Origin of the sequence: Streptomyces sp. NPDC127098, assembly GCF_042722465.1 — a bacterium.
Taxonomy (GTDB): domain Bacteria; phylum Actinomycetota; class Actinomycetes; order Streptomycetales; family Streptomycetaceae; genus Streptomyces; species Streptomyces millisiae.
In genome coordinates this window covers 19,794-74,869 of record NZ_JBHXFJ010000019.1, presented here as the reverse complement: position 1 = coordinate 74,869, position 55,076 = coordinate 19,794, and the positions used below count along the sequence as shown (strand labels likewise).

The window sequence follows — 55,076 nt, the reverse complement described above, 5'->3', positions numbered from 1 at the left end:
TCGGTGTTGTACCGCTTGCCCTTGTCCTGGACGGCCACGTTCCGGTAGCGGCGGCGCAGCGCCGTGATGTCCTCCAGGGCCTCCTTGAGCGTCTGCTCGGTGCGGAAGACCATGGCGTTCTTGTCCATGGTCTCCTGGAGGTCCTTGCGGATGGCGGAGACCCGCTCGCCGCCGGTGGAGGAGCGCATCCGCTCCACCTCGTCGGAGACGAACTTCTCCGGGGCCTCCGGGAGCTCGACGAACTCCGCGGTGGCGGCGTACTCGGCGGCGGCGATGCCGGCGCGTCGGCCGAACACGTTGATGTCGAGCAGCGAGTTGGTGCCGAGCCGGTTGGCGCCGTGCACCGAGACGCAGGCGACCTCGCCGGCCGCGTAGAGCCCGGGCACCACGTCGGTGTTGTTGGCCAGCACCTCGCCCCTGACGTTGGTCGGGATGCCACCCATCGCGTAGTGCGCGGTCGGCTGGATCGGGATCGGGTCGGTGTACGGCTCGATGCCCAGGTAGGTGCGGGCGAACTCGGTGATGTCCGGCAGCTTGGCGTCCAGCTGCTCCGGCGGCAGGTGCGTCAGGTCCAGGTAGACGTGGTCGCCGTCGGGGCCGCAGCCACGCCCCTCGCGGATCTCGGTGTAGATCGAGCGGGAGACGACGTCGCGCGAGGCCAGGTCCTTCATGACGGGCGCGTACTTCTCCATGAAGCGCTCGCCGTCCTTGTTGCGCAGGATGCCGCCCTCGCCGCGGGCACCCTCGGTGAGCAGGATGCCCATCTTCCAGATGCCGGTCGGGTGGAACTGGAAGAACTCCATGTCCTCCAGCGGCAGGCCGCGCCGCCAGGCGGCGGCCTGGCCGTCGCCGGTGAGGGTGTGCGCGTTCGAGGTGACCTTGTAGAACTTGCCGTTGCCGCCCGAGGCGAAGACCACGGCCTTGGCCTGGAAGACGTGCAGCTCGCCGGTGGCCAGCTCGTACGCGACGACGCCGGCGGTGCGCTTGACCCCGTCGACCTCGTTGAGCAGCAGGTCGAGGACGTAGAACTCGTTGTAGAACTCCACGCCCTCCTTGACGCAGTTCTGGTACAGCGTCTGGAGGATCATGTGGCCCGTGCGGTCGGCCGCGTAGCAGGAGCGGCGCACCGGGGCCTCGCCGTGGTTGCGGCTGTGGCCGCCGAACCGGCGCTGGTCGATCCGGCCCTCGGGGGTGCGGTTGAACGGCAGCCCCATCTTCTCCAGGTCGAGGACCGAGTCGATGGCCTCCTTCGCCAGGATCTCGGCGGCGTCCTGGTCGACCAGGTAGTCACCGCCCTTGACCGTGTCGAAGGTGTGCCACTCCCAGTTGTCCTCCTCGACGTTGGCGAGGGCCGCGGCCATGCCGCCCTGGGCGGCGCCGGTGTGGGAGCGGGTCGGGTACAGCTTGGTCAGCACGGCGGTGCGGCTGCGCTTCGTCGCCTCGATGGCGGCGCGCATCCCGGCGCCGCCGGCCCCGACGATGACGGTGTCGTACTTGTGGATCTGCATGTCTCGTGTGCCTCGTCAGCCCCGTCAGCGGATGTTCGGGTCGAAGGTGAAGATCACCAGCGTGCCCAGCAGCACGGTGAAGATCGTGGCCGTGTAGAGCAGCATCTTCAGCCAGAAGCGGGTGGCGTCGCGCTCGGCGTAGTCGTTGATGATCGTGCGCAGGCCGTTGGCGCCGTGGAGCATGGCGAGCCAGAGCATGATCAGGTCCCAGGCCTGCCAGAACGGCGAGGCCCAGCGGCCGGCGACGAAGGCGAAGCTGACCTTGGAGACGCCGCCCTCGAGGACGAGCTGGATCAGCAGGTGGCCGAGCACCAGCACCACGAGCACGATGCCGGACAGCCGCATGAACAGCCAGCCGTAGAGCTCGAAGTTGGTGCGGGTGGTCCGCGGGGTGCGGCCGGTACGGGCCCGGGGCGGTTCGATGACCGGGGCCGGGTTGTCCGGGGAGTAGGTCGCGTCGTCGACCTGCGAGGTCTCGATGGCCATGATCATCAGCTCCCGAACAGCTCACGGAACGCGTGGCCGAGGACCGGATAGGCGGCCCCCGCCATGAGGACGACCCAGACGCCGACGACGGTCCACAGCATCTGCCGCTGGTAGCGGGCGCCCTTGTTCCAGAAGTCGACCGCGACGACCCGCAGGCCGTTCAGCGCGTGGAAGAGGACGGCCGCCACCAGGCCGTACTCCATGAAGGCCACGAGGGGCGTCTTGTAGACCGCGATGGTGTCGTCGTACGCCTCGGGGGAGACCCGGACGAGCGCGGTGTCCAGCACGTGGACGAAGAGGAAGAAGAACACCAGGACACCGGTGACGCGGTGCGCCACCCATGACCACATGCCTTCCCGGCCGCGGTACAGCGTTCCTGCCGGCACGGAAGAACCCTTCAGAAGCGATTCGGGGCCTGCCGGCAGCTCCTGCTCCTGTGGGGACGTCGGTCGGGCCCGGCCGGGTACGGTCCACCGGCCGCCGCCATGGTATCGGCGGCGCGGGAATGCCACACGGCCGGGGGCCGTGATGCGGCTCCGGCCCTGGCCGAGCGCGGTGCCGTGGCCGGCACCGCGGCCGGCCGGGGGCCGTCCGCAGGCCGTCCGCAGCCCGCCGGGCCAGGCCCGGCATCGCGGTTGCCAACTCGTGGCCAACGGTTACCTTCGAGGTATGCGACATGCGCCCTGGCGAATATTCGCACTGGCCACGGCGGTGACGGTGATCCTCGCGTCGCTGACCCTGGCCCTGCTCCGCGGCTCGCCCGGGGGCGCCGCGGCCTCCTCGGGGGCCGAGACCCCCACCGCGACCCCGTCCCCCCTCGCGCTCCCGGACGGCCCGACCGGGCCACCGGAGATCATCCCCGCCGTCCGCTCCTTCGACGCCGCCGAGGGCGCCGGCTGGGCGCCCTCCGAGTCGACCCGGGTGATAGCGGACTCCGGGGGCCCGCTCGACGGGACCGCCGACCTGCTCGCCGAGGACCTCGGCGTGGACCGCGCCGACGACGGCGCCAGGGAGGGTGACATAGAGCTCACCCTCGACGAGGGCGCCGACACCGGCGGCGAGGGCTACCACCTCGTCACGGGCGACCACCGGGTCACCATCACCGGCAGTGACGACGCCGGCGTCTTCTACGGCACCCGAACGGTCGTACAGGCGGTGCGCGGCGCCGGCGGCCTGCCGGAGGGCGAGATCCGCGACCGCCCCGACCGCCCGCAGCGCGGCCTGTCGCTCGACACCGCGCGCAAGCCGTTCAGCGCGGCCTGGATCGAGGACCGGATGCGCGAGATGGCGGACCTCAAGCTCAACCAGCTCCAGCTGCACTTCAGCGACGACCAGGGCTTCCGCGTCGAGAGCGAGACCCACCCCGAGGTCGTGTCGGAGGACCACCTCACCAAGGACGAGGTCCGCGGCATCCTCGACCTCGCCGACCAGCTGCACATCACCGTGATCCCGGAGATCGACTCGCCAGGCCACCTGGGCGCCGTGCTCGCCGCGCACCCCGACCTCCAGCTGCGGCGGGCCGACGGCAGCGTCACCGCGGGGGCCATCGACATCTCCAACCCGGACGCGGCGGCGATCGTGGACGACCTGATCACCGAGTACGCCGACCTCTTCCCCGGCGAGTACCTGCACCTGGGCGGCGACGAGTACGCGGCGCTCTTCGTCTCCGACCCCGAGGCCAGCTACCCGGACCTCGCGGCGGCGGCCCGCGACCGTTACGGCTCGGACGCCCGCGTCCAGGACCTGGCCACCGGCTGGCTCAACGACCGGGCCGACGCGGCCAGGGGCGCCGGCAAGACGCCGCAGGTGTGGAACGACGGCATGTTCGCCGGCGGCGTCGTCCAGCCGGACAAGGAGCGGCAGGTGACCTACTGGACCGGCCGGGAGATCGGCGCGCGCGAGCCCGTCGAGTACCTGGAGGGCGGCTGGCAGGTGCTGAACCTCAACTCGGAGTACCTCTACTACGTACTCGGTGAGCCCAACGGCTTCACCTATCCGACCGGCGAGCGTATTTATGACGAGTGGACACCAGACGTGCTGCGCGGTTCGAACGCCGTCCCGGACCGTTTCGCGAACGCGGACCACATCCCGGGCGGGCGGTTCGCCGTCTGGTGCGACCAGGCCGGGGCCCAGACCCCCGAGGAGGTGGCGGCCGGTATCCGGCTGCCGCTGGCCGCGACGGCCCAGAAGCTGTGGAACCCGGACCGGCCCACCCTCAGCTGGACGGAGTTCACCCAGCTCGCCGACCGGGTCATGGCCTGAAGCGCCGGCCGGCGGGTAACGATCACGGGATGGACACGAGCGCGAGCAGCCGGGGCCGCCACCCCCCACAGGAGAGACCCCGGCTGTCGCCGGTCCAGGGCCTGACCAGGCCCGGGTCCGTATCTCGTACAGCGTCGAACACCTGGATTCTGTTACCGAGCGGATACGGCCGGATGCGCCATGGACGGACGGCGGCGGGGCCGCGTAGCGTTCAGGCACTAGAGACACACAGTCACCAACCTTGAAACGCATGCGGCGCGAGTCGCCAAGGGGGGCCGGGAGTGCAGGGGGCAGACGTCGAATTGACCGCGGCGGTTCACGCGGCCCAGGAAGGGGACGAGAGCGCGTTCCGCACCGTCTTCAGGGCGGTCCACCCGCGGCTGCTCGGCTATGTGCGGACCATCGTGGCCGAGCCCGACGCGGAGGACGTCACGGCTGAGGCGTGGCTGCACATATCGCGCGACCTCCAGCGGTTCAGCGGCGACGCGGACCGGTTCCGCGGCTGGACCGCCAGGATCGCCCGCAACCGGGCGCTCGACCACCTGCGGGCCCGCGGCCGCCGGCCCCAGGAGTGCAGGGCCGACGAGGACGCGCTCGCCGACCTGCCGTCCTCGGCCGACACCGCCGAGGAGGCGATGAACGCGCTGGCCACCAGCCGGGCCCTGGCGCTCGTCGCGGAGCTGCCCCAGGAGCAGGCGGAGGCCGTGGTGCTGCGCACCATGTTCGGCCTGGACGCCAAGCGCGCCGCCTCGCTGATGGGCAGCCGGCCGGGCGCCGTCCGCACCGCCAACCACCGCGGTCTTCGCCGCCTGGCGCAGCGCTTAGGCCGCGCCCCCGAGCATCTCTCGGAGGCGGCTGTAACGGAATCGAGGGCTACGGCGCAGTAAGGAACAGGTCGACTGGTCATCGACCGACAGGGCAACCCGAGGTCCCCCCCGTACCTCAGGGAAGCCCAGGCGCGGGCGGGGCGGCTTTCCCCCTAGCCCCGCCCGCGCACCCCTCTCCTCCAGGCCCGGCGTCGACCGGGCCTTTTCGCGTCTCCGCGTCCGAGCCGCCCCCTCCCCGCGCCCGTCCTTCCGGCCGACGGCCAGTCAGCCCGACAAGGTGAACGGAAGGCGAATAGCGGTTACCCGGGCCGTTAATTCACGTTGATTGTTCGACGAATTCCCGAGGCCGCCGTGCGAGTTGGCCGGCAGGTGTCGTGCTGTTAACTGGTTGTTGTGACTGAGTTGGCCCGACCCTCGAACTCCGACGCCTATCGTTCGGTGCCTATGGTTCCTTACGTGCCCGATTCATCTCGCGGCCCCCTGCGTTTGGCCGTGTTGGCGGATTCTGACACGCGGTGGAAATGGGGCGCGCTCACCGCGCGCCGGATAGCCCCCGAGTCGTCCGTCGACGGCTACCTGCTGCGGGGGCGCGCGACGCCCACCGCGCGGCAGTTGGCCGAGACCGACACCGGCGTGGATGAACCGGAAGAGATCACCGCGATCAACTTCCTCCGTCTGATCGGTGATCTCCAGGAAACCGACACCGAAAACCCCGACAGTGCGAACAACGCTGCGAAGGTCGTCGGTAATTCCGAAGACGCGCCCTATGACGCGTTGATCCTCGCCTGCGTCGGCGGCTCCGTGCAGGCGATGTTGCACGGTCTCGCCCGCGCCTGGCACGGCGCTCCCCGCCGCACCGTGGTCATCACGGGATATGTGGGAGTCGTCTACGAGAAACTCACCGACGGCCTGCTGTTGCGCCACGGCGCCGACGTCGTCCTCGCCAACAGCCCCTACGACGCCTCCCGGTTCCGCGAACAGTTCCGCGGCGTGCGGGCCGACGCCTCGGCCGTCACCGAGTGCGCCCTGCCGTTCCTGGCCGGCGCGCCGTACGACCCGCGGGCCGTGGAGCGCGGCGAGCGCCCGTACCGCGTCGTCTTCGCCGTCCAGCCCTCGGTGCCGGGCACCCGCAAGGACCGCGCCTACCTGCTGGAGCGCGCCGTCGAGCACGCCCGCCGCCACCCGGAGCGCGAGGTCGTCCTCAAGCTGCGCAGCAAGCCGGGCGAGCACACCACGCACATCGAGGAGTTGCCCTACCAGCGCCTCGTCGAGCGGATCAAGGGCGAGACCCCGGCCAACTTCAGCCTCGCCTACGGCAACATGGGCGAGGTCCTGGACGGCACCGACCTGCTGGTCACCGTCAGCTCCACCGCCGCGCTCGAGTCCCTGCACCGCGGCATCCCCACCGCCGTCCTCAGCGACCTCGGCATCCGCGAGCAGCACGGCAACCACTACTTTCTCGGCTCGGGCTGCTTCGCCTCCTGGGACGAGCTCGACGGCGGCCACGTGCCGACGCCGGACGCCGGCTGGCTGGCCGACCAGGGCCTCCGTCGCGACCCCGACGAGGCGTTCGCGCCCGCCCGCGCCCGGCTCGCCGCCCTGGTCCACCAGGCCGCGGAGGACGGGCTGCCGCCGCTCGACCCCTACTACACGGTGCGCACCGCCCCCGGCTACCTGCCCGGCGTACTCGCCCGCCACGGCCTCGACGTCAAGGGCGAGCCGCTGGCCGGCTTCCAGGGCGGCCCCGACCCGACCACCGGCGTGCGCGGGGCGTCCAAGCGCCTGCTGCGCCGCACCGCGCGCGGCGCCTACCGCGCCGGTGTCCAGCGGGTCGCCCCGCTCATCAGGCGCTGGGGGCAGCTGTGACCCCCGAGACCTCCTCCGCACCGCGGTCCCACCAACGAACGAAGGCTTCTGGCATGAGCACTGTGCTGGCTGTGATCCCCGCCCGCGGGGGCTCCAAGGGCGTGCCGGGGAAGAACCTCGCCCCCGTCGGCGACGCGCCGCTGGTCACCCGCGCGGTCCGCGAGTGCCGCGCCGCCCGGCTGCTGACCGCGGTCGTGGTCTCCACCGACGACCCCGACATCGCCGCCGCCGCGCACGCCGCGGGCGCCGAGGTCATCGAGCGCCCCGCCGAGATCTCCGGCGACAAGTCCACCAGCGAGGCCGCGATCCTGCACGCGACGGACGTCTACGAGGAGCGCCACGGCGTCACCGTGGACGTCGTCCTGCTCGTCCAGTGCACCAGCCCCTTCCTCACCCGCGAGGAGGTGGACGGCGTCGCCGCCGCCATCCTGGACGGCGCCGACACCGCGTTGACCGTGGCCCCGTTCCACGGCTTCGTCTGGCGCGAGGCCGCCAGCACCGGCGGCCAGGGCGTCAACCACGACAAGTCCTACCGCCCCATGCGGCAGGACCGTCCGCAGGACCTGCTGGAGACCGGCGCCTGCTACGCGATGCGCGCCGACGGGCTGCGCGTCGAGCGGCACCGCTTCTTCGGCCGCACCGAGCTGGTCCGCACCGACCCGGCCCGCGTCCTGGAGATCGACGACCCGCACGACCTGGCCAGGGCCCGCGCCCTCGCGCCGCTGCTCGACGGCGGCCAGCACGGCCTGGCCAAGGCGGGGGCCGCCTACGCCGGCTACCCCGACTACCTGCCGACCCGCGACGACGTCGACGCGGTCGTGCTCGACTTCGACGGCACCCAGACCGACGACCGGGTGCTCGTCGACTCCGAGGGACGGGAGATGGTCGCCGTGCACCGCGGCGACGGCCTGGGCATCGCCGCCCTGCGCCGGGCGGGCATCCCGCTCCTGATCCTGTCCACGGAACAGAACCCGGTCGTCGCCGCGCGGGCGCGCAAGCTGCGCATACCCGTGCTGCACGGCATCGACCGGAAGGACCTCGCCCTCAAACAGTGGTGCGAGGAGCAAGGAATCGCGCCGGAACGCGTGCTCTACGCCGGCAACGACGTCAACGACCTGCCCTGCTTCGACCTGGTCGGTTGGCCCGTCGCCGTCGCGAGCGCCCACGACGTCGTCAGGGGGGCCGCCCGCGCGGTCACCTCGGCGGCGGGCGGCGCCGGCGCGATCCGCGAGATCGCCTCGTGGATCCTCGGAAAGGAACTCAGCCCCTCATGACAACCAACAACCGACTTCGCAAGTTCGGCGACCGCGTCGTGGGCCCCGGCCGTCCCGTCTACATCACGGGCGAGATCGGCATCAACCACAACGGTGACCTGGAGAACGCCTTCGCGCTGATCGACGCGGCGGCCGAAGCCGGCTGTGACGCGGTCAAGTTCCAGAAGCGCACGCCGGAGATCTGCACCCCGCGTGACCAGTGGGACATCGAGCGGGACACCCCGTGGGGCCGGATGACCTACATCGACTACCGGCACCGGGTCGAGTTCGGCGAGGACGACTACCGCGCCATCGACGAGTACTGCCGCAAGAAGGGCATCCACTGGTTCGCCTCGCCGTGGGACCCCGAGGCCGTGGACTTCCTGGAGCAGTACGACGTGCCGGCGCACAAGGTGGCCTCCGCCTCCCTGACCGACGACGAGCTGCTGCGCAAGCTGCGCGCCACCGGCCGCACCGTCATCCTGTCCACCGGCATGTCGACCCCGAAGCAGATCCGGCACGCGGTCGAGGTCCTGGGCAGCGAGAACATACTGCTGTGCCACGCCACCAGCACCTACCCGGCCAAGGCGGACGAGCTCAACCTGCGCGTGATCAACACGCTGCAGGCCGAGTACCCGAACGTGCCGATCGGCTACTCGGGCCACGAGACCGGCCTGCAGACCACGCTGGCCGCCGTCGCGCTCGGCGCCGTCTTCGTCGAGCGGCACATCACCCTGGACCGCGCGATGTGGGGCTCCGACCAGGCCGCCTCCGTCGAGCCGCAGGGCCTGACCCGGCTGGTCCGCGACATCCGGATCATCGAGGAGTCGCTGGGCGACGGCGTCAAGAAGGTCTACGACAGCGAGCTCGGCCCGATGAAGAAGCTGCGCCGCGTCAAGGGCGTCGTGGCCGAGGGCGAGGCCGAGCGCGAGCCGGCCGCTGTCTGAGGACCGCGCGACACTGGTACGGGTGGGGCGAGCGGGCCGCGTTACGGGACGAACCGAGTTGCGGAACTCACGGAACGGAGAGAGGCGCATGACCGACCGGGGTGCCAAGGCGGGCGCCAGCACGTTGGCGTTCGCCGAGAGTCCGGTGCAGTTGCTCAACATCCTCGAGTGGGCACACACGTCGCACCCCCGTGACGTGCGCGAGCTCACCGTGGTCATCCTGCCCCCGCACGACCCCACCAGCCGGGGCCAGTTGCGCCGCATGGCACAACTGGCCCGGGACGCCGGGCACCGCGTGCTCTGGCGCGAGGCCCGCGGGGGTGCCGTCGCCCCGCCGCGCTCGTTGGCCGCCCTGACCGGACCGATGCGGCGGGCCGGGCTGCTGGTGATCGGCGACCCGTTCTCCCGCTACCTCCAGCTGCTGCTGTCCATGGCCGGCGGCCGCTGCGACGTGGTGGTCGTGGACGACGGCACGGCCACCATGGAGTTCACCGCCCAACTCGCCCGTGGCGAGCGTCTGGTGCGCTGGCACCGGCCGTCCGCGCGCGGGCCCAGGGCGTGGGCGTTCGCGCCGGTCGCGCGGCGCGCGGTGCGGCACCTGACGCCCACCGAGCGGCGCTCGGTCGAGGTGTTCACGGCCATGCCCGTGGAGCCCGTCGCGGGCGTCACGGTCACCGCCAACGCCTTCGCCTGGACCCGCGCCCACTTCCCCGAGCCCATGCTGACCGGCGGCGCCGACCTGGTGGGCACCTCGCTGGTCGAGACGGGCGTCATCCAGGAGGACCGATACGTGGCGGGCGTGGCCGGCCTGGCCCGCGCCCACGGCGTCACCCGCTACTTCGCGCACCGCAGGGAGAGCAACGAGAAGCTGCGGCGGCTGAGCGCGGAGGCCGGCGTGGAGATCGTCCGCCCCGACCTGCCGCTCGAACTCGTCGCCAGGCGCGGCCCGATCGGTTCCACGATCCTGAGCTTCCCCTCCACCGTGGTGCACACGTTGCCGAAGGTGCTGGCCGACACCGAGGTGAAGGTGGCGGTCTGCGACATATCCCAGACCTGGTTCACCGACCGCGTCACCGAACGGGCCAGCGGCTTCCTCTCGACGGTCACCAACACCGCGCTCGGCACCCACGGTCTGACCTCGCTGCCGACTCCGCAGTGAGCGCTCGAACCCTGCGCCGCGCGCGAAAGAAAGTACTCATACCCAGTCACACACGGTCCTATGCGGCCACCGGGTGATTCGACTGTGTGAACTTTCCATGATCGATGCGGTGTTGACAGGAGAACGGGCGTACTCTCGTCACGTGAGTGATCTGCTGTCTCCGGAGTCCGCGCCCACCCTGGAACTCGATGACGAGCTGCGCGCCGAGCTGATCGCCTTCCGCCGGGATCTGCACATGCACCCCGAGTTGGGCAACCAGGAGGTTCGCACCACCGCCGTCCTGAAGAAGCGCCTGGAGCGCGCCGGGCTCGCCCCGCGTGTGCTGGCCAGCGGCACGGGACTGGTGTGCGACGTACGGCCGGCCGGAGACACCGGACCACTCCTCGCGCTCCGCGCCGACCTCGACGCGCTGCCGATCCCGGACACCAAGACGGTGCCCTACGCCTCCACCATCCCGGGCCGGGCCCACGCCTGCGGCCACGACGTGCACACCACGGTGGTGCTCGGCGCCGGCCTGGCGCTGGCCAGGCTGGCCGCCGAGGGCCGGCTGCGGCGCGGCGTCCGGCTGCTGTTCCAGCCGGCCGAGGAGGTGCTGCCGGGCGGCGCCCAGGACGCCATCGAGAGCGGCGTGCTGGACGGCGTCGCCCGCATCCTGGCCCTGCACTGCGACCCCAAGGTCGACGCCGGCCGCATCGGCGTCCGCACTGGCGCGATCACCGCCGCCTGCGACCGCATAGAGGTCAGGCTGGCCGGCCCCGGCGGCCACACGGCCCGCCCGCACCTCACCACCGACCTGGTCACGGCCGCCGCCCGAGTCGCGCTCGACGTCCCGGCCCTGGTTGCCCGCCGCGTCGACACCCGCGCCGGCATGGCCATCACCTGGGGCCGCCTTGAGACGGGCCACGCGCCCAACGTCATCCCCCAGTCCGCGGAGCTCTCCGGCACCATGCGCTGCCTCGACATCGAGGCGTGGCGCACCGCGCCCGACATCATCCATGCGGCGGTCGACGAGGTCGCGTCCCTGTACCGCGCCAAGTCCGAGCTCCGGTACATCCGGGGCGTCCCGCCGGTCGTCAACGACGCGTCCTCCACGGCGCTGCTGACCGAGGCCATGACCGCCCGCTTCGGCGCGGGCGCCGTCGAGCCGACCCAACAGAGCCTGGGGGGCGAGGACTTCTCCTGGTACCTGGAGCACGTCCCCGGCGCCATGGCCCGCCTCGGCGTCCGCCCTCCGGCCGGCGGCTGGTCCACGCCACGCGACATCCACCAGGGCGACTTCGACGTCGACGAGTCGGCGATCGGCGTGGGCGTGGAACTGCTGGTCACGGCGGCGCAGCTCAGCTAACCCAGGTCGAACCAGACGGACTTGCCGGCCGGGCGGCGGAACACGTCGCACCCCCAGTGGCGGGCCAGGCTCTGCAGGAAGCCGCGCCTTCAGCATTGACGGGGCCCGGGCACCAGAGAGCTGCGGACGGTCAACCTCGAGCAGCCAACGCCAACTCAAGGAGTTCACCGCCCACTTCGCCCGGTTGGCTAGGGTGGCCCTGGCACCGATGGGCCCTCAGGGTGCCCTGGGCGAAGGCAGCCTGGCTCTGGCGCAGTACCTGCTGTACTCGTTGAAGGAGACGATCCATGGCCGGTCCTGAGTGGCAGAAGTCCAGTTTCAGCGATGAGCCCCACCAGGACTGCATAGAACTGGCCACCGCCGCCGACTCCCTCCTCCTCCGCGAGAGCGACGATCCGGCCGCCGTTCTCGCGACCCGCCCCGCGCGGGTGGCGGCGCTGCTGACCGCCATCAAGGGCGGTGGCTGGACTTCGCGCGGCTAGCGCCTCTCGTCGCACTCCGTGCGCCGTTGTCGCCGACTGTGACCGTGGCTGGCGTCGTTCCCGGACAGCACACGATGGCGAGGCACCTGACCGGGCGGTCACACGCCCCCGCGCTCGAACCAGTGCGCTCGGACGCCGGCGCCGAAGCAGAACGGGTGCTGGCGGTCGGTGAGCTGGCGGAACAGGAACTCGGTGGACGAGGAGTCGAAGCGCTGGCCAGGCACTGGCCCACAACCCTTGGCGTGGACGGGCCAGCGGTCGGGGTCGGGGCCCTCGGTGAGCCAGGCGATCTCCTGCTCGGCCTCGTTGGCCGCCCAGAGCAGCCGCCCGCCGGCGGCCGGGAAGGGCGGATGCGGTTCCCAGGGCTCCTGGGCGCCGTGCGCGGCGTCGTACTCGGCGCGCGAGATCACCTCTTCCGGTGGGAAGACGCCGTGGAAGCCGTCGAACGCCCCGTCGCCGAAGGTCTCGACGAGCCGCTTGTAGTCGCTCGGCAGGGGTGTCCCGAGGCGGGACTCGACGGCCGCCCAGTCGATCGCCGGCCGCTCCGGCGGGACCCAGCCGGTGACGGCCACCAGTCGCTCCAACCAGGACGCGTCGGCCGGCAGTTCCTCGGGTTGCGGCGTGCTTCGCGTGGCGATGGCGAGATGTGGTGCGTCGTCGCCGGTGCCGCGGCCGAAGACGAACCAGCGGTCCGAGTGCGGCCAGGCGTACAGCCACGCCACCTCGTCACCGCAGTCCAGTGCCGGCGCGTCGACGGGCTCGCCGTGGCGGTTGCTGAGCGCGTCGACGAGGTCGTACGGATCGACGCCGTCCGGCACGGGCACCCGGACGGACCCGGCCGGCGGCTTCGGCCAGTCGAGCCGCAGGTGGCGGTTGGGCCACGCCAGGTCGTACACGCGAGCCAACAGTTCGTTGATCTCCATGGCCGGGGAGTCAACCATCCGCCACCGACAGGTGGTTCAGGCCGCCAGCAGGTCGCCGCAGAAGGAGCGGATGGCGCGGTTGACCGTTTCGGGCCGCTCCCAGGGCATGAAGTGGCCGGCGCCCTTGACCCAGAACGGACCGACCGCCTCGGGGAAGGCGAGCGCGCAACGTTGCTCGGTGTGGTCGCCGACGGTCACCTGGTCGATGCCGACCAGCATCAGGGTCGGCTGCCGGACCGGGCGGTCGACCATTTCGGGGGCCGACAGGGGCCGGGTGCCCATGACGACCTCGTAGTCGGCGAAGGCGGCACGCAGCCGGGCCGCGTCCCCGTACGGCTCGGTCAGGAAGGCCAGGTCGTCCTCGTCGAAGGCGTCGGGTGGACACCACAGGCGGTGCCCGTAGAACTCGCCCACATAACGCCGCCGCCGCTCGGGCGTGTCCAGCTCGGCGACCAGGGCGTCGGCGTGGTGTCCCTGGCGGCGCTGGTAGTCGTAGACGGCGGGCTTGGGCCGGCCCGGCGGGATGCCCGCCGCCGCGAACGTCTCGCCCAGGTCGGGCATGGAGTCGTCCAGGATCACCAGGCGGTCCACCCGGTCGGGGTGGCGGTTGGCCATGTCGATGGCGATCATCGCGCCCAGGTCGTGTCCGGCGACGACCGCGCGGTCCCAGCCGAGCCGGTCGAACAGGTCGGTCAGGTCGGTGTTGAACGCGTTGAAGTCGTAGAAGTCGTCCGGCGCGAAGTCGGAGTCGCCGTAGCCACGCAGGTCCGGCGCGACGACGTCGAACCCCGCCTCGGCCAGCGGGACGAGGTTGTGCGACCAGATGCGGCTCGTGCAGGGGAACCCGTGGACGAGCAGCAGCGGCACGCCACCGTCCCCACGGCGCCGCACGGCCAGGTGGTGCCCTGGGCGGACCTCGACCCTCACGGGCGCGACGACTTCAGCGGGAAGAACCATGCACCTGGTGTACACCATCGTCCAGCCCGTGGTGCGGGAGGGACTCAGGCGCCCACGGTCCCGTCGACGCCCTCCCGCAGGAGGTCCGCGTGCCCGTTGTGGCGGCCGTACTCCAGGAGCACGTGCGTCATCACCATCCGCAGCGAGACGTCCTCTCCCCACCTCGGCTGGTGACCGGCCCGGTCCAGGGAGTCGGACTGCCGCTCGACACGGCGTGAGTTCTCCACCTCGGCCTCCCAGGCCGCGAACGCCTCCGCCCTGGTCGACGCGCTCGCGTCGTACGCCGCCTGGAAGTCGATCTCGTCGGACCAGACCAGGGGGGCGTCGTTGTCCTCGAACACCCGGCGGAACCAGGCGCGTTCGACCTCGGCCATGTGCCGCACCAGGCCGAGGAGCGAGAGCGTCGAGGGCGGCATCGACCGCCGGCGCAGCTCCTCGTCGGTGAGCCCTTCGCACTTCATGGCGAGGGTCGCCCGGTGGTAGTCGAGGAAGGCCCGCAGCATCTCGCGTTCGCTGCCGAAGCTCGGCGGTCCTTCACGGGGGTCGGTGCTCACGGGTCGTGCTCCTCGTGCGGTCTGCGTCCGGGCCAGTATCCCTGGCCGTTCGGCCGCCCGGCGGAGCTGCGTCGCCAGGCAGATACTTGGCTAGCCACATAATTGGTGTTACCTTTCATGTGGCTGGCCACGTAAATGGTCGCCGGATCGCTCACCCAAGGAGACAGCAGTCATGAAGGCCATCGTTTTCGACGCGTTCGGCGGCACCGAGGTCCTGCGCGAGGCGGACATCGAGACGCCCAGCCCCGAGGCGGGGCAGGTCCGGGTCCGGGTCCGCGCCGTCGGCGTCAACCCGGTGGACGGCAAGATCCGCTCCGGGATCATGCAGGCCATCTTCCCCACCACGCTGCCCGCCGTCCCCGGCGGCGAGATCGCCGGGGTCGTCGACGCCGTCGGCGAAGGCGTCGAAGGACTGAAGGGCGGCGACGAGGTCCTGGGCTGGTCCGACACCGGTGCCTACGCCCAGTACGCGCTGGCCACGGCGGCCGTCCTCGCGCCCAAGCCGGCCGGCCTCGACTGGACGCACGCCGCCGCGCTGCCCGTGGCGAGCGACGCTGCCGACCGGGTCCTGGACCTGCTCGACGTCAAGGCCGGCGAGACGCTGCTGATCCACGGCGCGTCCGGCGCCCTCGGCACCGTCGCCGTCCAACTCGCCGTCGCCCGCGGCGCCCGCGTCATCGGCACCGCGGGACCGGCCAACCAGGAGTACGTCACCTCGCTCGGCGCCACCGCGCTGGTGTACGGGGACGACCTGGTCGAGCGGGTCCGCGCCGTCGCCCCGGAGGGCGTGGACGCCGTGTTCGACGCCGCGGGCAAGGGCGCGTTGGAGGACTCCATCACCCTGCGCGGCGGCACCGACCGGATCGTCACCACCGCCGACTTCCGCGCCCGCGAACTCGGCGTCGTCTTCGCCGAGGGCCCGCAGCGGCGCTCGGCCGCCCGACTGGCGGAGCTCGCCCGGCAGGCCGCCGCCGGCGCGCTGGTGACCACGGTCGGCGCGACCTTCCCGCTCGCCGAAGCGGCCAGGGCCCAGCAGGTCAGCGACGGCGGCCACGGCCGCGGAAAGCTGGTCCTCACCGTCGACTGACCGCCGCGAGGGCCGGGCCGACGTCGTCACCGTCGACGCCCTGGCCCTGGCCCTGGCCCCGGCCAACCCCGACCCGGTCCGCCGGCTACGCTCCGGAGCACCGCTGAACACCCCCGGACCCGGCCACCTTCCACGGCGGCGGCGCGACCGGACACACCGACCACCCCACCCACGCCGGCTGAGGAGCAGCGATGACCGACCCCGCATCCGGGCCCCCGAGCACGGCACGCGACGGGCGCCTCAGCTACGCCGTCTTCCAACTCGCCCGCGTCCACCGGGGCCACGCCGCCGCCATGCTCCGCGCCATGAACCTGCATCCGGGGCAGGAACTGCTGCTTATGCAGCTGTTCGACCGCGACGGCCAGACCCAGTCCGAACTGCTGGAGAGCGTGGGCCTCGACCACTCCACCGTCTCCAAGTCGCTGCGCCGCATGCAGGACGCCGGGCTCCTCACCCGGGAGCCGGCCGCACACGACCGGCGCGTCATGGTCGTCCGCCTGACCGACGCGGGCCGCGCCCTGCGCGAGCCCATCGCCGACATGTGGCGCACGCTGGAGGAGATCTCCGTGCGCCATCTGACGGCGGACCAGATCGAGGCGTTCACCGCGTCCGCGTACGTGATCGAGCGGTCCATCAGGGACCACGACCGCCAGGCCCCGGCGGGCGAGTAGGACGTCGCCGTCGCGCGTCAGCCCGGCACGTCCATCCGCTGGGTGCCCACCACCGACAGCAGGCGGAGCGCCTCTGCCGAGGCGGAGCCGGGGGCGGCGGTGTAGATCACCATGCGCTGGTCGCGGTCCGCGATGTCGAGGACGTCGCAGTTGACGGTGATCGGGCCCACCAGCGGGTGGTCGAGGACCTTGCGGAGGACGGGCTGCGCGCACACGTCGTGCGAGGCCCACAGGCGGGTGAACTCCTCACTGCCGGCGAGGAGCTCACGGATCAGGTCGGCGACCTCGGGGGAGTCGGGGTAGCGGGCGGCGGTGGCGCGGAGCTGGTGGGCGGCGTTGCGGGCGAACTCGGTGGGTTCCGTCAGGCCGTAGGGCGGCGTGGCGTCCGGCAGGAAGGTGCGGCGCAGCAGGTTGCGGTCGCGGCGGGGGAGGGCGGAGAAGTCCTCCATCAGGGCGGCCGCGAGGTCGTTCCAGGCGATGACCTCGGACGTCGCGGACAGCACGATCGCGGCGGCCTGCGGCAGCCGGCGCAGCAGGTCGAGGATGCTCTGCCGCACCTCGCGCGGCGGGCCGGGGGGCGGTCCCGGCGGGGCGCCGGCCAGGTGGTGGAGGTGGGCGCGCTCCAGGTCGGACAGCCGGAGCGCGCGGGCCAGCCCGGCCAGCACCTCGCGGGACGGGCGCGGGGCGCGGGCCTGTTCGAGACGCGTGTAGTACTCGGTCGAGATGAACGCCAGCTGCGCCACCTCCTCGCGCTGCAGTCCGGGCGTGCGGCGCCGAGGGCCGGCGGGCAGCCCGACGTCCCCGGGAGTGATCCGTTCCCGCCGGCTGCGCAGGAAGCCGGCCAGCTCGCGTCTGTCCACGACGCCCAGTGTGCGGCCGGTCGGCGGGGCTTAGCCAGGTACCGCCGGTGCCTGGATGAGCCGCCGGTCCGGGCGGAGGCTCGTGGCCATGGATGACATGACGAACCACGGTGGACTGCTGGCCGGCAAGGTGGCCCTCGTGACCGGCGCCGGTCGCGGCATCGGCGCGGCGGCGGCCCGGCTCTTCGCCCGGGAGGGCGCGCGGGTGGTGCTCGCCGCCCGTACGGAGGCGCAGCTGAAGACGGTGACCGAGGAGATCAGGACGGCGGGCGGCACCGCCGACCACGTGGTGTGCGACCTGGCCGACTCGGCCGGCGTCCGGGCCGCCGTCGACCGGGTCGTGGAGCTGCACGGCCGCCTCGACGTCGCCTTCAACAACGGCGCCACCGGGGTGCCGCCCGGGCCGCTCGACCAGGTGCGGGAGGACGACTTCGACCACGTCTACGCCGTCAACCTCAGGGGCGCCTGGGCGGCGATGGCGGCGGAGGTCGCCGCCATCAGGGCCACGGCAGGCTCGGGCGCCATCGTCAACAACTCGAGCGTCGGCAGCCTCAGGGCCAATCCGCAGCTGCCCGCCTACGGCGCCGTGAAGCGCGCCGTCAACAGCCTCACCGAGTCGGCGGCCGTCACCTACGGCCGGGAGGGGATCCGCGTCAACGCCATCGCGCCCGGCGCGACGTTGACCGAGATGCTGCGGGACTGGGAGGCGGCGACCCCGGGGGTGATCGACCAGCTCACCCAGCGCTGCCCGCTGGGCCGGGCCGCCGAGCCGGCGGAGATCGCGCAGGCCGCCGCCTGGCTGCTGAGCGATCGTGCCTCCTACGTGACCGGCGTGGTCCTGCCGGTGGACGGCGGCATCACCCTCTGACCGACCCGGGCGGCGATCAGCCGGGCGCACTCACTGGCCCCGGTGTGGCTGGTGTCCACCTCCAGGTCGTAGGCCACGCCGCGGTGCACCAACTCCGCCTGGGACCTGGCCATGCCGCCGATCCGGTCGCCCCTGGCGGCCTCGCGGGCCTCGGCCACCGCGGGGTCGCAGCGGACCGCTACCCACAGCACGTCGAGCCCGCCGAGCGCGGCCTCCCAACGGCGCTGGGAGGCCGCGCCGCCGAGGAAGACCTCGTCGACGACGACCCGCCCACCGGCCCTGGCCATCGCCGCGACCCCGGCGATCCACGCCGCCTCGACGGCCCGGAACTCCGCGCCCACGCTGACGCCGCCGTCGGGCGCCAGCTCGATCCCGGCGTCCGACGTCCGCATCGACGCGGGCATCGCCTCGATCAGCGTGTCCACGCCCAGCGTCAGCCACGGCTCGGGCAGCACCGCCTGGAGGCACCGCGCGATGCGGGACTTGCCCTAGCTGGAGCCGCCGTTCAGCACGATCACGTCCGTCGCCATGCGGCCAGGCTACGGGCCGGGAACGCGATGTCGCTTCGCCGCCAGCCTCCGCGGCCCGACGACGGCAGGCTCGACGGCATGAACGAAGGAAACAACCGACTGGACGGACGGGTCGCCCTGGTCACCGGCGGCGGCCGGGGCATCGGCGCCGCCGTGGCGCTGCGCCTCGCGGCGGAGGGCGCGGACGTCGCCCTGACCTATGTGAACGACGCGGAGCGCGCCGCCGAGGTGGTGGCGGGGATCAAGGCGGCCGGGCGCCGGGGTCTCGCGATCCAGGCCGACAGCGGCGACCCGGAGGCGGTCACCGGCGCCGTGGACGAGGCCGCCGCGACCTTCGGACGGCTTGACATCCTGGTCAACAACGCCGCGGTCTTCCACTTCGGGAAGCTGGAGGAACTGGGGCTCGCCGAGGTCGACCAGACCCTGGAGGTCAACGTGCGGGCCCCGTTCCTGGCGACCCGGGCCGCCGTGCGGCACATGGAGCGGGGCGGCCGCGTCATCACCATCGGCAGCAACGTCGCCGCGCGGACGCCGTTCCCCGGCCTCGGGCTCTACGCGACGAGCAAGGCGGCGCTGGTCGGGATGACCAGGGGACTCGCCCATGAGCTCGGCTCCCGTGGCATCACCGTCAACATCGTGCACCCGGGCCCCACGGACACCGAGGCCAACCCGGCCGACGGGCCGAACGCCGAGTTCTTCGCCGGCTTCACGGCGGCGGGGCGGTTCGGGCAGCCGGCGGAGGTCGCGGCCACCGTCGCGCACGTGGCGAGCCCGGAGGCGGGGTACGTCACCGGCGCCGAGTTCAGCGTGGACGGCGGGTTCACCGCCTGAGACCACCGGCCGCTACCATGGGAGGCGTGAAGCGCGCTGGATTCGCCACGACGACGCCGGAGAGAGTCCCGGCGCGCTGACCGATGATCTGATCGAAGCCCCGGGGCGGATGCCCCGGGGCTTCGCCGTGTGGTCACCCGCCTCGCCGTCCACCGAGGAGCAGACCCATGGACCACCGCAGGCTCGGCCGTGAGCTCGACCTGTTCGACACCGACCCCCTGATCGGCGCCGGGCTGCCGTACTGGCTGCCGGACGGCGCCGCCGTGCGGCACGCCCTGGAGGAGTACGTCAGGGAGGAGGAGCGGCGGGCCGGCTACCGCCACGTCCACTCGCCGGTGCTCGGCAAGCGCGAGCTGTACGAGATCTCCGGCCACTGGGCGCACTTCAGCGAGGACGTGTTCCCGCCGATGGAGCTCGGCGGCGAGCAGCTGGTGCTGCGGCCCAGCCTCTGCCCGCACCACGCGCTGATCTACCGCTCGCGCGGCCACAGCTACCGCGATCTCCCGCTGCGCATGGCCGAGTTGGGCGGCATGTACCGCGCGGAGCTGTCGGGCGTGCTGGGCGGCCTCACCCGGGTGCGGGCGATCTCACTCAACGACGCGCACGTCTTCTGCACCCTCGACCAGGTCGTCGACGAGGCCGGGGCGGCGCTCGCCATGATCCGCCGGGCCTACGCGGCGATGGGAGTCGAGGCGGCCCGCTACCGGCTCTCGCTGGCCGGCGCGGGCGGCAAGTACGTGGCCGACCCGGAGAAGTGGCGGCGGGCGGAGGTCCTGCTGCGGGAGGTGCTGGAGCGGGAGGGCGTGGCGTACGAGGCGGTCGAGGGCGAGGCCGCGTTCTACGGGCCGAAGATCGACGTGCAGGTGGTGGACGGGGCGGGCCGCGAGGCGACCCTGTCGACCGTGCAGGTCGACTTCCACCAGCCCGAGCGGTTCGACCTGGGCTACGTCGGCGCGGACGGTGCTCGGCACCGGCCGGTGATGGTGCACCGCAGCATCGTGGGGAGCGTGGAGCGGGCCGTCGCGCAGCTCGTCGAGGTGCACGGCGGCGCGTTCCCGGCCTGGCTCGCGCCCCTCCAACTGGTGGCGCTGCCGGTCTCGGACGGTGAGCTGCCGGCCGCCGAGCGGCTGGTCGGGCGGGCCGTGGAGCTCGGCCTGCGCGCCGAGGTACGCGGCCCCGGACGGGGCGGCCTCGGCGCCCGGATCAGGGCCGCGCGGCTCGTCCCCTACCAGGCGGTGATCGGCCCGGCGGAGTCCGCCGCCGGCGCCGTCTCGCTCCGCCTCCGCGACGGCCGCCGCCTGCCGGCCCGCCCGGCGGCCGAGGCGCTGCGCGCGATCACCGACCTGGTCGCGGCGCACACCACCGAGTTGTGGCGGGGGTAGCGGTCCGGGGGGTCAGGGGACGAGGGCGGTGAGGTCCAGGTCGAGGTCGAAAGGAACCGAGGCCTTCAGTCGGCCCCGGTGGATGCCGGTGGCCACGTACGCGCCGGTCATGGTGTCGAGTTCGTAGGTGTGCACGGTGGCCGCCCCGTCCTCCTCCTCGACGCGCCAGAAGTGCGGGATCCGCGCCTGGGCGTACTTGAACGGCTTGATGGACCGGTCGCGGTCGGCCGACTCCTCGGAGACCACCTCGACCACCAGGACGACGTCCTCGGGGCCGAACCAGGTGCGGTCGGGGTCGTATGCCGCGGTGCTGACCAGGATGTCGGGCTCGGGGCGGCTCTTGCGGTCCAGCCGGACGGTCATCTCCCGCGCGACCTCGAAGCCGGCCGGGGCGGCCTGCTCCAGCGCGAGGGTCAGCTTCCCCACCAGCCGGGAGTGCCAGAACCGCTGTGGCGACATCATGAAGATCAACGCTCCGTCGATGAGTTCGGTGTGCCGCGGTGCCTGCGGAAGGTGGTCGAGGTCGTCGGCTTCCCAGCCGCTTGGCCTGGGGGGGGTCATCCACTCGGGCAGTTCGGCGGTCACGGCTTCCTCCAGAGGCCTCGGGCGACGTCAGGGGCCTGATCCCGGCTCACGGGCACGGGCTGCGCGGACCACCTCAGCGTAGTCGACGGGGAACGCGCCGCACCGCCCTCGTTTCCCCGGGACGTGTTGCCTCCACGTTGCGTACACACCGATCTGATAACAGGAATTCGCCAGGTCTTTTCCCCGCATCTACGCGCGTTACGATCGGCGGGCAACGGCGCCGGTAAGAGGCGCTTTCGACTGAAGGGACCGTCCTCTTGCGCCGCGTATCGCGTCTGGCAGCAACTGTCGCCCTCACCACGGCCCTCGCGCTCACCGCGGCCGCCTGTGGCGAGAGCTCAACGGAGTCCAACAACAACGGGGAGAACGGCGAGTCCGGCGCCCAGGGTGCCGCGATCGCCTTCGACGTCGGTGGTCGCGACGACCACTCGTTCAACGAGTCGGCGGCGGCCGGCGGCGACCGTGCCGCCGAGGAGTTCGGGATCGAGATCGAGACCAGGACCGCCGGCAACGAGGAGACCGACGCCGAGCGCGTCCAGCGCCTGGAGTCGCTCGCGCAGGAGGGCTACAACCCGGTCATCGGCGTCGGCTACCTCTACGGCAACGCCATCGCCACGGTCGCCGCGGACTACCCGGACACCACCTTCGGCGTGGTGGACGCGGTCGCCGAGGGCGACAACGTCTACAGCATGGTCTTCGCCGAGCACGAGGCGTCCTACCTGGCCGGCGTGGCCGCGGCGCTGACGTCGGAGAGCGGGCAGGTCGGCTTCATCGGCGGCGTGCAGAACCCGCTGATCCAGAAGTTCGAGGCCGGCTTCGTGCAGGGCGTCACCGACACCGACCCGGACGTCGAGGTGTCGGTCGACTACCTCTACACCAACGACGACCGTGGCTTCAACGACGTCGCCCGCGCCAGGGAGAACGCCAACGCCATGCTCGGCCGCGGCATCGACGTGATCTACACCGCCGCCGGTCAGTCCGGCGCCGGCTCGATCGAGGAGGTCGCGGGCGTCGAGGGCGCCTGGGCCATCGGCGTCGACTCCGACCAGTACCAGCAGCCGGGCCTGGCCGAGTACCGGGACTCGATCCTGACCTCGGCGGTCAAGGGTGTCGACGTGGCGGTCTACGACCTGATCCAGAGCGTGCAGAACGACGAGCCGCTGACCGGCACCCACGAGTACAACCTGGCCGAGAACGGCGTCTCGCTGGCCACCTCCGGTGGCTTCATCGACGGCATCGCCGAGCAGATCCAGGCGGCGACGGACGGCATCGTCTCCGGCGAGATCGAGGTCGCGCAGACCCCGTAAGGGGCGACCGGGCGGGGACCCCCCGCCCCTCGGGGCGGCCCGGTTCGCTGGGAGTGTGGGCCCAGCGAACCCGGGCCGCGCCGGGGCGCGAGGGCGCCGGCCCTCCGGCCCACGGGCCGGGGCGGGGTCGTCGGGCCTTCGGCCCGGCGGGCGTTGAGCTGAGCCGGGGCGCCGCTTCGGCTTCCTGGCCCGAGGCCGGTCGGCAGGGCCATGGCACCGCGGGCCGGGCCGCCCCGGCCCTGGCGTGCCTGCCAGGGCTGCGCCTGACGGCGTGGCCGCCGCAGGCGTAAGGTTCCGTCGGTCGTGGTACGAGGCGGCCGGGCCGCCAGGCCGGCAGGCCGGGCGTGCCGAAGCCCCGCAGGGTCCCGGCAGGGCCCGCGTTCGAGAAGCCGAGGTCCCTTCGGGGCCCTCGCCCCGCCAGGGGCAACCGTCGTTCAAGGAGTGTGCGTCATCACAGCCTCCACCGTTCCGCCGCAGCGCGCCGGGGAAGCCGGTGATCCGGCCGTCCCGGCCGTGACGCTGCGCGGCATCACCAAACGGTTCCCCGGTGTCGTCGCCAACCACGACATCAACATCACCGTGCAGCGCGGCACCGTGCACGCCCTGGTCGGCGAGAACGGCGCCGGCAAGTCGACGCTGATGAAGATCCTCTACGGCATGCAGAAGCCGGACGAGGGCAGCATCGAGATCGACGGCGAGCACGTCTCCTTCAGCGGCCCGGCGGACGCCATCGCTCGCGGCATAGGCATGGTCCACCAGCACTTCATGCTCGCGGACAACCTCACCGTGCTGGAGAACGTCGTCCTCGGCGCCGAGAAGTCGTACGGCATCGGCGCCCGCGCCCGGGCGCGGATCCTGGAGCTGTCCGAGGCGTACGGGCTCGGCGTCCGTCCCGACGTGCTGGTCGAGGAGATCGGCGTCGCCGACCGCCAGCGGGTGGAGATCCTGAAGGTGCTCTACCGGGGCGCCCGCACGCTGATCCTGGACGAGCCGACCGCCGTGCTCGTTCCGCAGGAGGTGGACGCGCTCTTCGGCAACCTGCGCGAGCTCACCGCCGAGGGGCTGACGGTGCTGTTCATCTCGCACAAGCTGGGCGAGGTGCTTTCGGTCGCCGACGACATCACGGTGATCAGGCGCGGCACCACCGTCGCCTCCGTCGTGCCGGCCGAGACCAACCCGAGGCAGCTGGCCGAGCTGATGGTCGGCAGTGAGCTGCCGACCCCGGAGACCCGCGAGTCGACCGTCACCGACGAGCCGGTGCTCACCGTCGACGGGCTGCGGCTCGCCGGCACCGACTCGGACGGGCAGCCGCGCGACGTGCTCGCCGACGTCGCCTTCACCATCCACAGGGGCGAGGTGCTGGGCATCGCGGGCGTGGAGGGCAACGGCCAGGCCGAGTTGGTGGAGGCCGTCATGGGCATCCGCCGCCCGGACGCCGGCACCGTCACGCTGGACGGCGCCGACATCACGCGCTGGTCCACCCGGGCCAGGCGCGAGTCGGGCGTCGGCTACATCCCGGAGGACCGGCACCGGCACGGGCTGCTGCTCGACGCGCCGCTGTGGGAGAACCGGATGCTCGGCCACGTCACCGAGCCGCCCAACGGCCGGCCGCCGTTCCTCACCATCGGCGCCGCCCGCGCCGACACCCGGCGGATCGTCGAGGAGTACGACGTCCGCACCCCCGGCATCGAGGTCACCGCCGGCTCGCTCTCCGGCGGCAACCAGCAGAAGCTGATCTTCGGCCGCGAGATGAGCCACCGGCCCAAGGTGCTGATCGCCGCCCACCCCACCCGCGGTGTCGATGTCGGCGCCCAGGCCCAGATCTGGGACCAGATCAGGCAGGCCAGGCGCGAGGGCCTGGCCGTGCTGCTGATCTCCGCCGACCTCGACGAGCTGATCGGACTCTCCGACAGCCTGCGCGTGATGTACCGCGGCCGCCTGGTCGCGGACGCCGACCCCGCCACCATCACCCCCGAGGAGCTGGGCACCGCCATGACCGGCGCGGCCACCGGCCACCTGGAGTCCCACCACGAACCGGAAGGCGGTGACGAGGCGTGAGGAACGCGCTGCGGATCGACCGCGAGAAACTGGTCCTCGGCGTCGCCGCCCCGCTGCTGGCGATCGTCACCGCCGTCGCCATCACCTCGGCGGTGATGGGCGTCACCGGCCAGAACCCGTTCCGGGCCTACGAGCTGATGCTGGACTTCGGCACCAAGAGCGACAGCCAGGTCTGGATCATCAACCAGTCCATCCCGTACTACCTGTCCGCCGTCGCCGTCGCCATCGGCTTCCGGATGAACCTGTTCAACATCGGCGTGGACGGTCAGTACCGGGTCGCGGCGTTCTTCGCCGCCGTGGTCGGCGGCGGGCTCAGCCTGCCGGGCGTCCTGCAGATCCCGGTGATCCTGCTCACCGCGATGGCGGTCGGCGCGATCTGGGCAGGCATCGCCGGCTGGCTCAAGGTGACCAGGGGCGTCAGCGAGGTCATCACCACGATCATGCTGAACTTCCTCGGCGGCTCGCTCATCGGGTACTTCCTCCAGGAGGGCCGGCTCGCCGAGTTGGAGGGGAACATCGTCCACACCCCGGACATCCCCGACTCCGGCATGTTCTTCGAGTTCGAGACCCAGGTGCAGCCCATCCACGGCACGGTGGTGATCGCCGTGCTGGTCGGCGTCGCCTACTGGTTCGTGCTCAACCGCACCCGCTTCGGCTTCGACCTGCGGGCCGTCGGTCAGTCGGAGCCGGCCGCCGAGGCCAGCGGCGTCAGCGTCAAGCGGACCGTGGTCACCGCGATGCTGCTCTCCGGCGCCGTGGCCGGCCTGGTCGGCATGCCGACGCTGCTCAACGAGAGCGGCAACTACGGCAACGACTTCCCCGAGGGCCTGGGCTTCACCGGCATAGCCATCGCCCTGCTCGGCCGCAACCATCCGGTCGGCATCGCCTTCGCCGCGCTGCTCTGGGGCTTCCTGGAGCGCACCGCGACCCGCCTCGAGGCCGAGGACTACGCGCAGGAGATCATCAGCGTGATGCAGGGCGTCATCGTGCTCTCCGTCGTCGTCGCCTACGAGTTGGTGCGCCGGTGGGGGATCAGGCGCCAGCAGCGCATGGTGGGCGAGGAATTGGCCGCCCAGGCCGGCGCGTCCGCCCGCAAGAACGACTCGGACCCGGCGGAGGTGTCCCGGTGACCACGACCCTCTCCAACCTGGCGGCGAGAGTGCGCCCGGGCGACAACCACGAGCGGGGCGGCGGCCGACGCCGGCTGACCACCTCCAGGGCGCTGCTCGTGGTGGCCGGCGCGCTGCTGCTGCTCTCCCTGGTGCGCGTCGTCACCGGCGAGGACAGCATCACCTCGACCCAGCAGTGGATCAGCGCGACGACGTTCGCCGTGCCGATCGGCCTGGCCGGTCTCGGCGGCCTGTGGGCGGAGCGCTCCGGCGTCGTCAACATCGGCCTCGAGGGCATGATGATGCTCGGCCTGTTCGCCGCCGGCTGGATCGGCTGGCAGCACGGGCCGTGGGCGGCCGTCGCGGCCGGCATCGTGGGCGGCGTGCTCGGCGGCCTCCTCCACGCGCTGGCCACCGTCACCTTCGGCGTCGACCACATCGTCTCCGGCGTCGCCATCAACATCCTGGCCCTTGGCGTGGTGCAGTTCCTCGCCAAGCTGTGGTTCGGCGCCGAGGGCAGCGCCGCCTCGGCGGCCGGCGGCAACGACAAGCAGTCGCCGCAGATGGAGCGGCTCGAATCGTTCACCGTGCCCGGGGTCTCCGACTGGCTCGGCGACCTCGCGGACCGCCACTGGTTCCTGGTCTCGGACACCGCGGGCATCCTGCGGGCCGCCGTCACCAGCGTGTCCTGGCTGACGCTGCTCGCCGTGCTGCTGTTCGTCGCCAGCTACTTCGTGCTGTGGCGCTCGGCGTTCGGCCTGCGGCTGCGGTCCTGCGGCGAGAACCCGGAGGCCACCGAGTCGCTCGGCGTCAACGTCTACTTCTACAAGTACGTGGCGCTCGCCGTCTCGGGCGGCCTGGCGGGCCTCGGCGGCGCGTACCTGGCGGTGCTGATCCGGATGTACCAGGACGGTCAGACGGGCGGCCGCGGCTACCTCGGCCTGGCCACCATGATCTTCGGCAACTGGCGGCCCGGCGGGGTCGCGGCCGGCGCCGGCCTCTTCGGCTTCATGGACGCGCTGCAGACCCGCGAGGCGGCGACCGTGCACGCCATGCTGCTGCTCTTCTCGCTCGGCCTGCTGGTGCTCGCCGTCTGGCAGTTCACCCGGGCCAAGCGGGCGGCGGCCGCCACCAGCGTGGTGCTGGCCGGGCTGCTGTGGCTCTGGTACGCCACCAGCGACTCCATCCCGCGCGAGCTGATCACCGCCAGCCCCTACCTGGCGACGCTGCTGGTGCTGGCGCTGTTCTCGCAACGGCTGCGCACGCCGCGCGCGGTGGGCAGGACCTATCGCCGGGGGCAGGCGCGGTGAGTGAGAATTTCGGGGTGACGAACCCCCACGACGGCGTGGACTGGTCGGCGCTGCGCGCGGCGGCCAGGGACGCCATGTCCCGGGCCTACGCGCCCTACTCGGCCTACCCCGTCGGCGCCGCCGCGCTGGTCGCCGAGGACGGGCGCACCGTCTCCGGCTGCAACGTGGAGAACGCCTCCTACGGGCTCGGCCTGTGCGCCGAGTGCGGCCTGGTGTCCGCGCTGCACGCCACCGGCGGCGGCCGGCTGACCCACTTCACCTGCTGCGACGGCCGGGGCGAGATCATCCTGCCGTGCGGCCGCTGCCGGCAGCTGCTGATGGAGCACGGCGGCCCCGAACTGCTGGTCGACACCCGGGACGGCATCCGGCCGCTGGCCGAACTGCTCCCGGACGCCTGGCAGCTGGAACGCGACTGAGAGAACGTGAACGGTATGGACGCGATCAGCGTGATCCGGGCCAAGCGGGACGGCCTGGCCCTCACCCCCGCGCAGATCGACTGGGTCATCGACGCCTATGTGCGTGGCGAGGTGGCCGACGAGCAGATGTCGGCGCTGGCCATGGCGATCTTCCTGAACGGCATGGACCGGGCCGAGATCGCCCGCTGGACGGCGGCGATGATCGCCTCGGGCGAGCGGATGGACTTCGGCAAGCTGCCGCTGCCCACCACCGACAAGCACTCCACGGGCGGCGTCGGCGACAAGATCACCCTGCCGCTCGCGCCGCTGGTCGCGGCCTGCGGCGCCGCCGTCCCGCAGCTCTCCGGGCGCGGCCTCGGGCACAGCGGCGGCACCCTGGACAAGCTGGAGTCCATCCCCGGCTGGCGGGCCGGTCTCTCAGGCGACGAGATGCTGGACGTGCTGAACGCGGCGGGCGCCGTGATCTGCGCGGCCGGCGCGGGCCTGGCGCCGGCGGACCGCAAGCTGTACGCCCTGCGGGACGTGACGGGCACCGTCGAGTCGATCCCGCTGATCGCCTCGTCGATCATGTCCAAGAAGATCGCCGAGGGCACCGGCGCGCTGGTGCTCGACGTCAAGGTCGGCTCGGGCGCGTTCATGAAGACATACGAGGACGCCAGGGAGCTGGCCGAGACGATGGTCGGGCTCGGCACCGACCACGGGGTGCGGACGGTGGCGCTGCTCACCGACATGTCGACCCCGCTGGGGCTGACCGCGGGCAACGCGCTGGAGGTGCGGGAGTCCGTCGAGGTGCTGGCGGGCGGCGGCCCGGCGGACGTGGTGGAGCTGACGCTGGCGCTGGCCAGGGAGATGCTGGCGGCGGCAGGGCTGCCGGACGCCGACCCGGCGGCGGCGCTCGCCGACGGGTCGGCGATGGACCGGTGGCGGCGGATGATCGAGGCCCAGGGCGGTGACCCGGACGCGCCGCTGCCGACGGCCCGCGAGACCCACACGGTGACGGCCACCGCCTCCGGGGTGCTGACCACCCTCGACGCCTACGCGGTGGGGGTCGCGGCCTGGCGGCTCGGCGCCGGCCGGGCGCGCAAGGAGGACCCGGTGCAGGCGGCGGCCGGCGTGGAGCTGCACGCCAAGCCGGGGGACCGGGTGACGGCCGGGGCCCCGCTGCTGACCCTGCACACCGACACCCCGGAGCGCTTCGAGCCGGCGCTCGCGGCGTTGGAGGGCGACGCGATCGGGATCGCCCCGGCCGAGGAGCCGGCGGCGGTTCCGGCCCGTTCCTCGATCGTGCTCGGCCGGGTGGGCTGAGCCGGTCTCCGCCGGCTCGTTCCTCTCGCTTCGGCAAACATTCATGTGACCCGACGGACTGACTGTCCGCTATGTCGGAATTTTTGCCATGATCGTCTTCGATGGCTAGTACCCTTGAACACGGTCTTGGCGGAACGACACGGCGGGAGGTGACGCTGCGATGCGCAGTGACCCTCCCAGTCATCCCCCGCGCCACGCCGGTCAGCCCAGATAGTCGCCCAGGTTCCGAGGGGCCCTGGGGCGGTCGGCGTGTGCGCGTGCCCCGGATGCCCGTGCTCGCCTTCCGTTTCCTGGGGGTTCCCTCGCCATGACCCACCTGCCCATGCTGCTCGAGGAGCAGGACCTCGCCGGCGCCCTGGAGTGGCTGGAGACCCAGCCGCCCTACGCCATCGCGGACGAGATCGCCCGGATGGACGAGGTGCAGTCCGTGATCACCTTCCGGCTGCTCGACAAGGACCGCGCCCTGGAGGTCTTCGAGGAGCTCGACCCCGTCGACCAGCAGCAGATCCTGGAGGGCCTGCGCGACCAGGCGTTCCGCGATCTGGTCGAGAACCTGGACCCGGACGACCGGGCCCGGATGCTGAAGGAGGCCCCGGCCAAGGTCGCCAAGCGGGTGCTGGCCGGCCTCAGCGCGCACGAGCGGCAGATGACGGCGGCGCTCCTCGGCTACCCCGAGGGCTCGGTCGGCCGCTTCATGACGCCGGAGACCGTCGCGCTCCAGCAGGACCTGGCGGTCGGCGAGGCCCTTGAGGTGGTCCGCCGGCGCGGCGCCCGGGCCGAGACCATCTACACCCTGCCGGTGGTGGACCGGGGGCGCCGCCTCACCGGCATCGTCGAGCTGCGCGAGCTGGTGCTGAGCGAGCCGACGGCCATGGTCTCCGAGCTGGTGGTCACCGAGCCGCCGCGCGCCCAGGCCACCGAGCCGGCCGAGGACGCGGCCCGGCTGATGCGCGAGACCAACGTCCTCGACCTGCCGGTGGTGGACAGCGAGGACCGCCTCGTCGGCCTGCTGACCAGCGACGACGCCTTCGAGGTCATCGAGGCCGCCGACACCGAGGACGTGGCGCGGCAGGCCGGCGCCGAGCCGCTGGAGCGGCACTACATGTCGGCCAGCGTCTTCCAGCTCTCCCGCACCCGGATGATGTGGCTGCTGCTGTTGCTGGTCGCGGCCACGCTGACCGTCTCGGTCAACCAGGCGTTCGAGGGCACCCTGGAATCCGTCACCCAACTGGCGCTCTTCGTCCCGCTGTTGATCGGCACCGGCGGCAACACCGGCGCCCAGGCCGCCACCGCCGCCGTCCGCGCGCTCGCGGTCGGCGAGGTGCGCACCTCCGACCTGATCCGCGTCATCTGGCGCGAGTGCCGCACCGGCCTGCTGCTCGGCCTGATGCTGGCCGTGGTCGGCTTCGCCGTCGGCGCGGTCTTCGTCGGCGCCGACGTGGCCGCCGTCGTCGCCATCACCCTGATCGTCATCTGCACCTGGGCCTCCACGGTCGGCGGCACCATGCCGCTGCTCGCCAAGAAGCTCCGCATCGACCCGGCGGTGGTCTCGGCCCCCATGGTGACGACACTGGTGGACGCGACGGGCCTGGTCATCTACTTCACGACGGCCAAGGTGGTCCTGGGCATCTGAGGCTTCCGAGTTTGGTAGTCTCATTTCTGGTAGTTCTGCTTTCGGTAGTCTCATCCCTCTCGGGGGCTTCGATGGATACTTCGGGTTTCGTTGGGCGCCACCATGAACTGGCCGCGTTGGACCGCGTGCTGAAGCGCGTCAAGGCGGGCGGTCGAGCGGGGCGCCCCGGCCGGGCCGTGCTGATCCGAGGTCGCCGCCGGGTGGGCAAGTCACGGCTCGTGGAGGAGTTCATCGAGCGCTCCGGCCTGCCGAGCCTCTACTTCACCGCCTCGGCGCTGCCCAGTACCCGAGCCGACCTCGACATGTTCGCCCAGGCCCTGGCGGCGTCGGACCTGCCAGGGGCGGCGCCCGTGGACCAGCCGCTCGGCAGTTGGGACACGGCCTTCCGGCTGCTGGCCCTCGCCGTGCCGCAGGACAGCCCGGCCATCGTGGTGCTCGACGAGATGCCGTACCTGATCCAGAACGACGAGGGTTTCGAGGGCACCCTGCAGAAGGCGTTCGACCGGGAGCTGTCCCGACGCCCGATCCTGCTGCTCTGCGTCGGATCCGATCTGGCGATGATGGAGCGGCTCAACGACTACGACCGGCCTTTCCACCAGCGCGGCACCGAACTGGTCGTGCCGCCCCTCAACCCCGCCGACATCGCCGACCTGCTGGGTCTCCCGGCGGCCGAGGCGTTCGACGCCTACCTGGTGACCGGCGGACTCCCGCTGGTGCTGGAGGAGTTCGAGCCCGGCATGAGCCTGTTCGACCACCTTGAGGACGTCGTGACGAATCCCGTCTCGGCGACTCTGGTGAGCGCCGAGCTCTCGTTGGCCGCCGAGTTCCCGACCGAGGCCCAGGCCAGGGTCGTGCTCAGGGCGATCGGCTCCGGTGAGCGTACCCACGCGCTCATCAGCCGGGCCGCCGGCGACATGGCGCCCAGCAGCCTCAGCCGTGCCTTGCGGCTGCTGATCGACAAGCGGGTGGTCGAGGCGGCCACGCCGTTGTCGGTCAGGCCCTCGAAGGAGACCCGCTACGCGGTGGCGGACCCGTACCTCCGCTTCTGGCTGGCCTTCCTCGGGCCCTATCTCAGCGAGATCGAGCGGCGTCGCGGCGACCTGGTGCTCGACCGGATCCGTCGCTCCTGGACCACCTGGCGGGGCCGGGCGATCGAACCGGTGGTGCGGGAGGCACTGTTCCGGATGCGCGAGGGCGGCCTGCCCGAGGGCTCCGGCGCCGTCGGCGGCTACTGGACCCGCACCAACGACCCGGAGATCGACATCGTGGCGGCCGACCGGGGCCCGGTCGCCAAGCGCGTCACGGCCGTCGGCTCGATCAAGTGGCTGGAGCGGAAGCCCTTCGACGCCCGCGACCTCTCCCGCCTCATCCTGCACCGCGCCCAACTCCCGGGCGCCGACGAGGACACCCCGCTGCTGGCCGTCTCCCGATCGGGCGTCGCCACCGAGGTCGGCACCGGCGTCCAGGTCGTCGGCCCGGACCAACTGCTCACCGCCTGGCGGGGATAGCCACCGCGCGCCGACAGCGGAAGGTCACCCGCGTGACAGAGCACGACATCGGACGGGAGTTCCGCGAGCTGCGGGACACGCCCCCCGGCGACCGCGCCTCCTGGCTGCGCCGGGCGTTCCCGGAGGGCGCCCCGGCCCAGTGGTGGACGGGGATGCTGGAGATCGTCGAGACCCGGTGCTCCCCCGCGCGGCCGGCGCCGGCCGCCGAGCGGCTGGCCACCCTGGAGTTCGCGGCTCAGCTCCTGGACCTCGCACGGCGGTCCGGCGGGCTGAGCAACTGCCAGGCCGGAAACTGGATGATGCGTCTTTCGGTGCTCGCCCTGCGCCACGTGCCACCCCTCGACGGGCTGCCGGACGAGTTCACCCCGGACGGAGCGGTCCGCTTCACCCTCGACCACCTGCCGCTGTCGCGCGAGACGGCCCTGGACGCCGCCCGCCGGGCGCACGAGGGCCGCCTGCACGAGCCCGGCGAGCCGATCAGGCCAGGCCAGCGCCCCACCGGGGAGACGGCGCTCCTCAACGAGATGCGGTGGGTGCTGCCGTCCCTGGAGTGGCTCGTCGATCGCCTGGGTGACGACGCGCTGCGGCGCGCGGCACGGGAGTGGCTCGACCTGCTGCCGCGCCTCTAGCGCGGCCCGCTCAGAGGTCGCCGCCGTCCAGGTCCCGGCGGCGGCGGCCGAGTTCGAAGCGGTCGCCGGCGTCGTGGAGTTCGTACAGCTGGGCGCGGCTGTCCGGGGAGCCGAAGGGGTGGTGCAGGACCATCAGCAGGGTGCCGTCGAAGGCGCGGAACGGCATGCCGTGGCCGGCGTTGTCCTCGACCAGCACCGGCCGCTGCTCCCAGGGGCCGGCCAGGGTGCCGGACGCCGAACGGGCCTGCGTCTGCACGTAGTACTGGGCGCCGGACGGGCCCATCCAGGTGGACCACAGCATCAGCAGGTCGCCCGTGCGGCCGCGGTGGAACTGGGGCCCGTCGGTGACGTAGGTGAGCGGTGCGGCGTCGGCGGTCACCAGCTGGTTGATGCCCGGCGCGTCGGACGCCTTGAACAGGTGCACCGGGTCGCCGACGGTGCCGGTCAGGTCCGGCGTGAGGCGGATGGCCTCCATGGTCCCGTCGAGCCGCTGGACCCACTCGTGCGCGTAGACCAGCCACGGCTGGCCGCGCTCGACGAACAGCGTGCCGTCCAGGGCCATGAACGTGTCCGGCGTGTGCGGCCGTTCGAGGTCCAACGGTGTGAACGGGCCGGCCGGCGAGTCGCCGACGGCCACGATCGTGCCGCGCCGGTGGGTGCGGTACGGCACCTGGGGCGGGGCGGCCAACTCCGCGTCGGCGTCGTGCAGGGTGACGAACAGGTACCACCGGCCGCGGTAGCGGTGCACCTCGGGCGCCCAGCCGCCGTCCTTCGCCCAGTTGCCCTCCGGCACCCGGAAGACGACGAAGGGCCCCTGCCAGGAGACCAGGTCCCGGCTGCGGTAGCTGAACGTGACCAGCCGCGGCTCGGGGCTGTCCTCCGGGGTGGTGTGGTACAGGTGGTAGGTGCCGGTGCTCCGGTCGGCGACGACGAACGCGTCGTGCGCCCAGAACTCGTTCATCCGCAGCCCGCTCGGCGGCTCGCCCGCGGCGAAGGACGTGCCACCCGCGAGCGGCACGGTGGCGGCGGCTCCCAACGCCCCGATGAGGGCGCGTCGTCCGATGGGCGTCATGGGATCACTCCTGGCTGTCGCGCGGGACCACGGGACGTGAACGCGCGCAGCGTAAGAGCGGGTTCGAAAGAAAGTCAACGCATCTGCGCAACTCCGCACAACACCGGTCAGGCCGCGTGCCGGCGTGGGCGCCGTCCCTCACTTCTCCTCGTGCACCGGGACCGGCGGAGTGTTCTCCGGGTCGAGCGCCGCCAGCACGACATGGAGCGAGCCCTGGGCCGCGCCGATCCGCAGCGCGAAGCGCGCGTGCGAGAGGGGCCGCGTCAACGGGTTGCGGCGGTGGGCGCGGCCCGCCTTCCGCGCGGCCTCCAGGGACCTGACGGCCCAGAGGAGCCGCATCTGCAGATCCTCGGGTTCGGTGACGTCGACCAGCTCCGTGGCGCTGGCGGCGACCTTCTCGGCGGCGCCCTCCAATACGGGGGCGCGACGGATGTCGGGCGCGTCGCCGAACGACACCAGCAGGTTGTGGACCTCGTGCAACCCGGCTATCGCGTCTGAACTCATGCGCACAGCATGCCGGATGGCTGACAGCGCGCCGCGCGGGCCGCCGGTCGGTTGACGGCCCGTCACATCACCGCTACATCTTCCCCCCAGGCGCACCCATCCTTCCGAGAGCAGGAAGTGAGACGACGATGAGGCGAGCGGTCGTCCCGTCGCGGAACCGCGGACGTGACGGCGAGCGCTTCCGGCCCGGGGCCGGTGCGGCCCCGGGCCGGGCTTCGCGGATCCCGCTACACGAAGACGTAGAGGACGACCACCGACCACTTCTCCGTGGTGTCCTCGGGGCTGTAGGCGAGGAACCCGGCGGACCCGAAGGCGACGTACCCGTCATAGGGGACCGGGCCGCCCGTGTCGTAGAACAGCCACTCGAAGGACGGCAGGCCCAGGTACGACGACACCGGGGCCGCCCACAGCGGGTACTCGACGACGGCCGCGGTGTTGGCGATGACGCAGCCGCGGTTCACGGCGTCCGTGTAACCGGTCTGGCTGCGCGCGTCCAGGGCCCACCCGTAGCTCACCAGCAGCAGCGGGTCGGGGGAGATGTCCAGCGGGCACGTCGTGTCCTGCGTCGCCACGACGGGGTCGGCCGCGCGGTAGCCCGACGGCACCGTGAACAGGTCGGCGGCCGGCTCCACGCCCGTCTGGATGTCCGTGTAGGTCCTGGTGTACTCGGCGCCGGTCTCGTCCACGATGTGGGTGCGCACGTCCAGTTGGACGTCGGTGGACAGCCAGACCGTGACCTCCCGGGTGGCCGGGGGCGCGGTCTCCCGGGGGACGGTCACCGTGTAGGAGCTGCCCTCGACCCGCACCCCCGACATCCGGCGGGTGCCCAGGTCCCGTGGCTCGGAGCTGAGCTGCCGCTGCTCCACGTCCGGCGCCGTCGCGGCGGGCTCGGGCGCGTCGGCCGTTTCCGGTGGGGCCGTCGTCCGGGTGAACTCCCGCGTCTCCTCGTCCAGGCGCACGGTGGTGCCGGCGACCGGGTCGACGATGGTGACCGTCGACCCGGACTCGTACCTGGTGCGTCCCTGGCTGTCCCGGTAGTAGCGGTTCTCCTCCCGCGCGGCGGACCCCTGTCGCGCGCCGGTGCCCGCGTCCGAGCGGCTGATCAGCTCGACGGCGCTCAGCGGGACGACCTCGCCGCGGCCCGTCCTTCCCCGGTCCTCGCCGGCCCGCTCGTCCGAGCCGACCGCGGTCTGGCCGGGAACGACGAGCAGCAGGCCGACCATTCCGGTCGCCAGCGCCGCGAACACTCTCCTGCGGTGCATCACACCCTCCTCGGGTCGACAACGGGACCAGACTGCGCCGGGCCGGCGGTCGGGAACCGGGAATCGGCCGTATCTCTCCGCGGGTCACGAAGGCGGGCCCGGGGCGTCACCGGATTTTGCGCGGTGTCACGAAGACGCGGCGGGCGCCGGCCAGGCAGGGTGGGGTGAGGCGACGATGAGCCGACTCTTCCCGTCGCTGCGCGACCGGCTCGACGGCAACGCCCGCCGCGCCGTGGAGGTGTACACCCGCGAGCTGCCGGAGTACCGCGAGGTGACCAGGGAGGCCAGGGCCAGGGCCGCGATGCTGGACTTCGCGGTGCTGCTGCGTCGCCGGGAGGTCGAACTCGGCGCCGACGACGCGCCGTTCACGGAGGCGGACCTGGCCATGCTGCGGGCCTTCGGTGCGGAGCGCGGCGCGCGGGGCGTGTCCCTGGCCGCGCAGCGGCGGGTGCTGGGACTGCACTCCGTCCTCACCCTGCGGGAGGTCCAGGAGGCGGCCGGCCCGAACGACGTCGACCACGTGATGCACATGCTCGGCTGGCTGTCCGTCCAGGGGGCCGTCGCGCAGCACGCCTACACCGAGGGGTTCGTGGCGGGCCAGCGGAGGTTCCTGCCCGTCGCGGCACGCGTGCGGCGTCTGGCCGGGGAGCTCCTGGCCGACGGACCCGCGGCCGCCGCGCTCGCCGAGGGCCTCGGCATGCCGCTGCCCGCCGCCTTCCTGGTGACGGTGTTACGGGTCACCGGGCCGCCCCTGCCCGCCACGCCAGGCCGGGGCGACGCCACCGTCGACGCCCTGCTGAAACACCACCCCAGGACGCCGATGACGTGGCACGAGCCGGACCTGTTCGCCGCCCTGCTGCCGGTTCGGGCGGACGTTCCGGTCGTGGACGACGTCGACGACCCCGCGGAGGGGCCCGAGCTGGCGGCGGCGGAGCGGCGCGCGCTGCGGCTCGCCGACGACTTCGCGCGGCTGACCGGCCGGCCCTGCTCGGCCGGCGGGACCCCGGGCCGGCCGGGCCGACTCGCCCAGGCCGTCCGGCTCGCCGCCAGGATCAGCCGTGTGGCGCCCGCGGAGGCCGTACCCCGGCGGCTGTACGCCGTCCGCGACGTCTTCGTCGAACTCGGCACCACGCAGGTGCCGCAGGTCGAGCGGTGGCTGCGCGACCTGGGGAGCCGGCTCGCCACGGGCCCCGACCTGGTGGCCACCCTGGACGCCTTCTACCGGCACGACATGAACCGGCTGAAGACCGCGCTGGCGCTGCACATCCACCCCAGGACGCTGGACTACCGGCTGCGCCGGGTCCGTGAGCTCGTCGGGATGGAGGCCGGCTCGACCCAGGGGGTGCGCACCCTCAGCGCCGTGGTGGCCGCGATGTCGGCCGGCCGCTGGTCTCCCGACCCCCCGCCGGCCGGCCGGCCGTGACCGCCGGTGCGGCCTGCCGCACGTCAACTCCCGGGTTCCGGGCGACTCGTCGGACGCGGAGGTGCGGCGGCCGCACGCGGTGTGGGAGTGGCTGCGCTGACCGACCGGCCCGTCAGACGTCGTTCCAACGGCTCGATCGCCAGGCTCGCGGCCAGCGCCAGACAGCCCACCACCACCCACGGCAGCACCCGGTCCACGCCGTACAGGACGCCGAACAGGCCGGGCGTCAGCATGTCCGCCGCGGCGAACGAGTACTGGAACGCGGCCAGATAGGTCCCCCGCGCCCCCTCCGGCGCCGCCGACGCGGAGAGCGCGTTCGACGCCGGCCCGTGCGTCATCTCCGCCGCCGCCCACAGCAGCATCACCAGCGCCAGGTAGCCGACCTGCCAGTGCCCGCGTGGCAGCAGCACCGCCAGGGCCATCGCCGCGCACCAGACCGCCCAGAGCCGGCCGCCCCAGGCCATCGCCCCGCCCCGGGAGGTGCGCCGCAGGACGCGGCGGATGACCGTGCTCGTGCAGGTGGCCACGGCAACGGTGGTGATCGTGAGGAAGGCACCCACCGACCAGCCGGGCGCGTCGAGGCCGCGCACCACGTAGACCGGGATCGCCACGGCGAGGAAGACCGTGCAGACGTTGAACACGACGTTCACGCCGATCAGCGCCAGATACGGCCGGTTGCGCAGCAAGTCCCGTACGCCGTCGGCCGGTTGCTGACCCGGCCCGTCGGCCGGCCGCCGCCCGCGCACGAAGAGCCCGACGGTCAGCGCCGCCACGAGGAACGAGACCGCGTCCGCCAACACCATGCCGCGGTACGCCTGGTGCGAGGCGAGCGCGAGCAGCACACCCGCGAGCACCGTGCCGGCACCGGTGCCGGCCGCCCGGATCATCCCGGCCCTCGCGAACCACTGGTCCCTGGCGTCCCCCTCGGCCTGCTCGGCGATCAGCGCGAAGACCGACGACCAGTACACCCGCAGCCCGACCGCCTCGACCAGCGCCGCCAGGAACAACGACACCGGCCCCGCCACGCCCAGATAGAGGAAGAACCCGGCGGACTGGAACAACAGACCCGCGATCACCACCGGCCGCGGCCCGACCCGGTCGACGACCCGCCCCACCAGCAGCGGCAACAGCAGCGAACCGGCCATGGCCCCGGTCAGCAACAGCCCGACCCGGGCCTCCGACAGGTCGGTGGCGGAGAGGAAGTACACCATCGACAGCGGCAGATAGAGCCCGGTCCCGACGGCATCGATCGCCAACGCCACCGGAATCGCCCACCGCGCCCCGTCCCGCACCCGGGCCCACCTCACGGCACGGCCGTCGCTCGTCTGCGCACCGGTGGCCCTCCGCTCGCGTGTTCGGCAGCCCCACGTTCTAGCGGCGGGCGGGCGGCGGCGTCAACGAGTTTTGCCGCCGGCGGGGTGCCGCGAACCTCGGGTCAGAGAGCGTCGACCGACGGCCGGGTAGTCGCTGACGACCAGTGACGTTCACGCTCCACGACCACGAGTCCGGGGATGTCCACGTCGGTCAGCTCCAGGCCGGAGGAGCGTTTCATGCGTTGCGCCAGCTCGGCGTTGGTGGGGGGGATGCTGACCGGACGAGGATGTCGGTCACGACCGAGCCTCCTTCGAGGCCTGCACGGCCAGGGCGTCGAGGCGAGCTCGCTGCGCCGGGGTCAGGCGGACGTCCTCCGCCGCGACGTTCTCCTCCAGGTGGTCGATCCGGGCCGTGCCGGGGATCGGGAGGACGACCGGTGAGTGGCCGAGCAGCCAGGCGAGCGCGACCTGTGTGGGGGTGGCGCCGACCTCGGCCGCCACGCCGGCGATCTCGGCCCGCGCCCCCGACTCCCCCCAGGCGACGGGCCGCCACGGCAGAAACGCGATCCCGGCCGCCTCGCAGGCCGCGAGCACGCGCTCGTGCTCGCGGTCGAGCAGGTTGTAGCGGTTCTGCACGCTCACGATGTCGACGATCTCCCGCGCCTGCCGGAGCTCGTCGACGGACACCTCGGAAAGCCCGATCCGGCCGATCTTGCCCTCGTCCCGCAGCTCCCGCAGCGTGCCGACCTGGTCGGCGAGCGGCGTCTCCGGATCGATCCGGTGCAGCTGGAGCAGCTCGATCCGCCCGACGCGCAGCCGCCCCAGCGCCCGCTCCACCTGCTCGCGCAGCACTTCGGGCCGCCCGTCGAGCTTCCACTCACCCCCGGGCCCGGTTCGCGCGACGCCGACCTTGGTGGTGATCAGCAACTCGTCCGGATACGGGTACAGCGCCTCCGCCAGCAGCTCCTCGTTGGCACCCCCGCCGTACAGGTACGCGGTGTCGATCAAGGTGACGCCCAACTCGACGGCCCGCCGCGCGACGGCGACGGAGTTCTCCCTGGCCGGCCCCGGCTCCGCCGGCAGATGCATGGCCCCGAATCCGAGCCGCCGTACGCGCAGGTCCCCACCTATGGCAAACATGGGGGCAACGTTAATTCGCCCGATCCCCGTGGCCCCGTCCGAGCCAGTGGATCAGAGAACGTCGACCGTGGCGCGAGCGACGCCGGACTTCTCGATACGCCGATCGCTCGTCACGAGAACGACGTTGAGGGCCTCGGCAAGCGCGACGTACGCCGCGTCGTAGGCCGACAGATTGGCGGACAGCTCCCGCACCCGGGGCCAGAACGGCAGGGCGTCATACCGGCGAATAGCGAGTGCCTGGTACGTGGCCAAGGCCTCGTCGAGGTTTTTTGCCGCCAATTTCGGTACATCGCCGCGCCGTCCGCGCGCCATACCGAAGAGCGCCGAGGCAACCTCGAAGTCGAGCAGCGCCGGTGCCGCCAACTCGTGAGCGGCGATCCGGGCCCGCACTGCGTCCCCTCGCTCGCCCGTGTCGGTCAAGCCGTGGACCAGCGCCGAGCAGTCGATGACGATCAACGACGCTCACGCTCCGCGTCCATGAGCGCGGGAATGTCCACGTCGGTCAAGTCGAGGCTGGCGGAGCGCTTCATACGTTGGGCCAATTCGGCGTTGGTTGGGGTCGTCGCTTCTCTCACGATCATGTCCAACAGGTATGCCTGCAGCGACTGGCCGGCCTCTGCCGCGCGGATCTTGAGCGTCCTCAGCATGTCGTCCGGGACTCTCCGGACGGTGACGTCGGTCATGCTGACATTTTAGCAACGTTGATGACGAAGTGCTGCGACGCGAGGTGGGGCGCTGTGGAAGGGCCGGTGCGGCGTCACACGCGTGCTCAGCGGTTCTTCGCACAGCGGCCGAACCTCCTGGTGTCGAGCGAGAACCCGACGGGTTCGGGGAGGGCGACGCGGTCACCGAACGGGGATTCGGTGGACGTTGCGTACCCTTCCTCGCGGGGGTCGCTGTGCAGCGTGCACCACCCCTTGAAGGGGTCGATGATCAGGTAGAGGTCGATGCCGAAGCGTGCGTAGACCTCGACCTTGTCCACCAGGTCGGAGCCCTTGTTGTTCCTGGACAGGACCTCTGCGACGAACCGGATCTCGTCTCCCGGGAAGCTGCCTTCCGGATCCACCTTCGCGGTGGTGGGCAGGGCGAAGAAGTCCGGTCGTGGTTCGTCGCCGTGGCTGGGATGGGTGACGGTCTGCTCGGCAGCGACGCGCCACTGGCCGTGTGCCGAGAACTGCATGATGAGATCCAGCTGGATGTCCCAGTGCAGTGGCTTGCGGGAGGGGGAGGAGATGATCTGTCCGTTGATCAGTTCCGTTCCCCGCTCATCCAGCGCGGCCATGTTCCTCACCGTGGATCCAGGCCGCTCTTGAGCGCGCGGTTCTGCTCGCTGCGGGCGTTCGCCTCGCGGACCAGGGTGTGGAGGTCCGGCCGTGGCTCCGGTGGCCTCGCCGTGCGGAGGGTGGCCAGCAGGCGGCGGGCCGTCGGGACGCGGCAGGTGCCGAGCCAGATCAGCTGTGCCGACCACTCCGGCGGGTCGATGTCCAACGCGGCGAGCGGCATCAGCGCGGGCAGTCGCACGCCGTGCCGGTCGAGTTCCTGACGCAGCTCGCCGCACAGGAGATAGAGGTCGCGCTTTACCGGCTCCACAGATAATCACCCTCCGGGGTCCTTTGTTCGCCGTACGCGACCGAGAATGGCCGAACCGACCTAACCTCTCCAAGGGGGAAGCGGATTACCTCCAACCGCCGTAACAGAGGGGCGTGACGCCATGGCCAATGAAATCGACCCCAGCGACTCGATGGGCGCGCTGTACGGGACCCGGCTGCGCCGGTACCGGCTGGAAGCCGGTTGGACTCAGGGCGACCTGGGCTTCCGGGCGCACGTCGTCCAGTCCCGCATCAACCAGCTTGAACGGGCGACCGGGGCCAAGCCGACGCTCGAACTGTCGAAGAAGCTGGACGAGTTGCTGAAGACAGACGGCCTGCTCGCCGAACTCACGCCGCACGTGCGGCGTGAGGCGTTCCCGGACTGGGCGCAGGAACATCTGCGGCAGGAAGGTAGGGCGACGGCCATCCAGGTGTACATGGCGCGTACCTTTCACGGGTTGCTTCAGACTCAGGAATACGCCCGCGCACTGCTGAGCCTGAGCCCGACCCTGACCTCTGACGACCACCTGCAGAAGCGGCTAACTGGCAGGTTGGGGCGCCAGCCCAAGTTGAAGGACCCCAAGCTCCGTGAGTTCTGGATGGTTCTGGATGAGGCTGTGCTGCTGCGCCCAGTTGGCGGCCCCGCGATCATGCGAGGCCAGATGGCGCGAGTGCTGGAAGCGGCTCAGGATCCTCGCATCACCGTGCAGGTGTTGCCATTCTCGGCAGGAGGTCACTGGCCCATGGAGTGCTCGCTGATGATGCTGACACTGCCGGACGGGGACGAGTCGGCCTACAAGGAGGCCGACGAGTTTGGCCACCTCACTGAGGAAAATGACGAAGTTCGTGCGTATGGCAAGGGCTACGATCGCCTTCGGGCCATGGCGCTTCCCCCAGAGCAGTCGCTCGACTTGATCCAATCCGTGATGGAAGGCACCTACCGTGCAGCTCGCGTACCAAGCCGAACCCAGCGTCGCCGCTTGGCGGAAAAGCAGCTACAGCGGCATGGAGGGTGGCTCGTGCGTCGAGGTGGGGGACGGGGTCCCCGGCGTGATGCCGGTGCGTGACAGCAAGGTCCCGCACGGCCCTGTGCTCGTCATTCCGGCCGCCGCGTGGGCCGCGTTCGTGCGGTCGGCGTGAACCGGCGGCGGCGGGAGAAGGCCGCGAGGCGGCTGGTCGTGGCGGCCATGCTGGGCGAACCGACCGTTGTGCGGCGGTTGTTGCGGGCCGGGGTGAGCCCGGAGGCCAGCGACGCGGACGGGATGACCGCGCTGTACGCCGCCGCCGTGCATGGCGACGCCCTGTCCGTGCGGCTCCTCCTGGAGGCCGGCGCGGCGCCGGATCGGGAGAGTGCGCGGGAGGGGTCCGAGGGGACCCCGCTGTGTGCCGCCGCCAGTTGGGGGCACGCGGACGTGGTGCGGGAGCTGCTGGCGCACGGCGCCGACCCGACGCTGCGCGAGGACGCCGGCACCGGGCTCTCACCGCTGGACTGGGCGCAGCGCGGGCCCCACCCCGAGACCGAGGCGCTGCTGACCGGTCAGACCCGCTGAACGTACGGCGCCCGCCACTCCGGCGACGGGTCCGAGCCGAGCTCGGACCAGTACTCCCGGGCCCGGGCGATCCTGCCCTCCCTGACCGACCAGAACGAGGCCACCCGGTGCACCCCCATGCCGGTGTGCGGGACCTCCACCTCGGAGACGACCTCGTCGCCGTGCGCGACGATGCGGAGCACCCGGATCGTCCACCCCTCGGGGTACTCGGCGTTGATCCGCACGTAGTTCTCCCGGCCCAGGATGCGCTCGCCGCTGACCGGCCACTCCACCACCAGGTCCTCGGCGAGCAGCTCGCCGACCCCCGCCCAGTCCCTCGCCTGCATGCGGTCCCACAGGCCCCGAACCACCTCAGCTGACTCCATGCCCGCATCCTGGCAGGCGCCTCTGACAGTCGCCCCGGAGCGGGAGTCGTCGCAGGTCAGTGCGAACATGAGCCGGTGACTCGTACTCTCTTCGCTTCAGGTTCCGTGTTCGACGTGGTCTCCGGGGAGGTCTGGGGGACCGATGTCGTGGTGGAGGGGAACCGGATCGTCGCCGTGGGGCGGGGGCTCGACGGGGACGAGGTCGTGGACTGCTCGGGCTCGCTGCTGGTGCCGGGGTTCATCGACTGCCACACGCACGTCGGCCTGACCGAGACCATGAAGGACTCCTTCGGCCTGGCGCGTTCGGTGCGGCCGCTGTCCGCCGTGCCGGTGTTGCGGACCCTGCTCGGGCTCGGGATCACCACGGTCCGGGACGCCTGGGGCGCCGACGCCGGGATGCGCCTCGCCGTTGAGCGGGGCTGGATCGAGGGTCCGGAGATCCTGGTCTCGCTGCGGCAGGTGTGCACCACCGGCGGCATCGGCGACCACTGGTCGCCGCGCGTCGGGGACGTCGACTTCTTCGGCGACCCGGCCATGCCGGACCCGGTGTTCGACGGGCCGGTCGAGGCGCGGGCCGTGGTGCGGCGGATGGTGCGGGCCGGCGCCGACTGGATCAAGGTGACCGCCACCGGCTCGATGAAGCTGGCGCGCGGCGTGCACGACGTGCAGCTCACGCCCGGTGAGATGGCGGCGCTGGTCGACGAGGCGACCCGGCAGGGCGGCCGGGGCGTGATGGTGCACGCGCACGGCGCGCGGGCCGCCGAGCTGGCGGCGCGGGCGGGGGCGCGTTCCGTCGAGCACGGCACGTACCTGGACGAGGCGGCCGTGGGTGCCATGGCCGAGGCCGGTACCTGGCTGGTGCCGACGCTCTCCGTGTCGCAGAGCGCGCCGGACCAGGTGTCGGCGGAGGCGGCCGAGGCGCACCGGCGCGCGGTGAAGCTGGCCCTCGACGCCGGGGTGCCGATCGCCATGGGCACCGACAACCCGGTCCGCCCGCACGGCGAGGCGCTGCGCGAGATCGAGCACCTGGCCGCCGCCGGCCTCGGCCCCGTCGGCGCGCTGCGCGCCGCCACGATCGACGCCGCGCGGCTGCTGCGGCTCCACGACGACCGCGGCGAGATAGCCGCCGGCAAGCGCGCCGACCTGGTGCTGCTCTCCGGCATCGGCCTCGACCCGGCCACGCTGGAGTCCCGCATCGTCGGCGTCTGGCGGGGCGGCCGCCGGGTCGCGGGGACGGCACAGCCGGCCATGTGATCCCGGCTCAGGACTGGACGAAGACCTCGATGACGCACCGGGCGCGGCCGGCACGTTCGATCCTGGCGTCGCTGGTGATCAGCGGAACCCCGAGCCCTTCGGCCAGGGCCACATAGGTAGCGTCGTACGGCGACATGTTGCCCCACAACTCGCGAACGCGGGGCAGCACCGGCATGTGCTCCATCCTCTTGATCGGCAGGAGGGCGAAGGAATCCCAGGCCGCATCGAGTTGGGCCTCGGTGAGCTTCCCGCCACGGTGGCGTCCGCGCAGCGCCGAGGCGACCTCGACGTCCAGCAGGTACGGCGCGGCCAGGCGCTCCGACTCGGCACGCTTGCGCACTGCTTCCCCCACCGGGCCGGCGTCCGCCACGAGATGCACGACGGCGCCCGCGTCTACCACGATCACGCGCGTTCACGTCCTGACTCGATGTCGGCGAGAACCTCGCGTGTGGACAACCGCGCTGTCACCCGCTCCCTGATGCGAGCGATGACGTCCTCGGTGGTCGGGGTCGCCGCCTCCTGTTCCAGCAGTGTTCGGGCGTACGCCTGGAGAGACTGTCGATTCCGGGCGGCCCTTATTTTGAGCTCGGCGAGCGCGTCGTCGGACAGGTCGCGGACGTAGAGAGTAGCCATGCGACAATTCTAGTCGCAATGATAGCGAAATGCTAGCAACGGCGTGCCTGCACCGCCCTGGTGTACCTGGCACCACCCCCCGACCGACGGGTTAGCCGGCTGGGGCCGGGCCCGCGAAGCCGGGAGTCTTGTACACATGATCGAGACGATGCCGGCGGGCGCCGCCGTGAAGTACCAGGGCACTTCGAGCCGCTTCGGGCGCGAACTGGCCTATCTGCTCGCCGGACTGCCGGTGGGTGTGGCCGCCTTCGTGGTGGCCGTGACCGGGTTCTCCCTCGGGCTCGGCGGCCTGGTGGCCGTCTTCGGGGTGCCGGTGCTCGCCGGCACGCTGGTCGCGGCGCGCGGCTTCGCGCGCGGCGAGCGGGCACGGGTGGCCGCCGTCAGCGGGCGCGCGCTGCCGGAGCCGAGCTACCGGGAGCCGCGCGGCACGGGCCTCGGGCGCATGTGGCGCGCGCTTGGCGACCCGCAGGCGTGGCGCGACTGGACGCACATGGTGGTCGCGCTGCCGGTGCGGCTCATCACCTTCAGCCTCGCGGTCGCCTGGACGGTGGGCGGGCTCGGCGAGCTCTGCTACGGCCTGTGGTCCTGGTCGCTGCCGCGCGACGGCGGCGAGGAGGGCCTGCTCGACCTGGCCTTCGGCATCGACTCCACGGCCGCCGACATCGCGTTCAACACGGGCGTCGGGGTGCTGCTGCTGGCCACCGCCGTCCCGATGGTGCGAGGGCTGGCCGCGCTCCAGGCCGGGATGGCACGGGCCCTGCTGGTCCGTGCCTGAGCGCGGACGTCGATGCCGGAGCCGGCCCGTGCCCGAAGGCACGGGCCGGCCTCGTGCGTCTACCGCGGCGGCCCGCGCGTCCCGACCACGCGCCGGCGCGCCGGGGAGGACGCGCACCCTCGCCGGAAGGCGCGTCGCTCAGGCGAGCCGCGCCGAGGCCCGGCGGTCGGCCCGGGCCCGGCCCGTGGCGTAGAGGGTGATGCCGGCGGTGGTCAGCAGCGCGGTCAGCGCGAAGGCGACCAGGCCCGACCAGTCGGCGGCGTGGTAGATCACCGCGCCCGTGGTGCCGCCCAGGCTCGCGCCCAGGTAGTAGGCCACCTGGTAGAGCGCCGACGCCTGCGCCCTGCCCTCGGTCGCCGCGCGGCTCACCGAGCCGGAGGCCACCGCGTGACCGAAGAAGAAGCCACCGGTGATCAGCACCATGCCGATCAGCACCAGCGCCAGCTCGTCCGAGAGGGTCAGCAGCAGGCCGGCCGAGACCGTGGTGATCGCCGCGTAGAGCGCGCCGCGCCGGCCGAGGCGCTCGATCATCGGCCCGGTCGCGGAGGCCGAGCCCGTGCCGACCAGGTAGATCACGAAGACCGATCCCGCGAGGCCGGCCGAGAGGCCGAACGGCTCCTCGACCAGGCGGAAGCCGATCACCGTGTAGACCGCGCTGAACGCGGACATCAGCAGCATCCCGATCGCGTACAGGCGCAGCAGCAGCGGCCGCGACAGGTGCGCCCGCACCGCGCCGAGCAGCACGCGGGGCCGGAGCGGCGCCGGCTGGAAGTTCCGGCTGCGCGGCAGCAGCACCCGGTAGACGACCGCCGAGACGAGACCCATCACGGCCACCGCGGCGAGCGCGGCGCGCCAGCCGAAACCGTCGGACACCCAGCCGGTCAGCACCCGGCCGACCATGCCGCCCACGCTGTTGCCCGCGATGAACAGACCGACCGCGCCGACCGTGGCCCGCGAGTCCAACTCCTCGGAGAGGTAGGCCACCGCGGAGGCCGGGATGCCGGCGATCGCCGCGCCCTGCAGCGCGCGCAACGCCACCAGGGTGCCCAGGTCGGGCGCGAACGGGATGACCAGCGCCAGCGCCACGGCCACACCGACCGAGACGGTCATCATCCGACGCCGGCCGAACCGCTCGGAGAGCGCGCTCAGCGGCAGCACCGCGACGGCCAGGCCGATGGTGGCGGCCGAGACGGTCCAACTGGACGCGTCGGCGCCGACCGCGAAGGCGGCCGCGATGTCGGGCAGCAGGGCCTGGGTGGAGAACAGCATGGCGAAGGTGGCCAGGCCGATCGCGAACAGCGCGAGGTTGATGCGGATTCGCGAGGGGGGACGCTCGTCGTTCATGGTGATGGTCGGGGACGGCGCGGACGAGGCCCCCGCGGTGGCGGGAGCCTCGACTAGGTCAGTGGGCATGCCACAAAACTAGATCGCCCGATCTGATGCGTCCAATGCACGGATCTGCGAAGATCGATCCACCTGTGCATCAGTGAAGGTGAGGGGTGTGCGTGTCATCGATCGGCAACGAAGAAGACATCACCGTTACACCGGTCACACCCGGCCGCGCCGACATCTCGCCCGAATCCTGGGCCGCGTTGCTCACGCCCCGGCTGGCGCAGTTCGCCGCCGTCGCCCGCCACGAGCACGTCACCCAGGCCGCCCGCGGCCTCGCCGTCCCGCAGTCCACGCTCAGCCGTGCCATGGCCCGGCTCGAGGAGGACCTCGGCGTGGCGCTGCTGGCCCGCCACGGCCGCCGGGTCTCCCTGACGCCGGCGGGCCGGGCGTTCGCCCGTTCCGTCGAGCGCGCGCTCGGCGAGGTGGAGCGGGCCGCCGAGTCGGTGCGCACCGACGCCGATCCGGCGGCCGGCAAGGTGGCCTTCGGCTTCCTCCACACCATGGGCCCTGAGACGGTGCCCGAGCTGATCCGCGAGTTCCGCGAGGACCACCCGCGCGTCAGGTTCGCGCTGGTGCAGAGCTACGGCGAGGACATGATCGAGCGGATGCGGGCCGGCGAGCTCGACCTCTGTCTCACCTCGCCCGTGCCGGAGGCGCCCGACCTGGTCACCAGGCGCCTGGACGAGCAACGGCTGCACCTCGTCGTCCCGGCCGGCCACCGACTCGCCGGGCGGCGCCGGGTGCGGCTGGCCGAGGCGGCCGACGAGCCGTTCGTCACCCTCGAACCCGGATACGGGCTGCGGAGGTTGACCGAGGAGCTGTGCGAGAAGGCCGGCTTCAGGCCGCGCGTCGCGTTCGAGGGCGAGGAGCCGGAGACGCTGCGTGGCCTGGTCGCGGCCGGCCTCGGCGTCGCACTGCTGCCGCCGCCGACCGTGGCCAGGCCGGGCGTCGTCGAACTCTCCGTCACCGCGCCGCGCGCCGCCCGCCAGATCGGCGTCGCCTGGCTCGCCGGCCACCCGGACACCCGCCCGGTCGCCGACTTCAAACGCTTCCTCCTCGGCCGCCGAGGCCGACTGACGTCGGCCCCACCAGCCACCCCGGCCGGGCCTGACGGCCCGGACCGGCCATGAGGGACGCCATGCGGCTCGCCTGCGGCGCTCGGTCGGTCGCCCCGGTCCTGGCGGCAGGCCGCCAGGCCGCCAAGGCCGGCGTCGCGCTACGCGCGTAGGCGTGGGGGCGTATCGTGCCGGCATGACGACGCTCAGCCCGAATCCGAGTGAGGCCCCGCTGGCAAGCGAGACGCAGATCAGGCGCGCGCCCAAGGTGTTGTTGCACGACCATCTCGACGGTGGGCTGCGGCCCGCCACCATCGTCGAGCTCGCCGCCGCGCAGGGGTACGAGCGGTTGCCGGAGACCGACCCTGAGCGGCTGCGGGAGTGGTTCCGGGAGGCCGCCGACTCCGGGTCCCTCGTGCGGTACCTGGAGACCTTCACCCACACCTGCGCGGTGATGCAGAGCCGCGAGGCGCTGGCGCGGGTGGCCGCCGAGTGCGTCGAGGACCTGGCCGCCGACGGCGTCGTCTACGCCGAGGTCAGGTACGCGCCCGAGCAGCACCTGGAGGGCGGCCTCAGCCTGGAGGAGGTGGTCGAGGCCGTCAACGAGGGCTTCCGGGAGGGGGAGCGGCGCGCCGCGGCCGGGGGGCGGCGGATCCGGGTCGGGGCGCTGCTGACCGCGATGCGGCACGCGGCCCGTGCCCTGGAGATCGCCGAACTCGCCAACCGCTACCGCGACCTGGGGGTCGTCGGCTTCGACATCGCCGGCGCCGAGGCCGGCTTCCCGCCCACCCGGCACCTGGACGCGTTCGAGTTCCTGAAGCGGGAGAACAACCACTTCACCATCCACGCCGGCGAGGCGTTCGGGCTGCCGTCCATCTGGCAGGCCCTCCAGTGGTGCGGCGCGGACCGGCTCGGCCACGGGGTGCGGATCATCGACGACATCCAGGTCGCCGAGGACGGTTCGGTGAAGCTCGGGCGGCTCGCCGCCTACGTGCGCGACAAGCGGATCCCGCTCGAACTCTGCCCGACCTCCAACCTCCAGACGGGCGCCGCCGCATCCTACGCCGAGCACCCCATCGGGCTGCTGCGCCGGCTGCGCTTCCGGGCCACCGTCAACACGGACAACCGGCTGATGAGTGCGACCAGCATGACCGGTGAATTCACCCATCTGGTCCGGACATTCCGTTACACGTTGGACGATCTCCAGTGGTTCACGGTCAATGCGATGAAGTCCGCGTTCATTCCTTTCGATGAACGTCTCGCCATGATCAATGACGTCATCAAACCTGGGTATGCGGCCCTGCGTTCCGAATGGCTGTTCTCCCGCCCGGTCGACGTGCCGTCCTGACCTGCGGCGACGCGCAGTCGGGTGTATTTCGGCGGCGCCCGGTACGACATGTGGGGCCGGCCGGGTTACGGGTAGCGGCGCGCATTTCGATTCATTGCGAGGGCGACGTCGCAGTGGCTACCTTCACCTCGCCGCTGGAACCCACCGCAACCCACTCGAGGACGAGAATTCTGATGAAGCAGTCAACCGTGAAGACCCTGGGCGCGGCCGCGCTCGGTGCCGCCATCGCCGCCTCCGCCGCCGGCGCCGCCACCGCCGCGAACCTGGAGGGCCTGCAGTCGACCGCCGGCGACGTGGTGCGCACCCTGCCCGCCGACACCGCGACCGACATCCTCCCGGATGGCGCGGGCAACGTCGTCGAGACCGGCGGCCAGCTGATCGAGGGCGGCTCCGACGTCCTGCCGCTGGCCGGCGACACCCTCTCCCACACGACCGGCGCCGGCAGCGCCCTGGACTCCGTGGACAGCCTGCTCGGCGGGGTGCCGCTCGGCGACCCGAACAGCCTCGACCTCGGGGACGCGCAGGACGTGCTCGGCCCGGTCGGTCAGGTGGTCGGCAGCACCAACCTCCTCTGATCTTCGGCGACTTCGGCGATCCACAGCGAGCGCACGCGGGCCGCACCCCATCGGGGTGCGGCCCGCGCGGCGTGCGGTTCCCGTCAGGCCCGGGAGGAGGCCATGGCCAGCTCGCGTTCGGCGCGCGCCCGGCGGCGGCCGGGGCCGGGCGCCGGCGCCGCCCGCCTGGCGGCCGACGAGGCGGAGGAGGCCGAGGAGGTCGGTGGCGCCGACCGCCGCCGCGCCCGGGCCGCCGCCGGGGCGGCGGGGCCGCGCAGCAGCCGGGAGCGCAGCAGGCCGTAGCCCAGCTGGTGGGCGACGGCGATGCCGAGCGCGTTGAGGATGGCCGTGTCCACGTCGGCGGTCCGGCTCGGCACCAGCGACTGGCAGAACTCGATGGCCAGCGCGATCATCGCGCCGGCGAAGACCGTGCGGCACAGCGAAGCGAGCCGGGGGCCGCCGAGCCGCCGGCCGAGCAGCGGCAGCAGCACGCCGAGCGGCGCCAGGCGCAGCATGCCGGCGCCGAGCGCGGGCAGGGCCACCTCGGGCCCGCGCCGCAGCTCGGCGCGGATGGTGGCGAGCGGCTCGACATTGGCCGGCGACACCCAGAGCACGGCGAGCGGGCGCAGGGACAGGTAGGCCGTCAGCGCCAGGTAGAGGGTGAGGAGGACGAGAGCCGTCATCCGGGCGCGAGGGCTGATGGCGGGCCCGGAGGAGCCCACTGGATGATGCTGCACGCACACCAGGACGCGACCCCGTGCGGCCCGGTTCCGCCGCACCGGTGTGACCTGCGTCAAGGTCCGGACAGGACCTAACCCTCGGTGATCGGCGGCACGAGGCCCGGGGTGCCGGTGCCCCACATGGCGGTGCTGCACCGGTACCGCTTGGGCTGCCCGCCGTGCGGGGAGTCGACGGGGCCGCCGAGCATCACGGTGCTGCCGTCGCCCAGCGAGTCGCTGTGCGCGAAGGTGCACACGATCTGGCCCAGGGCGGCGGCCGGCAGGTCGCTCGGCCGCTTGCTGAGCCGCAACGCCTCGGCCGGGTCGTTGGCCGCCGGGCCCGACACCTCCAGGTCGTCCGGCACCTCGCTGCTGAAGCCGGCCGCGCGCTCCTGCCGGGCAGGGTCGCTCTGCAACTCGTCGAGCAGCGCGGTGGCCACCTCGACCCGGTCGGTGGTGTCGGCCGGGAGCTCGATGGCGCGCTCCACCGCGTTCACCCGGGAGCCGCAGACCAGGTAGACCTCGGTCCGCACCTCCGCGGTGCCCTCCTCGGCCGGTGCGTCGCAGGTGGTGCGGGTGGGCGCGGGACCGGCGTCGACCGGGACGTCCGTCGACCTGATGCCGCAGCCGGCCAGGGCGAGCAGGGCGAGCGCGGCCACGGCCGAGCTGAGGGCGCCGGTTCCCCGGCCACGGTTCGGACGTCTGGCGGTGCCCGTCACCTGGTCTCCTTCCCCTCGCCGCCGGGTGCCGGCGCGGTGGTGGGCGGCTCGGTGGCCGTGCGCTGCCGGGGCACGTCCCCCGCGTCCGTGCCCGTGCCCGTGCCCGTGCCCGTGTCCGGCTCGACCTCGGTCGCACACTCGGCGTCGGCCTCGGTCTCACCGGGCTGGCCGGCGTCGCGCGGCAGCCGCAGCGTGAACACGGCGCCGCCGCCCGGCGCGTTGCGCGCGCTGATCTCGCCGCCGTGCAGGTGGGCGTTCTCCAGCGCGATGGACAGGCCGAGCCCGCTGCCGTCCGAGCGCGGCCGGGAGGCGCTGGCCTTGTAGAAGCGGTCGAAGACGTGCGGCAGTACGTCCTCCGGGATGCCGGGACCCCGGTCGGCGACCTCCAGGACCACCTCGTCCCTGCCGTCCCTGGTGTCCTCGGTGACCGTGACGCGCACCGGCGAGCCGCCGTGCTTGAGGGCGTTGCCGATCAGGTTGGCCAGGATCACGTCGAGCCGGCGCGGGTCGAGCCGGGCGATGACGCCGCGCTCCGCCGCCACCTCGACGGCGTCCAGCCAGGCGCGGGCGTCGATGCAGGCGGTCACCTGGTCCGCGATGTCGACGTCGTCCAGCACCATCTGGGCGGTGCGGGCGTCGAAGCGGGTGACCTCCATCAGGTTCTCCACCAGGTCGTTGAGCCGCCTGGTCTCGCTGACCACCAGCTGCACGGCGGGCGCGATCATGGGGTCGAGGCTGTCGACCTCCTCTTCGAGCACCTCCGTCATGGCGGTGATCGCGGTCATCGGGGTCCGCAGCTCGTGCGACATGTCCGCGACGAAGCGGCGGCTGGCGGCCTCCCGGTTGCTGAGGTCGCGGACCTGCCGTTCCAGGGACTCGGCCGCGCTGTTGAAGGTGCGGGTGAGGTGGGCCAGCTCGTCGGCGCCGCGCACCTCGAGGCGGGTGTCGAGCCGGCCCTCGCCGAGCCGCTGCGCCGCGTCGCTGAGCCGCTGCACCGGGCGCAGCACCATCGTCGCGGCGGCCTGGGCCAGCAGCACCGAGCCGATGACGGCCAGCGCGGTGGCGAAACCGAGCGACCAGGCGAGGGAGTTGAGGTCGTCACGCTCGGGCGCGAGCGAGGTGAGGGTGTAGGCGGTCGGGCCGCCCTCCAGGACCCGGGTGCCGCCGATCAGGTAGGGGTCGCCGTCGAGCGAGACGCGCTGCCAGTAGAGGTGGTAGGGCGCGTCGGGGGTGTCGTCGTCGCGCCGCTCGTGCACGGCCTCGATCAGCGCGGTCGGCACCATGTCGAGCTTGAAGACCGTGGGGTCGGACTCGACCGTGCATATCGGGCCCTCGGACTGGTCGTCGACCAGCACCACCTGGTAGTTCATGGTGTTGTTCGCGACGGCCGCGGCCATGCCGCGCAGGTCGTCGCAGGTGGCGTTCTCCGGCAGGGCGCCGGCGTGGTCGCCGAGCGACTTGCGGAAGTCGTTGAGCGCCGCGTTCTGCGCCCTGGTGAGCACCGCGTCCCGGGTGAGCCAGTAGGCGATGCCGGACACGGAGACGGCCGCCACGAGCGCGACGAGGGCGAAGACCGTGACCAGCCGCAGCCGCAGGCTGGGCAGTTTCCGCATCCGGCGCAGCCAGCCGCTCACCCGCTCCCTCACGAAGGCGCGTCCAGCCGGTAACCCACGCCGCGCACGGTGCGGATCAGCTTGGGCGAGGAGGGGACGTCCTCCACCTTGGCGCGCAGCCGCTGCACGCAGGCGTCGACCAGGCGCGAGTCGCCCAGGTAGTCGTGCTCCCAGACCAGCCGCAGCAACTGCTGCCGGGAGAGCGCCTGCCCGGGGCGGCGGCTGAGCTCCAGCAGCAGCCGCAGCTCGGTCGGGGTGAGCTGGAGGTCCTCGCCGTTCTTGGTGACGGTCATGGCGGCCCGGTCGATGACGATGGAGCCGAAGGTCGCCGAGTCGTTGGCCTCCCGCTCCCCGCGCCGCATCACGGCGCGGATCCTGGCGTCGAGGACGCGGCCCTGGACGGGCTTGACCACGTAGTCGTCGGCGCCCGACTCCAGGCCGACCACGACGTCGATGTCGTCGCTGCGCGCCGTCAGCAGGATGATCGGCAGCTGGTCGGTGCGGCGGATCCGCCGGCACACCTCGAAGCCGTCGATACCCGGCAGGTTCACGTCCAACACGATGAGATCCGGCCGCTGTTCGCGCAGGAGCTTCAGGCCGTCCTCACCCGTCGCGGCGGTCACCACACGGTGTCCCTGACGAGTCAAGCTCATCTCCAGGGCCGTGCGGACCGCCTCGTCGTCCTCGATCAGCAACAGGAAAGCCACCGGCTCATTGTGTCGTATGGACCAGCCGGAGTTCGACTGCCCGCTATGACCGCCTCCTATTACCTGTTCGGCGGCTTGTCCTATGCGCGTCCCTGTGACAGCGCTGTGACAGTTGGGGGACCCCCTGATGAAACTGGCCCGGCATTGTTTTGCCCATCGCAAGAGAGCAGGACGGACAGACGAGGGGGAGCGGAGATGGGCGCAACGCAACGCATCACCGACACGGCGATGAGTGGGACGCGCACTTCCGCCGCTGTGGTTCCCGTCCGCTGTGGGGAGAGGTCCGGTGTCGCGAGCAGGCTGGGGGGCCGTCGCGGGACCGGTTGTCAGCGGCCGGCGCACCTCACCGCGGTGGCCGATGACGACAGGGGGGGACGCGGCAGGGCAGGACGGCGCGAGGGGGCCACGGAGGCGGAGTTCACCGCCTACGTGCGTGAGCGCCGCGCCTCCCTGTACGCGACCGCCTACCACCTGACCGGCGACCGGCACGAGGCCGAGGACCTGTTGCAGAGCGCGCTGCTTTCCACGTACCGCGCCTGGGACCGGATCAGCGACAAAGCGGCCGTCGGGGGATATCTGCGGCGAACCATGACGAACCTGCACATCAGTGCCTGGCGGCGGCGGAAGCTCAACGAGTACCCGACCGAGGAACTGCCCGAGGCGCCCGGGGAGCAGGACACGATGCGCGGCACCGAGCTGCGCACCGTGCTCTGGCAGGCGCTGGCACGACTGCCCGAGCAGCAGCGCACCATGCTGGTGCTCCGCTACTACGAGGGTCGCACCGACCCGGAGATCGCCGACACGTTGAACATCAGCGTCGGCACCGTGAAGAGCAGCATCTGGCGCACCCTGCGCCGGTTGCGTGACGACCAGGCGCTCAGCCGCGGCCAGGACCAGGACGTGTCCTTCGGCGAGCTGGTCGCCTGACCACCCGCCCGGGAGGGGAGCCCGGGCGGGAGGTACGGGGGAATCGGGGGAAAGAGGGGGGAACGGGGGAAACAGCGGGGGAATCGGGGGAGTGACGGGGTCCGGTCGACCGGGGGGTACGGCCGGGCCCCGCTCACGTGTCCGCCGCGTCCGACACCACGGCGCTGCGCGCTTCGGCGAGGGAGGTCCCGAACGGCGTCCCGCGATACGCGCCGTGTGTCCCGAGCGTGGGGCCGTCAGTGGGCCGAGTTCGCGCAGCGTGGCGCTTCGGCGAGGGCGTCGCCAAGCGGCGTCCTGCGACGGCGCTGCGCGCTTCGGCGGGGGGCGTCGCCAAGCGGTGTCCTGCGGTACAGCGCCGTGTGTCCCGAGCGGCGTGCCGTCAGTGGGGCGAACTCGCGCAGCGTGGCTCGGCGAGGGAGGTCCCGAACGGCGTCCCGCGATACGCGCCGTGTGTCCCGAGCGTGGGGCCGTCAGTGGGCCGAGTTCGCGCAGCGTGGCGCTTCG

The 55,076-nt window shown here is 72.4% G+C and carries 58 protein-coding genes (1 of these 58 only partly in view); 32 read left to right on the top strand and 26 right to left on the bottom strand.

Going from position 1 to position 55,076, the window contains the following annotated elements; all coding sequences use genetic code 11:
• The 3 genes in view from sdhA to sdhC are tightly spaced (at most 24 nt apart) and all read right to left on the bottom strand, a layout consistent with a single transcriptional unit that may run on beyond the window.
• Positions 1-1,508, bottom strand: the 5' portion of a protein-coding gene (gene sdhA / locus ACFWI8_RS15015; RefSeq protein ID WP_387090554.1) for a succinate dehydrogenase flavoprotein subunit. 247 nt of this gene lie to the left of the window's left edge; only the first 1,508 of its 1,755 coding nucleotides appear in the window; its start codon is at positions 1,506-1,508; its stop codon lies beyond the left edge, outside the window.
• 24 nt (positions 1,509-1,532) lie between these two features.
• Positions 1,533-1,994: a succinate dehydrogenase hydrophobic membrane anchor subunit gene (locus ACFWI8_RS15010; protein WP_387090551.1), complete on the bottom strand. Its 462-nt coding sequence runs from the start codon at positions 1,992-1,994 to the stop codon at positions 1,533-1,535.
• A gap of 5 nt (positions 1,995-1,999) precedes the next feature.
• Positions 2,000-2,380 carry a succinate dehydrogenase, cytochrome b556 subunit gene (sdhC, locus tag ACFWI8_RS15005; protein WP_387090548.1) on the bottom strand — a complete coding sequence of 127 codons (381 nt, stop codon included), beginning with the start codon at positions 2,378-2,380 and terminating at the stop codon, positions 2,000-2,002.
• A gap of 283 nt (positions 2,381-2,663) precedes the next feature.
• On the opposite strand from sdhC, the gene ACFWI8_RS15000 reads away from it, so the two are divergent.
• The 8 genes from ACFWI8_RS15000 (at position 2,664) to ACFWI8_RS14965 (ending at position 12,135) form a co-directional block, all read left to right on the top strand.
• The gene (locus ACFWI8_RS15000) at positions 2,664-4,256 is read left to right on the top strand and encodes a family 20 glycosylhydrolase (RefSeq protein ID WP_387090545.1); all 1,593 of its coding nucleotides are present in this window, start codon (positions 2,664-2,666) and stop codon (positions 4,254-4,256) included.
• 281 nt (positions 4,257-4,537) lie between these two features.
• Positions 4,538-5,143, top strand: coding sequence for an RNA polymerase sigma factor (locus tag ACFWI8_RS14995; protein ID WP_311598690.1), 606 nt, complete (start codon positions 4,538-4,540; stop codon positions 5,141-5,143).
• A 396-nt stretch (positions 5,144-5,539) separates the two neighbouring features.
• A complete protein-coding gene (locus ACFWI8_RS14990) occupies positions 5,540-6,949 on the top strand; it encodes a DUF6716 putative glycosyltransferase (protein WP_387090542.1) in 1,410 nt (469 codons plus the stop codon).
• A gap of 53 nt (positions 6,950-7,002) precedes the next feature.
• Positions 7,003-8,223, top strand: coding sequence for a cytidylyltransferase domain-containing protein (locus tag ACFWI8_RS14985; protein WP_387090540.1), 1,221 nt, complete (start codon positions 7,003-7,005; stop codon positions 8,221-8,223).
• On the top strand, positions 8,220-9,149 hold the full coding sequence (locus tag ACFWI8_RS14980; protein ID WP_311598687.1) for an N-acetylneuraminate synthase family protein: 930 nt from the start codon (positions 8,220-8,222) through the stop codon (positions 9,147-9,149). The genes ACFWI8_RS14985 and ACFWI8_RS14980 overlap by 4 nt, the downstream gene beginning before the upstream one ends.
• An 88-nt stretch (positions 9,150-9,237) precedes the next feature.
• Positions 9,238-10,308: a hypothetical protein gene (locus ACFWI8_RS14975; protein WP_387090537.1), complete on the top strand. Its 1,071-nt coding sequence runs from the start codon at positions 9,238-9,240 to the stop codon at positions 10,306-10,308.
• Between the two features lie 142 nt (positions 10,309-10,450).
• A complete protein-coding gene (locus ACFWI8_RS14970) occupies positions 10,451-11,653 on the top strand; it encodes an amidohydrolase (protein ID WP_387090535.1) in 1,203 nt (400 codons plus the stop codon).
• A 287-nt stretch (positions 11,654-11,940) separates the two neighbouring features.
• Positions 11,941-12,135, top strand: coding sequence for a DUF397 domain-containing protein (locus ACFWI8_RS14965; RefSeq protein WP_387090532.1), 195 nt, complete (start codon positions 11,941-11,943; stop codon positions 12,133-12,135).
• Between the two features lie 98 nt (positions 12,136-12,233).
• On the opposite strand, the gene ACFWI8_RS14960 is transcribed toward ACFWI8_RS14965, so the two are convergent.
• From ACFWI8_RS14960 to ACFWI8_RS14950, 3 genes are read right to left on the bottom strand one after another with little or no spacing between them, the layout of a single operon-like run.
• The gene (locus ACFWI8_RS14960) at positions 12,234-13,058 is read right to left on the bottom strand and encodes an SMI1/KNR4 family protein (RefSeq protein ID WP_387090529.1); all 825 of its coding nucleotides are present in this window, start codon (positions 13,056-13,058) and stop codon (positions 12,234-12,236) included.
• A 36-nt stretch (positions 13,059-13,094) separates the two neighbouring features.
• Entirely contained in the window at positions 13,095-14,015 is a 921-nt protein-coding gene (locus ACFWI8_RS14955; RefSeq protein WP_387090527.1) for an alpha/beta fold hydrolase, read from the bottom strand.
• A 44-nt stretch (positions 14,016-14,059) separates the two neighbouring features.
• Positions 14,060-14,518: a DinB family protein gene (locus tag ACFWI8_RS14950; RefSeq protein WP_387090658.1), complete on the bottom strand. Its 459-nt coding sequence runs from the start codon at positions 14,516-14,518 to the stop codon at positions 14,060-14,062.
• Positions 14,519-14,741: 223 nt separating this feature from the next.
• Between ACFWI8_RS14950 and ACFWI8_RS14945 the strand changes: the two genes are divergently transcribed.
• Together ACFWI8_RS14945 and ACFWI8_RS14940 are read left to right on the top strand one after the other, a co-directional pair.
• Positions 14,742-15,656, top strand: coding sequence for an NADP-dependent oxidoreductase (locus tag ACFWI8_RS14945; RefSeq protein ID WP_387090525.1), 915 nt, complete (start codon positions 14,742-14,744; stop codon positions 15,654-15,656).
• Between the two features lie 191 nt (positions 15,657-15,847).
• Positions 15,848-16,327, top strand: a complete 480-nt coding sequence (locus tag ACFWI8_RS14940) for a MarR family winged helix-turn-helix transcriptional regulator (RefSeq protein ID WP_387090523.1) — start codon at positions 15,848-15,850, stop codon at positions 16,325-16,327.
• 17 nt (positions 16,328-16,344) lie between these two features.
• On the opposite strand, the gene ACFWI8_RS14935 is transcribed toward ACFWI8_RS14940, so the two are convergent.
• A complete protein-coding gene (locus ACFWI8_RS14935; protein WP_387090521.1) occupies positions 16,345-17,187 on the bottom strand; it encodes a helix-turn-helix transcriptional regulator in 843 nt (280 codons plus the stop codon).
• 55 nt (positions 17,188-17,242) lie between these two features.
• Between ACFWI8_RS14935 and ACFWI8_RS14930 the strand changes: the two genes are divergently transcribed.
• Positions 17,243-18,055, top strand: a complete 813-nt coding sequence (locus ACFWI8_RS14930) for an SDR family NAD(P)-dependent oxidoreductase (RefSeq protein ID WP_387090517.1) — start codon at positions 17,243-17,245, stop codon at positions 18,053-18,055.
• Here ACFWI8_RS14930 and cpt read toward each other — a convergent pair.
• Positions 18,007-18,531: a chloramphenicol phosphotransferase CPT gene (gene cpt / locus ACFWI8_RS14925; RefSeq protein ID WP_387090655.1), complete on the bottom strand. Its 525-nt coding sequence runs from the start codon at positions 18,529-18,531 to the stop codon at positions 18,007-18,009. The two genes, ACFWI8_RS14930 and cpt, sit on opposite strands and share 49 nt — an antisense overlap.
• A 132-nt stretch (positions 18,532-18,663) precedes the next feature.
• Here cpt and ACFWI8_RS14920 point away from each other — a divergent pair, with 132 nt between their 5' ends.
• Entirely contained in the window at positions 18,664-19,416 is a 753-nt protein-coding gene (locus tag ACFWI8_RS14920; RefSeq protein ID WP_387090515.1) for an SDR family NAD(P)-dependent oxidoreductase, read from the top strand.
• 167 nt (positions 19,417-19,583) lie between these two features.
• Positions 19,584-20,798 (top strand): threonine--tRNA ligase, encoded by a 1,215-nt coding sequence (gene thrS / locus ACFWI8_RS14915; RefSeq protein ID WP_387090512.1) that lies wholly within the window; start codon positions 19,584-19,586, stop codon positions 20,796-20,798.
• A gap of 12 nt (positions 20,799-20,810) precedes the next feature.
• Here the strand turns inward: thrS and ACFWI8_RS14910 are convergent, their stop codons facing one another.
• On the bottom strand, positions 20,811-21,359 hold the full coding sequence (locus ACFWI8_RS14910; protein ID WP_387090652.1) for a Uma2 family endonuclease: 549 nt from the start codon (positions 21,357-21,359) through the stop codon (positions 20,811-20,813).
• A gap of 281 nt (positions 21,360-21,640) precedes the next feature.
• Here ACFWI8_RS14910 and ACFWI8_RS14905 point away from each other — a divergent pair, with 281 nt between their 5' ends.
• The 9 genes from ACFWI8_RS14905 to ACFWI8_RS14865 all read left to right on the top strand — a co-directional run bounded on the left by ACFWI8_RS14905 (position 21,641) and on the right by ACFWI8_RS14865 (position 32,658).
• Positions 21,641-22,690 carry a BMP family protein gene (locus tag ACFWI8_RS14905; protein WP_387090509.1) on the top strand — a complete coding sequence of 350 codons (1,050 nt, stop codon included), beginning with the start codon at positions 21,641-21,643 and terminating at the stop codon, positions 22,688-22,690.
• A gap of 441 nt (positions 22,691-23,131) precedes the next feature.
• Positions 23,132-24,748 (top strand): ABC transporter ATP-binding protein, encoded by a 1,617-nt coding sequence (locus ACFWI8_RS14900; protein WP_387090507.1) that lies wholly within the window; start codon positions 23,132-23,134, stop codon positions 24,746-24,748.
• Entirely contained in the window at positions 24,745-25,878 is a 1,134-nt protein-coding gene (locus ACFWI8_RS14895; RefSeq protein ID WP_387090504.1) for an ABC transporter permease, read from the top strand. The genes ACFWI8_RS14900 and ACFWI8_RS14895 overlap by 4 nt, the downstream gene beginning before the upstream one ends.
• Positions 25,875-27,167, top strand: a complete 1,293-nt coding sequence (locus ACFWI8_RS14890; RefSeq protein ID WP_387090501.1) for an ABC transporter permease — start codon at positions 25,875-25,877, stop codon at positions 27,165-27,167. Before ACFWI8_RS14895 ends, ACFWI8_RS14890 begins: the two co-directional genes overlap by 4 nt.
• A gap of 14 nt (positions 27,168-27,181) precedes the next feature.
• A complete protein-coding gene (locus ACFWI8_RS14885) occupies positions 27,182-27,583 on the top strand; it encodes a cytidine deaminase (protein WP_311598655.1) in 402 nt (133 codons plus the stop codon).
• A 15-nt stretch (positions 27,584-27,598) separates the two neighbouring features.
• Positions 27,599-28,888, top strand: a complete 1,290-nt coding sequence (locus ACFWI8_RS14880; RefSeq protein WP_387090498.1) for a thymidine phosphorylase — start codon at positions 27,599-27,601, stop codon at positions 28,886-28,888.
• Positions 28,889-29,195: 307 nt separating this feature from the next.
• Positions 29,196-30,521, top strand: a complete 1,326-nt coding sequence (gene mgtE / locus ACFWI8_RS14875) for a magnesium transporter (protein WP_387090495.1) — start codon at positions 29,196-29,198, stop codon at positions 30,519-30,521.
• 71 nt (positions 30,522-30,592) lie between these two features.
• The gene (locus ACFWI8_RS14870) at positions 30,593-32,029 is read left to right on the top strand and encodes an ATP-binding protein (RefSeq protein ID WP_387090493.1); all 1,437 of its coding nucleotides are present in this window, start codon (positions 30,593-30,595) and stop codon (positions 32,027-32,029) included.
• 32 nt (positions 32,030-32,061) lie between these two features.
• Positions 32,062-32,658: a hypothetical protein gene (locus ACFWI8_RS14865; protein ID WP_387090491.1), complete on the top strand. Its 597-nt coding sequence runs from the start codon at positions 32,062-32,064 to the stop codon at positions 32,656-32,658.
• A gap of 10 nt (positions 32,659-32,668) precedes the next feature.
• Here the strand turns inward: ACFWI8_RS14865 and ACFWI8_RS14860 are convergent, their stop codons facing one another.
• From ACFWI8_RS14860 to ACFWI8_RS14850, 3 genes are all read right to left on the bottom strand, one after another.
• Positions 32,669-33,730 carry a glycoside hydrolase family 43 protein gene (locus ACFWI8_RS14860; protein WP_387090488.1) on the bottom strand — a complete coding sequence of 354 codons (1,062 nt, stop codon included), beginning with the start codon at positions 33,728-33,730 and terminating at the stop codon, positions 32,669-32,671.
• A 138-nt stretch (positions 33,731-33,868) separates the two neighbouring features.
• Complete coding sequence (locus ACFWI8_RS14855) at positions 33,869-34,234, bottom strand: hypothetical protein (RefSeq protein ID WP_387090485.1); 366 nt, start codon at positions 34,232-34,234, stop codon at positions 33,869-33,871.
• Between the two features lie 227 nt (positions 34,235-34,461).
• A complete protein-coding gene (locus ACFWI8_RS14850; protein WP_387090482.1) occupies positions 34,462-35,496 on the bottom strand; it encodes a hypothetical protein in 1,035 nt (344 codons plus the stop codon).
• Between the two features lie 175 nt (positions 35,497-35,671).
• On the opposite strand from ACFWI8_RS14850, the gene ACFWI8_RS14845 reads away from it, so the two are divergent.
• Positions 35,672-36,919, top strand: coding sequence for a PucR family transcriptional regulator (locus tag ACFWI8_RS14845; protein WP_387090480.1), 1,248 nt, complete (start codon positions 35,672-35,674; stop codon positions 36,917-36,919).
• 23 nt (positions 36,920-36,942) lie between these two features.
• Here ACFWI8_RS14845 and ACFWI8_RS14840 read toward each other — a convergent pair whose 3' ends face one another.
• From ACFWI8_RS14840 to ACFWI8_RS14815, 6 genes are all read right to left on the bottom strand, one after another.
• Entirely contained in the window at positions 36,943-38,211 is a 1,269-nt protein-coding gene (locus tag ACFWI8_RS14840) for an MFS transporter (protein WP_387090477.1), read from the bottom strand.
• Positions 38,212-38,526: 315 nt separating this feature from the next.
• Complete coding sequence (locus ACFWI8_RS14835; protein ID WP_387090474.1) at positions 38,527-39,372, bottom strand: aldo/keto reductase; 846 nt, start codon at positions 39,370-39,372, stop codon at positions 38,527-38,529.
• A 51-nt stretch (positions 39,373-39,423) separates the two neighbouring features.
• Positions 39,424-39,828 carry a type II toxin-antitoxin system VapC family toxin gene (locus tag ACFWI8_RS14830; RefSeq protein WP_387090472.1) on the bottom strand — a complete coding sequence of 135 codons (405 nt, stop codon included), beginning with the start codon at positions 39,826-39,828 and terminating at the stop codon, positions 39,424-39,426.
• Positions 39,825-40,055, bottom strand: coding sequence for an antitoxin (locus ACFWI8_RS14825; protein WP_387090469.1), 231 nt, complete (start codon positions 40,053-40,055; stop codon positions 39,825-39,827). The genes ACFWI8_RS14830 and ACFWI8_RS14825 overlap by 4 nt, the downstream gene beginning before the upstream one ends.
• Before the next feature lie 86 nt (positions 40,056-40,141).
• A complete protein-coding gene (locus ACFWI8_RS14820) occupies positions 40,142-40,654 on the bottom strand; it encodes a Uma2 family endonuclease (RefSeq protein ID WP_387090466.1) in 513 nt (170 codons plus the stop codon).
• Positions 40,655-40,659: 5 nt separating this feature from the next.
• Entirely contained in the window at positions 40,660-40,962 is a 303-nt protein-coding gene (locus ACFWI8_RS14815; RefSeq protein ID WP_387090464.1) for a hypothetical protein, read from the bottom strand.
• A 121-nt stretch (positions 40,963-41,083) separates the two neighbouring features.
• Between ACFWI8_RS14815 and ACFWI8_RS14810 the strand changes: the two genes are divergently transcribed.
• The 3 genes from ACFWI8_RS14810 to ACFWI8_RS14800 are packed head-to-tail and all read left to right on the top strand — an operon-like array spanning position 41,084 to position 42,511.
• Positions 41,084-42,028 (top strand): Scr1 family TA system antitoxin-like transcriptional regulator, encoded by a 945-nt coding sequence (locus tag ACFWI8_RS14810; protein ID WP_387090461.1) that lies wholly within the window; start codon positions 41,084-41,086, stop codon positions 42,026-42,028.
• On the top strand, positions 41,967-42,101 hold the full coding sequence (locus ACFWI8_RS14805) for a DUF397 domain-containing protein (RefSeq protein WP_387090458.1): 135 nt from the start codon (positions 41,967-41,969) through the stop codon (positions 42,099-42,101). The genes ACFWI8_RS14810 and ACFWI8_RS14805 overlap by 62 nt, the downstream gene beginning before the upstream one ends.
• The gene (locus tag ACFWI8_RS14800; RefSeq protein ID WP_387090456.1) at positions 42,098-42,511 is read left to right on the top strand and encodes an ankyrin repeat domain-containing protein; all 414 of its coding nucleotides are present in this window, start codon (positions 42,098-42,100) and stop codon (positions 42,509-42,511) included. Before ACFWI8_RS14805 ends, ACFWI8_RS14800 begins: the two co-directional genes overlap by 4 nt.
• Here the strand turns inward: ACFWI8_RS14800 and ACFWI8_RS14795 are convergent.
• Positions 42,499-42,876 (bottom strand): nuclear transport factor 2 family protein, encoded by a 378-nt coding sequence (locus ACFWI8_RS14795; RefSeq protein ID WP_311598639.1) that lies wholly within the window; start codon positions 42,874-42,876, stop codon positions 42,499-42,501. The genes ACFWI8_RS14800 and ACFWI8_RS14795 overlap by 13 nt on opposite strands.
• 75 nt (positions 42,877-42,951) lie before the next feature.
• Here ACFWI8_RS14795 and ACFWI8_RS14790 point away from each other — a divergent pair, with 75 nt between their 5' ends.
• Positions 42,952-44,130 (top strand): amidohydrolase family protein, encoded by a 1,179-nt coding sequence (locus ACFWI8_RS14790; RefSeq protein ID WP_387090453.1) that lies wholly within the window; start codon positions 42,952-42,954, stop codon positions 44,128-44,130.
• 7 nt (positions 44,131-44,137) lie between these two features.
• Here the strand turns inward: ACFWI8_RS14790 and ACFWI8_RS14785 are convergent, their stop codons facing one another.
• Both ACFWI8_RS14785 and ACFWI8_RS14780 read right to left on the bottom strand, forming a co-directional pair.
• Positions 44,138-44,536, bottom strand: coding sequence for a type II toxin-antitoxin system VapC family toxin (locus ACFWI8_RS14785; protein ID WP_387090450.1), 399 nt, complete (start codon positions 44,534-44,536; stop codon positions 44,138-44,140).
• On the bottom strand, positions 44,533-44,763 hold the full coding sequence (locus tag ACFWI8_RS14780; protein ID WP_387090447.1) for an antitoxin: 231 nt from the start codon (positions 44,761-44,763) through the stop codon (positions 44,533-44,535). The genes ACFWI8_RS14785 and ACFWI8_RS14780 overlap by 4 nt, the downstream gene beginning before the upstream one ends.
• Before the next feature lie 136 nt (positions 44,764-44,899).
• Between ACFWI8_RS14780 and ACFWI8_RS14775 the strand changes: the two genes are divergently transcribed.
• On the top strand, positions 44,900-45,538 hold the full coding sequence (locus ACFWI8_RS14775) for a sensor domain-containing protein (RefSeq protein ID WP_387090445.1): 639 nt from the start codon (positions 44,900-44,902) through the stop codon (positions 45,536-45,538).
• Between the two features lie 138 nt (positions 45,539-45,676).
• On the opposite strand, the gene ACFWI8_RS14770 is transcribed toward ACFWI8_RS14775, so the two are convergent.
• The gene (locus tag ACFWI8_RS14770) at positions 45,677-46,951 is read right to left on the bottom strand and encodes an MFS transporter (protein WP_387090442.1); all 1,275 of its coding nucleotides are present in this window, start codon (positions 46,949-46,951) and stop codon (positions 45,677-45,679) included.
• 92 nt (positions 46,952-47,043) lie between these two features.
• Here ACFWI8_RS14770 and ACFWI8_RS14765 point away from each other — a divergent pair, with 92 nt between their 5' ends.
• The 3 genes from ACFWI8_RS14765 to ACFWI8_RS14755 all read left to right on the top strand — a co-directional run bounded on the left by ACFWI8_RS14765 (position 47,044) and on the right by ACFWI8_RS14755 (position 49,908).
• Entirely contained in the window at positions 47,044-48,060 is a 1,017-nt protein-coding gene (locus ACFWI8_RS14765) for a LysR family transcriptional regulator (RefSeq protein ID WP_387090440.1), read from the top strand.
• A 121-nt stretch (positions 48,061-48,181) separates the two neighbouring features.
• A complete protein-coding gene (locus ACFWI8_RS14760; protein WP_387090437.1) occupies positions 48,182-49,333 on the top strand; it encodes an adenosine deaminase in 1,152 nt (383 codons plus the stop codon).
• A 173-nt stretch (positions 49,334-49,506) separates the two neighbouring features.
• Complete coding sequence (locus ACFWI8_RS14755) at positions 49,507-49,908, top strand: ATP-binding protein (RefSeq protein ID WP_387090435.1); 402 nt, start codon at positions 49,507-49,509, stop codon at positions 49,906-49,908.
• An 83-nt stretch (positions 49,909-49,991) separates the two neighbouring features.
• Here ACFWI8_RS14755 and ACFWI8_RS14750 read toward each other — a convergent pair whose 3' ends face one another.
• From ACFWI8_RS14750 to ACFWI8_RS14735, 4 genes are all read right to left on the bottom strand, one after another.
• The gene (locus ACFWI8_RS14750; protein WP_387090433.1) at positions 49,992-50,624 is read right to left on the bottom strand and encodes a VanZ family protein; all 633 of its coding nucleotides are present in this window, start codon (positions 50,622-50,624) and stop codon (positions 49,992-49,994) included.
• A gap of 74 nt (positions 50,625-50,698) precedes the next feature.
• Complete coding sequence (locus tag ACFWI8_RS14745) at positions 50,699-51,325, bottom strand: hypothetical protein (RefSeq protein ID WP_387090430.1); 627 nt, start codon at positions 51,323-51,325, stop codon at positions 50,699-50,701.
• The gene (locus tag ACFWI8_RS14740; protein WP_387090649.1) at positions 51,322-52,938 is read right to left on the bottom strand and encodes an ATP-binding protein; all 1,617 of its coding nucleotides are present in this window, start codon (positions 52,936-52,938) and stop codon (positions 51,322-51,324) included. The genes ACFWI8_RS14745 and ACFWI8_RS14740 overlap by 4 nt, the downstream gene beginning before the upstream one ends.
• A gap of 29 nt (positions 52,939-52,967) precedes the next feature.
• Positions 52,968-53,645: a response regulator transcription factor gene (locus ACFWI8_RS14735; RefSeq protein ID WP_207931233.1), complete on the bottom strand. Its 678-nt coding sequence runs from the start codon at positions 53,643-53,645 to the stop codon at positions 52,968-52,970.
• A gap of 228 nt (positions 53,646-53,873) precedes the next feature.
• On the opposite strand from ACFWI8_RS14735, the gene ACFWI8_RS14730 reads away from it, so the two are divergent.
• Positions 53,874-54,572: a SigE family RNA polymerase sigma factor gene (locus tag ACFWI8_RS14730; protein WP_387090646.1), complete on the top strand. Its 699-nt coding sequence runs from the start codon at positions 53,874-53,876 to the stop codon at positions 54,570-54,572.
• Positions 54,573-55,076 lie beyond the last annotated feature (504 nt).

Excerpts from the sequence above, each read along its gene's own strand:
- thrS (WP_387090512.1), top strand. The coding sequence starts at position 19,584 with ATGGACCACCGCAGGCTCGGCCGTGAGCTCGACCTGTTCGACACCGAC.
- ACFWI8_RS14775 (WP_387090445.1), top strand. The coding sequence starts at position 44,900 with ATGATCGAGACGATGCCGGCGGGCGCCGCCGTGAAGTACCAGGGCACT.
- ACFWI8_RS14945 (WP_387090525.1), top strand. The coding sequence starts at position 14,742 with ATGAAGGCCATCGTTTTCGACGCGTTCGGCGGCACCGAGGTCCTGCGC.
- ACFWI8_RS14820 (WP_387090466.1), bottom strand. The coding sequence starts at position 40,654 with ATGGCCGCGCTGGATGAGCGGGGAACGGAACTGATCAACGGACAGATC.
- ACFWI8_RS14940 (WP_387090523.1), top strand. The coding sequence starts at position 15,848 with ATGACCGACCCCGCATCCGGGCCCCCGAGCACGGCACGCGACGGGCGC.
- ACFWI8_RS14920 (WP_387090515.1), top strand. The coding sequence starts at position 18,664 with ATGAACGAAGGAAACAACCGACTGGACGGACGGGTCGCCCTGGTCACC.
- ACFWI8_RS14730 (WP_387090646.1), top strand. The coding sequence starts at position 53,874 with ATGAGTGGGACGCGCACTTCCGCCGCTGTGGTTCCCGTCCGCTGTGGG.
- ACFWI8_RS14930 (WP_387090517.1), top strand. The coding sequence starts at position 17,243 with ATGAGCCGCCGGTCCGGGCGGAGGCTCGTGGCCATGGATGACATGACG.
- ACFWI8_RS14770 (WP_387090442.1), bottom strand. The coding sequence starts at position 46,951 with ATGCCCACTGACCTAGTCGAGGCTCCCGCCACCGCGGGGGCCTCGTCC.
- ACFWI8_RS15010 (WP_387090551.1), bottom strand. The coding sequence starts at position 1,994 with ATGGCCATCGAGACCTCGCAGGTCGACGACGCGACCTACTCCCCGGAC.
- ACFWI8_RS14950 (WP_387090658.1), bottom strand. The coding sequence starts at position 14,518 with ATGCTGCGGGCCTTCCTCGACTACCACCGGGCGACCCTCGCCATGAAG.
- ACFWI8_RS14980 (WP_311598687.1), top strand. The coding sequence starts at position 8,220 with ATGACAACCAACAACCGACTTCGCAAGTTCGGCGACCGCGTCGTGGGC.
- ACFWI8_RS14755 (WP_387090435.1), top strand. The coding sequence starts at position 49,507 with ATGAAGCAGTCAACCGTGAAGACCCTGGGCGCGGCCGCGCTCGGTGCC.
- ACFWI8_RS14955 (WP_387090527.1), bottom strand. The coding sequence starts at position 14,015 with ATGGTTCTTCCCGCTGAAGTCGTCGCGCCCGTGAGGGTCGAGGTCCGC.
- ACFWI8_RS15000 (WP_387090545.1), top strand. The coding sequence starts at position 2,664 with ATGCGACATGCGCCCTGGCGAATATTCGCACTGGCCACGGCGGTGACG.
- ACFWI8_RS14780 (WP_387090447.1), bottom strand. The coding sequence starts at position 44,763 with ATGGCTACTCTCTACGTCCGCGACCTGTCCGACGACGCGCTCGCCGAG.
- ACFWI8_RS14805 (WP_387090458.1), top strand. The coding sequence starts at position 41,967 with ATGGAGGGTGGCTCGTGCGTCGAGGTGGGGGACGGGGTCCCCGGCGTG.
- ACFWI8_RS14850 (WP_387090482.1), bottom strand. The coding sequence starts at position 35,496 with ATGCACCGCAGGAGAGTGTTCGCGGCGCTGGCGACCGGAATGGTCGGC.
- ACFWI8_RS14855 (WP_387090485.1), bottom strand. The coding sequence starts at position 34,234 with ATGAGTTCAGACGCGATAGCCGGGTTGCACGAGGTCCACAACCTGCTG.
- ACFWI8_RS14960 (WP_387090529.1), bottom strand. The coding sequence starts at position 13,058 with ATGGAGATCAACGAACTGTTGGCTCGCGTGTACGACCTGGCGTGGCCC.
- ACFWI8_RS14740 (WP_387090649.1), bottom strand. The coding sequence starts at position 52,938 with ATGCGGAAACTGCCCAGCCTGCGGCTGCGGCTGGTCACGGTCTTCGCC.
- ACFWI8_RS14795 (WP_311598639.1), bottom strand. The coding sequence starts at position 42,876 with ATGGAGTCAGCTGAGGTGGTTCGGGGCCTGTGGGACCGCATGCAGGCG.
- ACFWI8_RS14965 (WP_387090532.1), top strand. The coding sequence starts at position 11,941 with ATGGCCGGTCCTGAGTGGCAGAAGTCCAGTTTCAGCGATGAGCCCCAC.
- ACFWI8_RS14870 (WP_387090493.1), top strand. The coding sequence starts at position 30,593 with ATGGATACTTCGGGTTTCGTTGGGCGCCACCATGAACTGGCCGCGTTG.
- ACFWI8_RS14845 (WP_387090480.1), top strand. The coding sequence starts at position 35,672 with ATGAGCCGACTCTTCCCGTCGCTGCGCGACCGGCTCGACGGCAACGCC.
- mgtE (WP_387090495.1), top strand. The coding sequence starts at position 29,196 with ATGACCCACCTGCCCATGCTGCTCGAGGAGCAGGACCTCGCCGGCGCC.
- ACFWI8_RS14810 (WP_387090461.1), top strand. The coding sequence starts at position 41,084 with ATGGCCAATGAAATCGACCCCAGCGACTCGATGGGCGCGCTGTACGGG.
- ACFWI8_RS14880 (WP_387090498.1), top strand. The coding sequence starts at position 27,599 with ATGGACGCGATCAGCGTGATCCGGGCCAAGCGGGACGGCCTGGCCCTC.
- ACFWI8_RS14910 (WP_387090652.1), bottom strand. The coding sequence starts at position 21,359 with ATGACCCCCCCCAGGCCAAGCGGCTGGGAAGCCGACGACCTCGACCAC.
- ACFWI8_RS14975 (WP_387090537.1), top strand. The coding sequence starts at position 9,238 with ATGACCGACCGGGGTGCCAAGGCGGGCGCCAGCACGTTGGCGTTCGCC.
- ACFWI8_RS14760 (WP_387090437.1), top strand. The coding sequence starts at position 48,182 with ATGACGACGCTCAGCCCGAATCCGAGTGAGGCCCCGCTGGCAAGCGAG.
- ACFWI8_RS14835 (WP_387090474.1), bottom strand. The coding sequence starts at position 39,372 with ATGTTTGCCATAGGTGGGGACCTGCGCGTACGGCGGCTCGGATTCGGG.
- ACFWI8_RS14860 (WP_387090488.1), bottom strand. The coding sequence starts at position 33,730 with ATGACGCCCATCGGACGACGCGCCCTCATCGGGGCGTTGGGAGCCGCC.
- ACFWI8_RS14825 (WP_387090469.1), bottom strand. The coding sequence starts at position 40,055 with ATGACCGACGTCACCGTCCGGAGAGTCCCGGACGACATGCTGAGGACG.
- ACFWI8_RS14985 (WP_387090540.1), top strand. The coding sequence starts at position 7,003 with ATGAGCACTGTGCTGGCTGTGATCCCCGCCCGCGGGGGCTCCAAGGGC.